The following is a 57,671-nucleotide window of genomic DNA, read 5'->3' as shown; positions in this document are numbered from 1 at the left end:
GGTACCAAACTCTTTATCGTCGAAAAAGTGCAGCCGCGCCGGGTGCTCTTGCTTCTCGCCCAGCTCCGGTCGGTTTTGTGGATACATCACAGGATCGAAGGGCAGAATTTCGAAGCGTCGAGAGTATGGCACCTCCTCATAAAGGGGGTAGAAGCGCTGCTGTTGTTCTGCATCGACTCGCCAGGCTTCATGATAACCCGAGAGCTTTTCAGCGAAAAGGTGCCCGACGCTGGGATCAAGCGGGAAGCGAACTTCGTTTTGGGGCTTTTGGGGTGGCTCCTGGCCGAAGCTGCAATAACTCAAGGAGGCCATCAACGCCAGTTGATAAAGATTCAACGCACAGAACCCGTCTTCCGTTGAAAGCAATGGCCGCAGGGCTCGTAGCGGCCTAACCTCCAGAACAGTGTGGCAATTGGGAAATAACATCACCCCCGCCAACGTCGGCTGCGGCGGACTAAATCCCAGAGTTGCCATCATTTCTAATGCATGCCGTTGGGGCTGATGAGTTCGCGGTTCAATCGGCGGTAAGTGCGCGACATGGCGGACCAAATCTCGTACTTCAACTTGATAGAATCGGTTGGCCGTTTGCTGAGCTCCACTCCCTTCGGTGCGCCGACCGTCAGAGCCAGCAAACCGAGTCTGCTCAGCCCGAACTTGAAGCTCGGTGATAGGGAGCTTGTAAGTGGGGCGCACCATCAGCCGCTGATACGGCTGCTCTGTTCCTGAATACAATTCGTCAAAAACCAGCACCACAGGTCCGCAGTAAATATTATGTAGCTTGGCAAACCCTTCTCCATTCAGCCTGCCTTTGTACTGCTGCCCTGCGCTATCGTGGACGGTGTAGGGCAGACCACCGTATGCCGCTCCAACGCCCAGCTCATCGACCAGGCAAAAGCTCACCCAATGCCCTCGCAATGAGCAGGCCGGTTTGCTATCACTGAAAAAAGATTGCTTCCGTGCATCCAGCTTCATGAACTTGCTCCTTGTTATTTACACGATGGATAAACATCACATACGCGACCATCCGGCATTTTTATGGGTTTGAAGTCGGAGGTATTGCCGTTACAAAACGCATCAAGGTCTTCAAAACTTCTACCTCTACAACGCCTCCAGCCGCCTGGTACGACTACCCAGTTATCACCAACAGCTGGTTCTTCCTTATCAATTACAGTCAGTGCAATCCTGAGTGTTTTCTCTGTTAACTGATCTCGATGCACAAACCTTGGCGATTGATCCGCTGCATCCAAAGAACCGCATGTAAGAATTTTCCTGATCGCGTGCTGCGGCCCTACAGTTCGAAACAACCACTGACACCGCCCGCGCAGTTCATGAACACCCGTTTCTGGCATTGCAGATATCTCAGCGGGCGAAGGATCTCGAATCGAGAAACCTGCAATATCTCCCCCAACATCCGTATCTCGTTTTCCCCACTTCGCATAAATATCAAACTCCACACTCCGCAAAACCGTAGGGCAACCTTCAATCACCTCAGTCAGCGGCAACTCAAAACTCACTCGCTCAGCCACAGGCTTGTAACGCGCAATAAAAATTTTCCGCTCCGGTCTCTTGCCTCGACGCCTCGGCAACGTACAGGTTTGTCTCGTCGCGGGACCGTAGTAGGCGGCGCCGATAAAGCGAAATTCCGCTGGCAGATCCACCTCCAATGTGAAGCTATCGACCGGCTTTCCCGCACATCCCGCCAGGCCCGCCATCCCCAGCACAATCAACACGCCAAACCATCTTTTACTCATCCCTTTTCCCCATCAACTTCCACTGCTCCAGCACCCGCTGAAAGTGATCCTGGGGTGCTTCTTCCTCTTTCGGTTGCCACCGTATAAAGCTGTTTCCCGTGGCCTCCTCCAACCTTCGCACCACCAAAAACTCCAGTTGCTCCGGCGCCCGCCATTGCCAGGCGCGCGCCTGCTCCAGCACCTGGGTCAGCCAGACCCTCGGGTCCTGGAATTCCACCAGTGCCACCAAGTCTTCGCCGTGCTCGGCCAACAGATAACGCAGAATGTTGGCGTGAAGGATGGCTTCGGCATTCGGGTTTGGCGCACTCAGCCAAGGGGCGGGGTCGGGCGCCGGATATTCACCGGGGGCCGGGTTTTCGTCGCACTGCCAACGGTCGTCGTGCCAGTAACAGACGCTGATCAATGGCCCGAGAAAGAGTGGGCAATGGTCCCGGTCGAGGTAGGCCAGCGCGCGCGCCAGGGTGCGGTTATCGTGAAAGCGGTACAGCGATTGCTCGCCTGGCGCCCCCACCAGCAGGCGGTCGCGCCAGTGCCGAGCCACGGCAGCCAGGTCCTCGCTGGGCAGGCTGCCCAGCCAGCCCCAGTTCGTCTCGGGTTGGTGCAGGAGGTTGAGCAGCGCGGGCTCGTTCATCCGTTCCAGCAGCAGGATAACGGGGCCTTGCGCCGCCAATTCCGCCAGGGCGGTCTCGGCGTAGAGGCTGCGATACCCTGACACATCGCGCGCCGCGAGCAGCGGCTGAAGAGCTTCATGCTGCCCCTCAAGGATCAAGCACAGTCGCCGCCCCGCCTGCTGCTGTTGATCCATCCATCGGCCTGGCATGTTCTGCATCAGGCGGCCCTCCCCGGCAGATCACACAGGCCTTCGCGGCAGCGTTCACACAACGGGCAGTAATCCGCCCCCAGTTGCCTGGACAAGGTCATGATGCGGCCCTGGACTTCAGACATTTTTGGCATTTCGGCCACCATCAACGCATTGGCCAACCCGGTCGCGGACGGAGCACCGCCAAGGGTAATGGGGCGACTGCTGAAGATGCCGCCCGCCTGGATGACCAGGTGCTCCCCTCCCGCCTTGAGGCTCAGTTGTGCGCCGGCTTCGATCACCAGGCTGGCGCCGGACTTGAGGTGAAGCTGCTGCCCGGCCTCGACGACCAGGGTCTGCGCCACGTGGGTCCGGCTATCGCCTCGTACATCGAGGTAATCGTTGGCCTCGAGCACGACGTTGCGATCGCCGGTGACGTGGCGATGCTCCTCGCTTTGCAGATGAACCGTGCTGATGCCATGGATGGTTTCCCGCCGCTCTCCCGCCACTTCCAACCGGCTGTCATGGCCGACCTGCTGCTCCAGGTCCCGTTGCGCCCGAAGGTAAATAAGCTCTTCGCCACGACGGTCTTCAAGGAACAGTTCGTTGGAGCCCTGCCCACCCAGGACGCTGCGGCTGCGCAAGACGCTGCGAGTCTTGTGCTGCGGCAAGGAATAGGCCGGCCGGTGCAGCGCGTTCGGCAGGCAACCGTTGATCAACGGCCGGTCCGGATCCCCTTCCAGGAACGTCACCAGAACCTCCATGCCCACCCGCGGGATCATCATCGCGCCGAACCCGTCACCGGCCCACCCGGAGGCAACCCGGACCCAACAACTGCTTTTGTCGTCGGACGTGTCCAGGCGATCCCAGTGAAAGCGCACTTTTACCCGGCCGTAGGCATCGCAATGCACCTCCTCGCCGGCTGGCCCGGTGACCGTTGCGGTCTGGCTGCCATTGATGGTCGGCTTGGGATGCTTGATGGGCGGGCGGTGCACGGCTTGCCACGGCGTCGCGGTAAAGCGATTGCGATACCCCTGGACGCCATCGGTCGCTGGAGTCGCTTCTTCCAGCACCTGCGGTTGATAACCCTCATGACGTACCGAAGTGATCAGCCAAAGGTCGTTGCAGGACGGATCGGGATGGTCGCGCATTTCAAGGAAATGCCCACTGCGCAACGCGGGTTGATCACTCTTGCCCAACGTCCGGTGCCGGTCGCGTTGGTGGCGCTCCAGCCCACGACGCGCCAATTGCTTGCCACGGGCGCGGCCGGTGAAGCCTGCGGGGTAACGATAGTCCTCAAGGCGGCCTGTCGACGCAGGACCCGCGCTGTCCTGCAACTGCAGCGAGGGATGCTGGAAGTCGTGATCGCGGCGCACTGTCTTTTGGCTACGAGTGGCCAGGCGCACCTCGAAACGCTGGATAACCGGCGCATCGGCTGGCAGCCCGCCGTCGGCACAATAGCGCTGCGCGGGCAAACGACGGAACACCGTCTGGTCGTCACCAAAGACCAACAGGTGCGCATCCGCGCTGTGACGAAAATGGTAATGAATGCCCTCCTCTTCGCACAGGCGCTGGATGAAGTGCAGGTCGCTCTCGGCATACTGCACACAAAATGCGCGCGGCGGATAAACCACGGGGCCAAGCTCGAAGCTATAGGCGTCCGCGAGGATGCCATGCTGCTCAAGGACCATGGCGATGATCTGTGGCACGCTGCGCTGCTGGAAAATCCGCTGGTCGCGCCGGTGCGCTAGATAGGCCAGGCGTGGCGCCAGGGTCAGGTGGTAACGCGTGACGCGCCGGCCTGGATCATTGCGGCCAACGGCGTAAACCTGCCCATGCAGGCCTTCGCACATTTCGCCGAAATCCAGGTAGGCAGGCTGGTGGAGCACGCTGTCCAGGTCCAGGGCAGGGTTTTCACTCACTACCTGCACGTGGATGAAAAACGGTTGATCAAGCACCTCGCTGCCTTTGAATGCCAGTACGGGCAAATCGATATTCATGCCTGGAAGGATCATATTGAAACGTGACGAAACAAACGCGTTAACCATCCGTTGTTACCCGCCGTTAATGAATGAACGTCCTGGCGTACTTCCTCGCGTTGAAACATCGGAAAAGTTGCCGCAAAAAGGTGCCTGGACGCCCTGAAGCTTAGCGATTCCAGGCAAAAATCGGCCGATTTAAAATAAAAAAGAAGTTTCGTACGCCTGAGTTGGAAGTGTCTGTTAAGAAATAAGCAAGCAAGTCAAAGAGCCACTTCTTAACAATAAGAAATGTCCTACTTAAACTTTCACGGAAATGACTAACGGATAGATAAACGGCTGACACCAGATCCCAGCGTCAGCCGTTAAGAAGCCTCAGGCCTGCGGTTGCGCAGCCCCAAACAGACTGACGCTCAGCAATGTTTTGCCTTGAGTGTGCAAGCGCACCGGCACAATGCCACCCGGCATCACCACGTCGACTTCGCCACTCTCGACCCAGCCTACACGCCAGGCTGCACACGCCACGGCGCTGGCGCTGGTCCCGGAAGAGGCAGTGGGCCCCTCGCCACGCTCGAACACCCGCGCGATGACTCGGTTGCCGGGCTGTCGCGCCGCCCATTGCAAGTTGACCCCAGCCACACAGGGCCGACCGCCGCCCGCCGGAGGGGCGAAGGCAATCGCCTTCAAGGGCTCGAACAGGCCAGGCTTGTGCATCTGTGCGTTATCCGGCAATGCGGATACCTGCTCGACCAGCGTCACGCAATGGGGATTGCCCACCCGCACAAACTGACTGGTGGCCCACCCTGGGTTAATCGCCGCCAGTTCGCTCACGTGGCTCAGTTGCGTTTCGCCCAGGCACACCTGGGCGACCGCCTCGGCCCCCACCCTCCCGGCCCCGAACGTGGGTAAACCCAGTTCAAGCCAGAACCCCGCAACCTGTTCGCGAACTGCCGGCTCGACCTGTGTCGACACCGGGGACAGCGCATCCGATTTGTCGTGATGCACCCGCAGCTCACAGGCGCCGGTCATCAGGGCCTGGTCGGTGAGTGCCTGGGCGAAAATCGTCAGGCCGTTGCCACTGCGCTCCGCCAGGGAGCCGTCGGTGTTGACGATCAGCAGGTCAAACGGCGGCTCGCACTGGAACGGCCCGACCAGCAGGCCGTCACAGCGATGCGCCTTGGCGCCGGGCGGGCGCGGTGTCGAGCCCCAACCGCATTGCGCGGCAATGGCCGATGCCGTCCAACGGTGGCGAGCCTGCGCGGCCAAGGAAGCGCTCTCGGGCACGTCGATACCCTTATCCCTTAATGAGACCGGGCTGACTACCGCATAGATATTGCCTCGAGCGTCGTAGAACCGGGTCATGGCGCCGGTCGCCGGAAACTTTTCATCGTAGGGTTCATCCGCTTGCCTGCCTATGCAGGCAACAGCGTATTACAGAACGTACCGTGAATGGGAGGCGGCCTGGAAGGTGCGTAATCCAACGCGAGAACCCAGGGGTTCAAAAGCTCCCGCGAGGGATTACGCACCTTCCAGATCGCCTCCGGCACCCTCGATACCGCTTGTGTGGTTGCCGGCCAAGCTGACGTTCCAGGTTTGTAAAAATAAAATTCACAACCACCCGGAATCCCGAGGGAACCCTGCTCGCGCGTCAAGGCCTGATGTGCAACGATGTCGCGCCGCACACCGTTCATCGAACGCAATACCAAGGATTTTTCATGACTGCCATCCCCATCCCAGCGTCCGTGGTTCCCGGGCGGCTGGAGCAAATGTCGACCCGTATCGCTTTCTTCATTGCCGGCTTCGGCATCGCGGCCTGGGCGCCGCTGGTACCCTACGCCAAGGCCCGCGCCGACCTGAGCGAAGGCACGCTGGGTCTGCTGTTGTTGTGCCTGGGGGTCGGCTCGATCATCGCCATGCCCGCGGCGGGCGCGCTGGCGTCGCGCTATGGCTGCCGGCGCGTGTTGAGTGCCGGGACGATCTTGATCTGCCTGGCGTTGCCGATGCTGGCTACGGTCAGTTCGGTTCCATGGTTGATGATCGGGTTGTTCCTGTTTGGTGCCGGCTTGGGCACGGTGGACTCCACCGTCAACCTGCAAGCGGTGATCGTCGAGCGGGCCAGCGGCAAGACCATGATGTCGGGCTTTCATGGGCTGTTCAGCCTGGGAGGGATTGTCGGTGCGGCCGGGGTCTCGGCATTGCTGGGGCTGGGCCTGTCACCTCTGCAGGCGACCCTGGTGGTGATCGTCATTACGCTGGCGGCGTTGCTCAAGGCCGCGCCGCACCTGCTGCCTTATGGCAGTGAGAGTTCCGGACCGGCCTTTGCCATTCCCCACGGCGTGGTGCTGTTCATCGGCTGCCTGTGTTTTATCGTGTTCCTGGCCGAAGGGGCGGTGCTTGACTGGAGCGCGGTGTTCCTCAGCGCCGAGCGAGGCCTGGGCGAAGCCTACGCGGGCCTGGGTTATGCAGCATTTGCCTTGACCATGACGGTCGGACGGTTGACCGGTGATGCCATCGTGCGCCGGCTGGGCGCCAGCCGAGTGATCGTAGCCGGAGGCGCGTTGGCGGCAGCCGGCACCTTCCTCGCCACATTGTCGCCGTCCTGGGAATTGGCCCTGCTGGGTTACGCACTCGTAGGCGCCGGCTGCTCCAATATTGTCCCGGTGCTCTATACCGCTGTCGGCAAACAGAACGTCATGCCGGAACACATTGCCGTGCCGGCCATTACCACCCTGGGCTATGCCGGCATATTGGCCGGGCCTGCCGTGATCGGGTTGATTGCACATGGCAGCAGCCTGGCAACCGCCTTCCTGCTGATAGGTGTGTTGCTGACGGCAGTGGCGGTCAGTGGGAAAATATTGCGCGTATGAACGCAAGGCACGCACGAGCAGCCTGGGCCTTTCGGGTTGCCCATGCGCGCCTGCGCGCTTGATAGCCACGGTTGCAGGGATAGGCGGTGTCTACGCTTATACGGCCCGCTCTTTCTTATCATTCTCCAGCCAGCGATCAATGCTGTAGTTCTTCAACCACCCATCGTCATTACGGCTGCCGAAGATGCTGTGACCATTGGCTTTATAACTGTCCAGAGAAGCCATCAACCCGGGTCTTTCCAGAAGATTCTTGGCCAGGTATACCTGTTGTTCGCTGTATTTTTTCAAAGGAAACCCGGTGCGCGCATCCCGCAGAGGCTCACCGTTGTTGCCCAGTTGATTAGGATCCTTGCTCATTTCGATAATCGTGTTTTTGTTCACGTACCGATGTTTTTGTGCCCCGAAAAGGAAATTGTAATCTTCCGACTTGTCCCGTAAATCATCGAACATCCCCCGAAATGCTTCGACAACCTGTGCGTCGGTTTTCGCATGGAACGGATCAGCGCTCTGCGTGTTGGGGTTGGTATTGCCGATCTGTGAGCCGGCAGCATCGGCAAGGCTTTCATGGGTAATTTCACCACCCTTTGCGATGATGGCCTCGTTCAGCCGAGGGCGGTTGAGTATCTCCCGCGCCAACATGATGGTGCGCTCCGAGACCTTGCTGCTACTGGGTTCCTCCTTGGCTATTTCCTGCAAAGACCCCTGGGTCAGGCGGCCATCTTTCTTGAAGGCGTCCAGCAAGGACAGATTGTTCTTCAGATCGGTCGCCAGCAAATGGTCGTCTGAGCTGACAAAGGGGTTCCCGACCTTGCTCATACCTCCGTACAGATTCTGGCCGTCAAAGTGCCGGTCGGCACCATTCGCAAAACGGCCATTGATTGGCTGCATCGCTGGCAGCGGCTTACCCAATGCGCGGGCATCCACTTCATAGCGAGACTGACCACTCCCCGTCGGCCCAGGTGTCATTGATGCCACCGTATGCATGAAACCTGGATTACTGACACTGCCACTCATGATTCACCTCCACCCTATCTGGATTCCAAGCCTGGGCCTTGATTGCCTGATCCTCGAAAACGCCTCGAGATCAACGTGGCACAAGCACCGATTGAGTGGTGCCCGCAAAACAATGGTTCCGAAGGCTGGCGTCCAGAGCGCCAGGCGCACCCCAGTGAATCTTGAGCGTTTGTAACCAGCTCAACGGGTCGCGTCTGCATCCAAGGACAGTCCGCTCGCGGGAATCACGGCACCTGGCGGCGGGATAATTTGTTAAACCATTTGGAAAACGCTGAACGCCCAGGGCTGGGTGGCGACTCCTCCATGAGCACTCGAGCCCCCTTGTCAAAATCCTCGGCAGTGGGTGCCTTGAAGCTGGACTTGGGCAAGGAGGTGAGATTGAGCGCCTGAGGCCGGGATGTCCTTGTGGCTTCTGTTTCCTGCCCAAGCCCGGCCAGGGTCGAGATGTACTGGGAGTCAAGGGATTCAAATGATGTGGAATTCATGGTCCAGACCTGATCCGCTAGATGAAGGCCCCCACCCGCCATCAATGACCGGTGGATATTTCTGGGTGGTGCTATTTCGCCAACGCTTCATGCAAGACTGGGCGTATTCCCGCCGCAAGCCCCCGCCAACCCCTGCCGCGTCGTGCGCGGCAGAGCGTAACCGGTGTCTACCTGAGCAGTGCGTATAGCTCCCGTCTTGAGATCCTTCCGTCGCGTTGCCAACCGATAATATTGTCCATCGCCGACATCAGGTCCGAACGGGCCAGGACTTCCTTCGACAACTGGGTGAGATGGTCCGTGTAAGGGTTGCCGGTCAACGGTTGCATTGCGCGCGCATTGAGATCCCTGAGCTTGATCGTGCTGCTGAAGTAGCCGCCCTTCAGCGCGTTGAAGTTACTCAGCATCTGCTGGACGAGTTGCTGGTCGTCACTGAGCTTCAATGGGTTGTCTGAACGCACAAAGCTGGCGATATCGTCCTTGGTCAAACGGCCATCCAGTGCCCCGGTGCTGCCATTGCGGTCGAGCGATTGCAGCAATCCGGGGCGCCGCAGCAGTTCCTTCGCCAACTTGATGTTCGAGTCCTGGTAGGGGTTGCCGGTCAATGGTCGGTCGGCCACATTCTGCAGGCTGCGGGTCGTAACGTTGGGCGAAAACCAGTTGCCCTTGAACGCGCCGTAATTGTTCAAAAGTCGCTGGGCGAGCTGCTCGTTGCTTTGCTTGGAGTAGTAAGGGTCCGGCAGCGTCGGGTTCGGGCGTGGTGGCGGGCCGGGGTTGGGCTGCAGGTTACCCGGAAGCGGACGCGGCGGTGGGCCTGCGAAGATCGGGCCGCAATGACCGGACTGCGAGCTGAAATTGACGCCTACCGTGACCTGGACAGTTGACGCGGCGGCGGACCGCTCGGTACGGGGCTTGGCGTCTCCAAGGGAGGCGTTATCGAGGGACGGCGCGACGCTCTGATTGTAGGCTGATACCGACATTCTAGTTCTCCGGTTCGGTGTGTTCAGGTGCCTGACCTCGAGCCGCCGGGAAAACCGGCGCAGGCAGACATATCCTGTGTGGCAGAACTGTGGGAGACGGTTCCTGCGTCGGCTGAAAACTTCCAGAATCCTGGTAGGAAGCCTCTGACATCAAGGCTCACTACCGGTTGATTAAACGCCCAAAAAATGTGTGTCAGGCACACACAGGGCATGCAGGCTCAGAACCCGACGCTGGCCTGCACGAAAAATGTACGCGGCTCGCCCAGGTAGAGCCCGGCATTGTTGTCGCTGGAACGAGTGTAGTGCTGTTGGTCGAAGACGTTTTTGACGCCCACCCCCAGTTTCAAGTTGGACAAGTGCTCGCCAAAATCGTAACCGCTGCGCACGTTGACCGAGACATAACCGGGAATATCGCCGAACTGGCCATCGGCGGTACCTTGGGTCATGTAGGTGCTGGTCGTACCGGGTGCGCGTTGGCCGGACTGGGCGTAGACATCCAGGTTATGGGTCCAGCGATCGACGTCGTAACGCAGGCCCAAGGTGGCCACTTCACGGGAATACAGCGGCAGGTCACGACCCTTGAACGGCACGTCGCCTTCCGAGGTGGCCTTGGTGTAAGTGAAGCCGGCATTGGCGGTCAGGCCATCCAGGCGCGGGTCCAGGTTTGACAAATCGTAGTGGGCCGAGGCCTCGATACCGGTGTGCTTGGTGGCGCCGAGGTTGGTCCAGCCGACGTCGTTGCTGACGTACTGCAGTTCATCCGAGAAGTCGATGTAGAAGAAGGTCAGCTCGCCGCCCCAGACGGTGTTGTTGTAACGCGTACCGATCTCGTAGGTCTTGGCCTTTTCCGGGTTCAGGCCGTTGGCGGTCTGGTCGCCGGTGCCGCCCTGGCCCAGCTGGAAATACTGCAGGCTGCCGAACGAGGTCTCGTAGTTGGCGAACAGTTTCCAGGCGTCGGAAACGTGGTACATCACGCTGAGGGCCGGCAGCGGTTCGTTGTTGTGGATTTCACGGCGTTTTTCCTGGGTACGGGTGCCGTTCAGGGCGACCACCGGGCGGTCGTGCCATTCGGTGCGGATGTCTTCGAAGCGGATGCCCGGGGTGAGGGTCCACTTGCCGATGTCGATCTTGTTATCGATGTAGAACGCGTTGGCCTCAGTGCCCCCGGTACGGTCCTGGTAGACGTGGCCGTCATTCTGGCCGCCCGGCGTCGGTACGTTGTTGACCAGGTTCAGGCTGGTGGCTTGCTCATGCATGCCCTCCTTGAGGTAGCGATAACCCAGGCTGACTTCCTGGGTGCTTGGGCCTACATCGAACACATGGGACACCCGTGGCTCGATGCCGAAGGTGTAATAGGTGCGCGGGTAGGAACCGAGGGTGCGCAGGTCGCGGTTGGCGATGTTGCTGCCGCGAAAGCTGTCGGAATAGTAGGTCAGCACTTCGGCCTGGGTGCGGTCGTCGATCTGGCGCACGTACTTGAAGGACAGGTCCTTGCGGCGCCCGCTGAAATTGTCCCAGTCCCGTACCGATTGGTAGGGGTTGGCGTCGAACTGCCGCTGAGTCAGGCCGCCGGGCATATCGGCGCTGGCGTCGTAGTAGTGCAAGTTCAGCGAGAAATCATCCTGATCGGTCGGCGCCCAATGGGTCTTGAGGATCACATCGTCGATGTCGTTGGAATTGTTGCTGTTGCGGTAACCATTGCCATTGACCCCCGAATAGAGCAACGCGACGCCGATGCCGTTGTCGGCGGTGCCGCCGATAAACGCGTTGTCGACATGCTTCCAGCCGCCATGGGCGGAGGTCTGCAAGGTAGTGCCGACTTCGCCGGAGAACGTCTCGGGGATGGCGCGCGTCACGAAATTGATCACACCACCAACGTTCTGCGGCCCGTAACGCACCGAACCCGCGCCGCGCACGACATCGATGCTCTCCAGGTTGCCGGCGGAAATCGGTGCCATCGACAGTTGTGGCTGGCCGTACGGCGCGAACGCAGCCGGTACGCCATCGATCAGCACGGTGGAGCGTGGCGACAGGCGCGACGTCAGGCCACGTACGCCGACGTTGAGGGAAATATCGCTGCCGCCCGTGCCGTTGGCTTCTTGCACCTGCACGCCTGGCACACGACGCAGCACGTCGCCGACGTTCATCGCGCCCTGCTCCACCATGGCTTCGCGACGAATGACGGTACGCGCGCCAGGATGGTTCTGCACCACTTCGGCGTTGGCGTCACCGAGCCAGTCGCCGACGACCTTGATGTCGGTGGCACCCAGCTCCAGCGGCGCGCCGGCTTCACCGGAGCCACTGTTCGACGGGCGCAGGGTTACGGAGCCGGCATCGATCTGGTAGTCCAGGCCGCTGCCTTGCAGCAACTGGCGCAGAGCTTGCTCAGGGGAAAGGTTGCCGTCGACCGCTGGCGCCTGTTTGCCCGCGACCAGGTCGGGGCTGAAAAATACCTGCAGGGACGTCTGCTGGCCCAGTTGGCTCAGCGCCCTCCCCAAGGGCTGAGCCTGGATGTGGATCGCCTCGGCGGCGTAGGCCGATGGGAGCGTGGCATTGACCGCAAGCGCCAGGGCCAACGGCGCCCAGCGGGAGATTTTATTGTTGTTGAGGGCGAGTTTTTTCACGTCGAACCTAGTCCTGTGATCGCAAGCGCATGCGCCGTTAATGCAAACCAGTTGCAGTTGCAGGAGAAGACGAAGAACTCGAAAAAAACCTGAACGTCAGCGTGAAAAAATTTCCTGGCTGCCGTCCGGCAAGGTGCGCACGGCCACCGGCAGGATGTGCGGCAGGGCCTTGAGCAGGGCATCGGTGTCGTTGGACTTGAACACGCTGCTCAAGCGCAGGTTGCCCACGGCCGGCGTGCTGACCCGCAGCGGTCGCTCGCGGTAACGCGAAACCTCCCGCGCCACTTCGCTCAACGAAGCGTTGTTGAACACCAGCTTACCCGTGCGCCAGGCGGTGAGCGCATCGGTATTCACAGCGTACGCGGCCGCGACCAGCCCCTGGTTGTCGACATGGGAGCCCAGCCCCGCCGTCAGCGTTACCACCGAATCCGGCGCGCGGCCTTGCACCTTCACGGTACCGGCTTCGACCACGACACGGGTCCGGTCTTCATCACGACGCACATCGAAGCGCGTGCCGGTGACGGTCACCTGCCCTGCCCCAGCGGCGACGACGAACGGGCGAGTGCTGTCATGCTCGACGCTGAACAGCGCTTCGCCCTGCTTGAGCTCCACGCCGCGCCGGCCTTGTTCGTAGTGCACCGCGACGATGCTGCGGCTGTTGAGATCCATCACTGAGCCGTCGGGCAATGCCACTTGGCGTCGCTCGCCCACGCGTGTACTGAACTCGGCACTGTAGGACCCGGGGTGATCCAAGCCGCTGAACAGGCCCAGCCCCAGCGCAACCACGGCCACACCGGCCGCAACCGCGTATCGCAAAACAGTGCGGCGCCTGGGCTTTTCCACCGGGCCCTCGCACAGCGCTTGCAGACGCGCCTGGGGTAGCAGGTCGGTGGCGCTCCACACGCCTTGCAGCACGTCGAATTCGTATTGATGATCCGGATGCTCTTTGCGCCAAACGTCGAAGCGCTGACGCTCGGCAGCGCTCAACTCGGCGTTTTGCAGGCGCACAAACCATTGCGCGGCTTCGTCTCGGGCACGATTATCCGTCATGGAAGATCCTGTTTCAGGGCGGGCAGTCATGGCGCCATCGCGTCCAGGCGCTCGCGCAGATGCCGCAGGGTGCGGATCATATACTTTTCCACCATGTTTTTTGACAGCCCCAGGCGTTCGGCGATTTCCTGCTGGGTCAGGCCTTCGATTTTCTGCCAGACGAAAACCCGGCGGCAGTTGAGCGGCAACTCGGCCAAGGCCCGCTCGATGGAGTCCGCCAATTCGATCGCGTGCATGACATGCTCCGGATCGTCACCGTGGGGCGAACGCTGATCAAGGGATTGGAGCGTGATGGCCTCGCGGCGGTCTTCGCGACGATAGGCGTCCACCGCGATATTGCGCGCAGTCTGATGCAGATAGGCGCGCGGCTGCGCAACCTCGCAAGACTCTGCCTCCAGCACCCGCACAAAGGTGTCATGCGCCAGGTCTTCGGCCTGATGGCGGTTTCGCAGGCGGCGCGTCCAGGTTCCGATCAACTCTTCGTAGTGTTCGAAAAAGCCTGTTCTGCGGGGCGGCTGCGGGATCATCGCGGGAACACTGGGGAGGCGGGGCGTGAATAGTAATGCTTCCTATTAAGTGGAGCAATTGCTACCCGCCCGATGCCGTTGAAACTACTGCGCGCCGCCCACCTGCTTGAGACGGCTGAGTTTCTCGCGGCTGCCGCACACGCTCATCTGGCACCACTTGCGCTGCTTGTTCTTCGAAATATCAAGGAACACCCAATCGCAGTCGGTAGCGCCGCAACTGCGCAACGCGTGCAGATCACCCGACACCAGCAGTTGTGTAGCCTCTATGGCCAGACGCCCCAGCACCATGGCCGTCAGTTCCTGGGCGGTGGTACAAGGCTTCCACCCCCAGGCGGGCTTACCCTCGACGGAACGCAGCACGCGCCGCTCGACACCTTGCACAAACACCTGGTTGATCTGCTGCAACGACTCATCGGGCGCGACGCCGCCTGACGACAACGGATAAAACACCCGGTAAAGGCATTCCCGGAACGCAATGATGCGGTCCAGGTCGGGTTGGTAGGCCATCGATGACTCGAACACCATCGGCTTGTAGTCATCAAATTCCTGGGCAGAGACCAAGGACGCATGACGCGCCCATTCAAAGAAGAACCGAAAGCTGGTGAGCCGTTCCTCCACGACCTTGAGCGCAGTGCCGGGGCGACGGCCGTTGGTGGTATTGATAAAGTCCAATACCCGGGCCCCGCCAATCAGACGGATCGATTTTGCGGTGCCCGTGAAATGTGTCATGCCTGCTCCCGGAAAAAACGCGGTCTCCCTGCGATGGCGCAGATTACCTTGTTTTTTCCCATGACAGACAGAGGGTGTCCCCGGCGCAAAGCCGGCGCAAAGACAGACGGCTAACTGTTAGCGTCGTTGTGCGTCAGCCAATCAAGAATGGTCTCGACCGACCGTTCCACTGAAAGCGCCTGGGTATTCAAGTGGACTTCCGGAAACACCGGCACGTCATAGCGGGCGTCAATACCGGTGAAGTGCTTGATCAACCCTGCGCGGGCTTTTTTATACAGGCCCTTGGGGTCCCGTTGTTCGGCGGTTTCCAACGGTGCGTCGACGTGCACTTCAACAAAGCACTCGTTGCCGATAATCGAACGCGCGCAGTGCCGGCTGGCGGACGAGGGTGAAATCAGCGCGACGATCACCACCAGTCCCGCGTCGAGCATCAACCGCGCGACTTCGGCCACGCGCCGGATATTCTCATCGCGGTCGCCGTCGGTAAAACCCAAGTCGCGGCATAACCCGCCACGTACCGAGTCGCCGTCGATAATCGCGGTCATTCGCCCCTGTTTGTGCAAGGCGACGTCCAGCGCATCGGCGATAGTCGACTTGCCGGACGCGGAAATGCCGGTCAACCAGATGACCACGGGCTTCTGTGACATCCGCGAGTGTTCGGCGCGCCCGTGACTGAAGGCGAACGCATGCAGGTTCTGGCCCGGGCTGTCGGGAAAATAGCTCATGGTTGCTCGCCCTCTTTTATCGAAACAGGCCGTTGGCCCAACAGGAATACCATCACGCATTGCACGAACAGCAACAGCGCAACCACCCAGTAGACGGTCGAGAACGAGCCGGTCAGGTCCTTGGAGAATCCGCCCAGGAAGTTGCCGCACACCCCGCCCAGGCCGATCAGCACATTGGCAATGCCGAAGGCCTGGGTCAGTCGGCTGACCGGCACGATTTGCCCGATGTAACTGGGGACCAGCCCGAAGATGGGGTAAAACGCCAACGCAAACAGAAACGCCGCCAGGTAGAACAAGGGCAGGCTGTTGAAACCAAACACCAGGATGGCGGCCAGCCCCGCACTGAGGAAACACATCGCCAGCGACGTCCGCACGCCCACTTTGTCGGCGATCCAGCCCACCAGAAAGCCCGACGCCATGCCCACGGCACCGATCGTGGTCCAGATAAACCCGGCGTCCCGCACCGACACGCCCAATTCATCGCGAAGGAACGGCGCCAGGTACGTCTGGAACGGTAGAAGTGCCATGCCGTTGAGAAAGGCGATGCCCCAAGTCAGGTACAACGAGCGGCTGAGCCAGGGTTGCTGATTGTCGGACGTCGTGGCGCGCGCGTCGGAAAAGCCGGTGTCCTGGCTTACCGCCAGGCTGCGCAACAAAAACCAGGCCACCACGCACAGGGCCACCGAGATCAGGCCGGCGGTGAGCCAGATCGAGCGCCAGCCGCCGTTCAAGGTCAGGAACGACACCAGCAAGCCGTTGATAAACACGCCATAGCTGGTGCCGCTGGAGATCAGCCCCATGACCCGGGAGCGATTGCCTGGGCTGAAGCCTTTGGTGACGATTTCCGCCAACGGGATGTACACCGAGGCGGAACAGCCACCCAACAGGATTAGCAACGCGCCCGACAACCAGATGCTGTGACTGACACTCAGGCCCAGCAGCGCCAGGGAGGTCAGCACCGTGGACACCAGGCTGATTTTCCAGCCCTCGCAATACCGGCTGATGTAGCTGGTCACCGAGGAAAACAGCAGGAAGCCGATCTGCGCACCGCCGGTGATCAGGCCCACCGTGGTGTAGTCGAACCCGATGTCGCGGCGCATGTCCACCACCAGGTTGGCGAACAGGTAAACGCCGAACCCGTAGGTGCTGGCCACGAAGCCCGTGAGGACCACCGCCAATACGACGCTGTCCAATGGGCGGGTGTTGCTGTGTACGAGTGTACTCATCATCGGCGTCTCATTCGGCAAGCGCGGTGTGAATGACAAAGTCGCAGTGCATCATGTCGTAGACGCTCTGGAAATCACCGTAGCTCTCATGGGCGCGAAACCCGCAAGCGAGCATTTCAGTGGCCAGCTCGCCCGGCAACAACGGGTAGACTTTCAGCGTGTACTGTTCCTCATTGTCAAAGCGATAAATGAACTCACACACCTGCTCATCGACCTGCCCCAAGCTGACGGATGCGTTCGTACCGCAGTAATAATAGTGACCGCTGGCCTTGAAGTTGCCCGCGCGAATCGCCAGGAAATTACGTTGATCCACCACCAGCAAGCCACCCGGCTTGAGCAATGCCTTGAACTTCGCCAGAACGTTTAACCGATCGTGGGCTTCGAACACATGGCACAGCGAACTGCCCAGGCACACCACAGCGTCGAATTGGCCAAGCTCCTGGGCGTCAAGTGATTGCCAGTCGCGGTAATGGGACTTGATGTCCAGGCCGGCTTTGCGAAAGTTCGCCCGAGCTTTGGTCAACATGGTGCTGCTGCCATCCGTGGCGACCACGTCAAAGCCCGCTTTCTTTAGCTGCACGGCATGAAAGCCACTGCCCGTGGATACATCGATGACCGAGCGCACGCCGTGCCTGCGCAACAGGTTTTCAAAAAAGCCGCCCTCCCCTGCCTTGCGTTTTTCCCAGTCGATCAGCTCATCCCAGCGCTCGACGAAATTCTTCGAGTATTGCGTGGCATAACTGGCGACTTCGTTGTGCTTGTGTCTGGACAGTTGATTCATCACACACCTACCAGGTTGAATTCTTGAAAGAGCGGTACTTGCTCGCCAGCTCGTGGGCAAACTCGGCGGCTTGCTCGACAGCCATGGTGTCTTTGGAATAGCCCAGCATCGACTGCATGACGGCCATGCACTGCGGGTTGTAGGTAACGGAGCCGTCACAGTGGATCGCGTCGATGCCGTCCTGGCTCTGGCAGACGGTGTTGATGCGCACCGCCTCGTCCTGCGGGCAGGCCTCGGAGAAGTGCACCTGGATGCGCCCGTCGTGCAGCCACACCGGATACCCTCCCGGAAGCCCGAGAGGGCCCGGCGCATGCACCAGCACCGGCGTCGGGGAAAACAGCCCTTCGATCACCGTGACGGCCGAGCACGCGGTAAGGAACTGCCCGTCCACCCCGCCCAGGCGACGGAACTCGGACCTGACCGTAGCGAAGATCGCTTCGGCCGGTAGTCGGGGCGCCTGCGGCAGGCCGCGCACCTCGTACAACAAGCGGTAACTGGCACGCGGCGGCAGGCCACCGCGTGGCACGTAGTGGCTGAAATAATGCTGGGCGTAGAGCTGCACTTGCACCTCGGCGGGCGCACATTCGAGCAACCGCGCTATGGAAAAACGCACCGCAGGAACCAGGTTGGCCACATTGCCCACGCCGATATCCGGCGCCAGGCCGATGCGCCCCAGGATTGGATTGACCGCATCGGGGAACGCCGCGTTGACGGTTTTGGTGGTGATGCCGGAGGCTTTCACCGCCTGCATCAGGCAATGCATCAGCGTCAGGTGCATCGGCAGCCAGGGGCCGAACTGCGCCTGGTCGAGCTTTTCGAACGACAGCTTGGGCAACCCGGTGATCACTCGCCATGACTGCAGCGACGCACAGTTCACCAGGATATCCGGCGCCTCTTCACGCAGCCGTTGCGCCACCTTATCGATATCCGTCAGGTCGGCAGTCAGCGGCTTGATGCTGATGAACTGACCCAGTTGCGCGCACGACAGCGCAACCAGGTTGCACAGCCGGATCGTGGCCTCTTCATCACGGCCCAGCACCACGAAGTCAAAGGCGTTTTTCGGCCCGAGAATCTTGAGGATCTGCAGGCACAGGTTGCCCGCCCCCACCAGCAGCAGTTTTTTCTTGCGGATCGACGGGCTCATCGCGGGTAGGCTCCGTTGTCGACCGGGATCACCCTGCCGGTAAGGTGACGCAACGCGTCGCCCACCAGCAGCAAAATGACCTCGGCCACGGCGCTGGGCAGGATGGGGTCCTTGAGGACTTCCTGGCGGGCATATTCGGCGCGCCGGTAGTCGGGGATGGTGTCGTAGATCGCGGTCTCATGGATCAGCGCCGGGGACACTGCGTTCACCCGCACGAACGGCGCGAAGTTCCAGGCGTTGGCCTTGGTCAGGCCGATCACCGCCGCCTTGGTCGCACCGTAGAGGGCATCGCAGCTGCCCACTTCACCGGCCACCGAGGCAATGTTGACGATGCTGCGCGGCGCTTCGTGCCGCATTTCGCGCTCGGCGAAGTCCTTGGACAGGTAAACCAAGGCCTTGAGGTTGACGTTGAGGATCTCGTCTATTTGCTCATCGCAATAGGCATAGACACTTTTGCCGTGGTAGATACCGGCATTATTAACCAAGCCGTAAAGAGTGGCATGACGCTCATACAGTGAGGGAATAAAACCCTTGATAGTGGTCATCTCTGAAAAGTCTGCGATATGTGCCTCGAATACATCAGCGCCATAGCGACTTTGCAACGTTTCAAGACCCTCGGCGTCCTTGTCGGCACCGATAACGAAGTAGCCTTGTTGAATCGCCCTTTCGACAGTCGCTCGACCAATGCCGTTGGCCGCCCCGGTGATAATCAGCTTTTTCATGCAACAGTCCTTATTGGCAGAATTCATTCATGCGCGCGTAAAAAGTTCGGTGGTACTCGTACATGGTTTTTAACTTTGGGTACTGCTCGAACAGCCTGGTATCGATGGACCGCTCAGGTGGCGCAACAATTCGTTCGCTGTTTTCTGCATCCACATGCCAACTACGCCACGTCTTCCATTGTTCCGGACATTCACGTTTCCAGGTCATGGCCTGTGGAAGAAACTCAATACTCAAGTAATCGCAGAGTTTACGTATTACCCGTTCCGGCTCTGCGGCCAGATCATCGGCATTAATCACATAAGGCACTTTGCCGGTGAGTTTGGTGACCACACAAAATATGTCATACAACGCTTTATGCCCGATCGCGTGTAATGGCATATCGGGGTGCACCCGATGATGGGAAATAATACTGCGGGCAGGCTCGCGGACAAGAAAGATATTGTCCTGCTGCGCAAGAAAGTGGGTATCAATTTTTAAATCATCCAGACAGTGGTAACACATGTCTTTGTGAAAGACGTTTGAACGTTCCCGCGCCGTCAGCAGATGTTCTTTGATGCCCTGATAAGTCGTGGGCAAACTGTGATCCCACTCATCCGAAGGAATCGCCGAATCCTTGGAAAATGCCATGTGCGCAAAGGGCTCGTGGAAGACCTCGAAATCCCCGCGCTCGATGAACACGCGCTCCAGCACGGTGGAACGCGAACGAGGGTGAGCCCACAACCCGATCATCCGGTTCATGCGATCACTCCGAACTCGGCGGCCAGCAATGCGTTGAGCGCGCGCTTGAAGGGTTTTGTCACCGGGCAGAGCCGCACGCAGTAATCCGCCAGGCGCCGGTGCGCGCTGTTGGCTTCATTGCAGGCGTTGATAAAGGCTTCATGGTTGCCGAAGTCGTACGGCTCGATGCCGTCGGCAACGTAGGCTTCGTAGAAATACGGGATGCGGATCAGCTTCGCGAAGGTCGCGACGGGCGGTTTCCGGGCCTGCAGCGCAGGCATCACCGGCTTGCCGTGGCTTTCGCGCTCGACCAGAAACTCCACCACGTCCGGCGTCAGGGTGTAGCAGGTCGCCGTGTGCCCGGTCTTTTCCAGATGCCAGCACTGCTTGTTGCCACGTTCGTCCACATCGACTTTTATGCTCGAGATCAGGGTATTGACCGGCACGCGCGACGCCGCCATCAATTCCTGAATCTGCTGGTAAATCATGAGTTCGGCCCAGCGCAGTTCCTCTGCGCTCAAGACCAGGCCACGCTCGGCCGCCTGCAGTGCGAACTCGGGCTGGCAGGCGAAACGCCCGATCATGAAGGTGATCACGTACTTGCAGCGCTGGGTGTCGATGCCCTTGCTGCGCGCGGCTGCCATGCCACGCTTTATGGCCTGGATACCAGCCTGGAATTGGGCGACGGTAAAGCAGAAGGTGATATTCACCGACGCGCCCTGAGCCACCAGCTGTTCGACGGTCGCCAACCCCTCCAGGCTGCCCGGTACCTTGACCATCACGTTCGGCGCCAGGCGCTGCAGTTCCAGGCCCCTGGCGGTCATGCGCTCGGTGCAGCGTACATCCAGCGGATCGACCTGGGCGCTGATCCAGCCTTCGACCTGGGCCGACTGAACCCACCGCGATTTAAGCATCGCGGCGCCTTCAAGGATGACTTCGTTGTACAGCTGCTTGCGCAACTCATGGGGCGACAGGCGGGCCAGGTTGAAACGCGATGACCAGTACTCGCGCTTTTCGAGGATGACGGCCGTCACCAACCGCGGATTGGTCGTCACGCTGCACAAGCCCTGCGGCGCGCAGAAATCGTCCGGCATCAACGTGTCTATATAAGCAGCCGCCGCCGGGTATTTTTCCAACAGGTGTTGTTTGTAAGGCAAGTACAGGGCTGGCGATGAATCCCACCACACTTGCGAACCCGGATCATTGCGCTTAAGTTGTTCTAAGTAACCAAGTGTATTCACGACGCCTCTTCCCTGAGTCATTGGGATAAATTAAAAATGGCCAGCATTTCACGTATATCGATAATCGGTCGTGCGCCGGCGGCGACCAACTGCGGATGCCGATGCGGCGGCCCCAAGCCCAGCACGCGGATATTGGCGGCGATAGCCGCCTGAATACCCGTAACACTGTCTTCAATTACCAGCGCTTCACTTATATCAACGTTGTAATGGTCGCAGGCCGTCAGAAACACCAAGGGATCAGGTTTCCAACTGCCCAGCTCATAACAGCTGAATATCCGCCCTTCGAAATAAGAAAGCAGCCCGACCTGGCGCAAGCAATGTTCTATCTTTTCGCGCGGCGCACTGGAGGCAACGCAATAGGGCACCGTCAGCGCTTGCAAAACTTCAACAATCCCATCGGTGGCTTTTAAATCGAGCGTCAATGCTGCTAATGCCCGCTTGCGAAAGTGCTGTTCAAAGTCATTGCCCAGACGAACATTTAAAAGTTGCTCAGCCTCGCGCAGGCAATCAGCAATCTTGCGTCCACGAAAGTGCTCGATAAACCGTGTCGCATCAAGAACGGTATTGCCCTGTGTATTAAGCATGGCGATCAACACCGACAGGGTGATTTCTTCACTTTGTACCAGTACGCCGTCGCAATCAAAGATGACTAACTTAGGCACACCCTTCAGGGCAGTTGCTTTTACCCGAACGGGCAGTTCCCTTGGATCGGCCGAGAGGCACATACATATCTCTGATAATGGCCCCGCGATGACTTCCGAACTACCAACGGAGCGGGTTGAGGTGTGCCTATAAGACACGCGGCGAAAAAGCCTGTCAAACGCTTTTGAACGGTTTTTTAGTATCTTATGGTTATTTTTTATAGTTCTGTTATTCCATTTTCCACCATGGTTGTAGTCGCTAATTTCACACGGCTGAACTTCCCTGGCGCGCCGTCAGTCAGCTACTTGAACTCACGGATTTAAGGCTGGGTGAGCAATGCGTATCTCGTTGGAGCAACAAGTGGCCCTGGTGACAGGCGCCAGTTCCGGAATCGGTGCCGGCGCGGCGAAGGCCCTGGCGCAGGCCGGCGCGGCGGTGGTGCTGAACTACAACGCCAAGGCGGCGCCCGCCGAGGCCCTCGCCGCGCAGATCAATGCCGGCGGCGGCCGGGCGATTGCCATCGGTGCCGACGTATCCCAGGAAGCTGATGTGCAGCGGATGTTTGCACAGGCCCTGGATGCGTTCGGCCACCTGGACATCCTGGTGGCCAACTCAGGCCTGCAAAAGGACGCCAACCTGGTCGACATGAGCCTGGACGACTGGAATACAGTGATCGGCGTCAACCTCACCGGCCAATTCCTGTGTGCCCGCGAAGCCGTGCGCATCTTCAATCGCCAAGGCGTGCGCGAAGGCGTGTCACGGGCCGCGGGCAAAATCATCCACATGAGTTCAGTGCACCAGTTGATCCCCTGGGCCGGGCATGCGAACTACGCGGCGTCCAAAGGCGGCGTGGAGATGCTGATGCGCACCCTCGCCCAGGAAGTCAGCGAGCAACGCATCCGCATCAACGGCATTGCGCCGGGGGCGATACGCACCGCGATCAATCGCGCGGCCACCGAAGGGGCGGCGGAGCAGGAACTGCTCAAGCTGATTCCCTACGGACGCGTGGGCGATGTGGAGGACGTGGCCAACGCCGTGGTATGGCTGGCCAGCGATGCCTCCGATTATGTGGTGGGCAGCACGCTGTTCATTGACGGCGGCATGAGCCTTTACCCGGAGTTTCGTGGCAATGGTTGATTTGAACAACGAACCACAGAGTGCCATCGATGCCCACGGCATTATCGGCGACATGCGCAGCGCCGCACTGGTGAATGATAAAGGCAGCATCGACTTCTTCTGCTGGCCTGAATTCGACAGCCCGTCGATCTTCTGTTCGTTGCTGGACACCCCCGAGGCCGGCATTTTCCAACTCACCCCGGACCTGCCCGACGCGCGCCGCGAGCAGATCTACCTGCCCGACACCAATGTGCTGCAAACCCGCTGGCTGAGCGACCAGGCCGTGGTGGAGATTACTGACCTGCTGGCCGTCAGTGAGGAAATCGATGACCTGCCCCTGTTGATCCGCAGGGTGCGGGTCGTCAGTGGCAAGGCCCAGTTTTATCTGCGCTGCGCGGTGCGCCACGATTACGCGCGCACGCCTACCCACACCAGCCTCGACAACGGCACGGTGTGCTTCAGTGCCGAAGGCCAACCGGGCCTGCGCCTCTCTGGCAGTCACCCGTTGCAGGTCAAAGACGGCGCTGCCGTGGCGAGCTTCGCCCTGGACGAGGAAGAAGGTGCCGAGTTCGTGCTGGGCGGCCAGGAGGATCAACGCGTAGACGGCGGCTGCACCGACCTGGCGCTGGCCCACACCGTGAAATTCTGGCGCGGCTGGATCGGCCAATCGAACTACCGTGGACGCTGGCGAGAAATGGTCAACCGTTCAGCCCTGGCGCTGAAACTGCTGACGTCGCGCAAACACGGCGCGATCATTGCCGCCGCCACCTTCGGCCTGCCCGAGGCGCCCGGCGGCGAACGCAACTGGGATTACCGTTACACATGGATCCGCGACGCCTCGTTCACCGTCTATGCCTTCATGCGCCTGGGTTTTGTCGAAGAAGCCAACAGCTACATGCGCTGGCTCAGGGGCCGTGTGAGTGACTGTTGCGACCAGCCGACGCGGATCAATATCCTGTACGGTATCGACGGTCGCCAGAAGCTGCCTGAAGCCGAGCTTGACCATTTCAAGGGCCACGGTGGGGCCCGGCCCGTGCGCATCGGCAACGAGGCATTCGATCAGATCCAACTGGACATCTACGGCGAGCTGATGGATGCGGTGTACCTGGTCAACAAGTACGGCGAAGCAATCTCACACGAGGGCTGGAAACACACCGTGGAAGTGGTCGATCAGGTCTGTGAAATCTGGAATACCCAAGACGTGGGCATCTGGGAAATGCGCGGCGAGCAGCATCATTTTCTGCATTCGCGCCTGATGTGCTGGGTCGCGCTGGACCGCGCCATCCGCTTGGCGTCCAAGCGCTCACTGCCGGCGCCGTTCGCGCGCTGGGACCAGGCCCGCCAGGCGATCTACGCCGACATCTGGAGCAACTTCTGGAACGAAGAACGCGGGCATTTCGTGCAGTACATCGGCAGCACGGCACTCGACGGCTCGATGCTGCTGATGCCGTTGGTGCGCTTCGTCGCGGCGACCGACCCACGCTGGCTGTCGACCTTGCAGGCCATCCAGAAAAACCTGGTGCGCGACGGCATGGTCTATCGCTACCGCAACGAGGGCCAGATCGATGGCCTGCAAGGCACCGAAGGCGCTTTTGCGGCCTGTTCGTTCTGGTACGTCGAATGCCTGGCCCGCGCCGGGCAAGTGGAGAAGGCTCACCTGGAGTTCGAACAACTGCTGCGCTATGCCAACCCACTGGGCTTGTATGCCGAAGAGTTCGACAGCCAGGCCCGCCACCTGGGCAACACGCCCCAGGCGTTGAGCCACTTGGCGTTGATCAGCGCGGCGACGTTCCTGGACCGCAAACTCAGCGGGCAGAAGACGACCTGGCAACCCTGATGCCGCCATCGCGGGCAAGTCGAATCGTCGCACCGCCGCTCCCACAAGGGATCTGATCGTTCCTACGCTCCGCGTGGGAATGCCGCCTGGGACGCTGCGCGTCCCGCTGACACCTCGATGTATACAGGTGACGCAGAGCGTCACGGAATGCATTACCACGCGGAGCGTTGGAACGATCGATAGCGATAATGGCCCCCATCCCGTCAGGGTTTGCGGTAGAGTTTCAACACCTCCGGCCAGCCGAAAGCGCCTACCATGACCCTGACCGCTCCGCTGCTTCACGTGCGCACCTCCATGCTCGATGTGGCTTATGAAGCCCACGGCCCAACCGGCGGTGAGCCTGTGATCCTGCTGCATGGCTTTCCCTACGACCCACGCGGCTATGACGCGATTGCGCCAGTACTGGCCGGGCTTGGTTACCGCGTGCTGGTGCCATACCTGCGCGGTTACGGCCCGACGCGGTTTATCAATGCCCAGGTAATGCGCTCCGGGCAGCAGGCGGCGTTGGCCAAGGATTTGCTGGAGTTCATGGATGCATTGGCGATCCCGCAAGCCACCTTCGCCGGGTACGACTGGGGTGGGCGCGCCGCCTGTATCGTCGCGGCGTTATGGCCTGGGCGGGTACGCGGGCTGGTGACCGGGGACGGCTACAACATCCAGGACATCGCCCAGTCGACCAAGCCACGGGCACCGGCGACGGAACATCGATTGTGGTATCAGTACTACTTTCATACCCAGCGCGGTGTCGATGGGTTGACCGCCAACCGCCGCGAACTCTGCGCCTTGCTGTGGTCGCTGTGGTCGCCGTCCTGGGCCGAAGGGCCTGGGCTGTATGGGCAGACGGCGCCGTCATTCGATAACCCGGATTTTGTCGAGGTGGTGATCCATTCCTATCGTCACCGTTTCATGTACGCCCCTGGCGACCCGGCGCTGGAAGCCATCGAGCAGGCCCTGGCATTGCAGCCGGTGATTTCGGTACCGAGCATTTCTTTGTGCGGTGCCGATGATGGCGTGGGCCCGCCGCCCGACGTGGATGATGATGTGGAACGGTTCAGCGGTTTTTACCGGCGGCAGGTCCTGCCCGGCGTGGGCCACAATATTCCTCAGGAGGCGCCGCAGGTGACCGTGGCGGCCATCCTTGAGTTACTCGCTGGCGCTTAAGGCGCTGCCGCGAGCCTGAAGCTGAACACGCTGCCCTGCCCCGCCACGCTCTCTGCCCAGAGCGTGCCGCCATGGGCCTGGATAATCCCATGGGAGATATACAACCCCAGGCCACTGCCGGTGGGGTTGCCTTCGCGGGACGTCCAGTAGCGTTCGAAAATGTATGGCAATTGCGCCGCACCGATGCCCGCGCCGTTATCGCACACGCGAAACAGCACGTGGTCGTCCGCCGCCTGGGCGATCACCTCGATCGCGCCGCCCAGGTCCGTAAACTTCAGCGCATTGCCGAGCAGGTTGGAAAACACCTGGAACAGCCGCTCCGGGTCGGCCTGGACGCGCAGCCCAGGCTGGGCCCGCCAGGTCAGGTTGATGCCCTTGGCCGCCGCCAGCGGGTGCCACATCAAGCCAAGCTGGTCGAGGGTCGCGTTTACTTCCAGCGATTGCAAGGCAACCTGATAGCGCCCGGCCTCGATACGCGAAATGTCGATCAAGTCTTCCAGCAAGGTGTTCATGCGCGATGTGGCGTTCTGCATGGTTTCGATGGCGGTGGCCATGCGCAGGTTGGCCTTGGTGTCGTCGACGGGCACCAGCTTGCGCATCATGCCGCATTGCATCAGCAGGATCGTCAACGGGCTGCGCAGGTCGTGGGAGACCACGGCCACCAGCTCGTCACGGGCACGCACGGCCGCATGCTCGCGCTGCACCTGGCGCCCCAGGTCAAGCTCCAGGGCGTGGCGGCGCAGACTCTCTACCGCCTGCAGCACGGAGGCAGACCATTGCAGCGCCTTGCCATCGACCTGCTGCTTCCACAGTTCAAACGACAGCCGCGGGCTTGAGGTGCCGGCCCCGGCATCCTGATGCTTGATGGGTTGGCCACTCCAGTTCACCGTGGATTTCAGCTCGGGGCGAAACCACATCACGGCATTGTTAACCGGTTTAGGCAGGCGAATGGCCAACAGTCCGCTGGCGATCGCCTGATAGGCCGCCGCCGCGGGGAAGTCCACAGCCAGTTGGTGACTGGACACTACGCCCTTGCCCTGTTGCTGCACCCAGGGATAAAGGGCGCGAATTTCAGCTTCGGCCGGGCAGGCCCCGAAGCAGTGCAGGCGCTCCTCCACCAGAATCGCCAGGCCATGGGCACCAGTCAGGTCCAACAGGGTTTGCGCATGAGGCAGCAAGCTTTCCATCACATCAAGCGTGTCCCCGGCCATGGCGCTGGCCAACGCGTCGATCATCACGGTTTTTTCCTGCTGCTGGCGACGGGCTTCCTGCTCCTGGAGCAAGGTGATCTGCATCGACAGCAACTGGCCGATGCTGCTGCAGGCCGTGCGCAACTCATGGGGCACACGCAACGGCTCGCGGTGACCGCAGGTGATCAGGCCCCAGAGCTGATCGTCCTTGAGCAGGGAAATACTCATGGATGAGCGCACGCCCATGTTTTTCAGATAAAGGCAGTGCACCGGCGAGACGCTGCGCAGCACCGCGAAGCTGAGGTCGAGCGGGCGACCGTTATCGGGGCGCAGCGCCGGCAAGATCGGCACCGGCTGGTAGGCGGCATCGGGAATCACACGGATCCAGTTGAGCCGGTAAAGCTCGCGGGCCTGGGGCGGGATGTCCGAGGCAGGAAAACATAGGCCCAGGTAAGGCTGCATGCCGTCACTCAGGGATTCGCCGATCACCTTGCCGTGCCCCTCCTGTTCGAAGCGGTACAGGGTGACGCGGTCGTAGCCGGTCAATGCGCGGATCTCGGTGACGCAGGTCTGGTACAGCCCATCGAGGCTCTTCGCCGACTGCAGGCGGCGCAGGGTTCGGGCAACGTGCAGGGCAGCGGCATGCCGGGGTGACACGGCGCGCTCCAACTCCAGAAACAGCAAGCCCTGGTGGCGATGCAGCAACGCGTCGAACAGGTCGCCGTTGAGCGTCACTTGATGCAACTCGTCTTCATCGGCATCCAGGTCCGCCAACGCCAGGCGCACCTGAGCCAGTGCGTGCGCGCCGATCAGACTGCCCAGCGCCTGGCCGGACAGCGGCGCGGCGCCCAGGCCCAGCTCGGTATTGACGTTGGTGCTGGCCTGCAGCACCACGAGCGCCGGTTCACTGAGCGTCAGCAGCAACCCATGGGGCTGGATCGAACCGGGAATGTGGATAGGCTCGCTGGCGCAATCGTCCCGCAGGGGATCGGCGCTGATCGCAGGCATTGGCTTCATGAGCAGGGTTACGCCGGGGGGGCGAAGGAAAAAGCGGTGCAGTCGGGGGCGATCACTGCGCAAGATAGTCGGCCAACATAGCACCTTGCTTCAGCGGTGTACGTTTTCGTTCAAGCCGGGTGGCAAAAGCGTTCGCGGTAGGCCTGGGGCGTAACGTCCAGGGCGCGAAGGAAGCTGCGGCGCAGGGTTTCCTCGCAACCGAACCCACACTGCACGGCGATACGCTTGATCGACGCGGTGCTGTCAGCGAGTTGCCGGCGCGCGGCTTCGACGCGCATCAATTCGACCGCTCGCGCCGGGGTCTGGCCGGTTTCGGCGCGGTAGTGGCGCACAAAGCTGCGCTCGCTCATGCCGGCCTGGGCGGCCAGGGTCGGGATGTTCAGATCCAGGCTCAGGTTTTCCGCAATCCAGGCATGGAGTTCTGCGAAGCGGCTGTCATCTTTTTGCAGGGACAGGGTCACACTGAATTGCGACTGGCCACCGGGGCGCTTTAGAAACACCACCAGGTGCCGCGCCACCTCCAGGGCCACGGCGCGGCCCAGGTCTTGCTCCACCAACGCCAGGCACAGGTCGATGCCTGCGGTGACACCGGCGGACGTCCAGACGGCGCCCTGCTGGATGAAGATCGGGTTGGACTCCACCGTCAGCGAAGGAAACTTGCGCGCCAGTTCGTCGCAACGCGTCCAGTGGGTGGCCACGCGGCAGCCGTCGAGCATGCCGCTGGCGGCCAGCAGGAACGCGCCGGTGCACACCGACGTCATGCGGCGGGTGTGCCTGGCTTTTTCACGCACCCACTCCACCAGCGCCGGGTCTTCAGCCGCGCCGTACACTCCCCAGCCGCCGGCGATCACCAGGGTGTCGCACGGCGCATCAACGGCAGGCAGCGGCTCGGCCACCAGGGCCAGGCCGGACGAGGTCATCACCGGCTGCGTTTGCGCGGCAACCACCGAAACGGCATAGGGCAAGGGTTCACCGCGTTGGCGCGCCAAGTCGTTAGTGGAGGCGAATACCTGCAACGGCCCAGTCACATCGAGCACCTGGGCGTTATCGAAAGCGAGTACATGGACGATTTTGGGCATGATTGGCGCGATTCGTGGGCTCAATGGCGTATTCGCCAAAGCCTAAGCCCCTAGAGTGGAGCCGTCCACCCCTTTGAAGGAGCGCTATTGATGACCTTGCAGATTGGCTTTGTGTTGTTCCCCGGCATCCAGCAACTGGACCTCACCGGCCCCTATGACGTCCTGGGCTCGCTGCCGGACGTGAAGTTGCACCTGGTGTGGAAAGACCTGGAACCGGTCACCTCCAGCACCGGCCTGGTGTTCACCCCGACCATGACCTATGCCGATTGCCCGCGTCTGGATGTGATCTGCGTGCCCGGTGGGTCCGGCGTCGGCGCGCTGATGGAAGACCCGCTCACCCTGGACTTTCTCAAGACCCAGGCACAGACCGCGCGTTACGTGACGTCGGTGTGCACCGGCTCGCTGGTACTGGGCGCCGCGGGCTTGCTGCGCGGGCGCAAGGCGACGACGCACTGGGCCTACCACGACCTGCTCGCCCCGCTCGGCGCGATCCCGGTGCAGGAGCGCGTGGTGCGTGACGGCAACCTGCTGACCGGCGGCGGCATTACCGCAGGCATCGATTTTGCCCTGAGCCTGGCGGCGGAGCTGTACAGCGAAGCGGCGGCGCAACTGGTGCAATTGCAGATTGAGTATGCCCCGGCGCCGCCGTTCAATTCGGGCCGCCCCGACACCGCGCCCCGGCATGTGCTGGAAGAAGCCAATAAGCGCAGCGCCGACTCGCGCCGAGTACGCGGTGAGATCGTTGCACGCGCGGCTGCACGGTTGGGTTGATATTGCAAAACACCACAGGCGAATGTGTACGTCAGGTGGGGCGCGACATCAGCGCGAGGCGCACAGCCAACACCGTCAGCACCGCCGCCAGGCCCCACTTCTGCAACCAGGCGCTGTTTGAGCGCCTGGCAAAGAAACGGCTGAGTGCGCCGCCAAACACGCCCAAAACCCCATGGAACACCGTTGCAATCAAGGTCAGCACGCCCCCCAGCAGCATCAACTGCACCGCGATGGAGCCCGCCTGGGGCCGCACGAACTGCGGCAAAAACACCACGAAAAACAGCAATGCCTTGGGGTTGAGCAGGCTGTTGAGCATGGCTTGAACGAACACGCGGCCCAACGGCACGCGGTTGACACCCGCCGCGTCCATTCCAGGTTTTTTCTGCAAGGTTTTGAACACCAGCCACAGCAGGTACACCACGCCCGCATAACGGATCAAGTCGAACGAAGGCGGCCAGCTGGCGACCAACGCCGTCACGCCGGTGGCCGTCAATGCCGTCAACAGCACGTCGGCCACGCTGATACCCAAGGCCGACGCCACGCCGCCGCGCCAGCCGTGGGTCACGCCATGGCTGATGACAAAGGCCATGTTCGGCCCTGGGGACAACAGCAACAGCAGCACCGCACCGGAAAAAACCGCCAGGGTCGCAAGGTCGATCATGCTCAAGCCATCCACCGGGAAAGCAGCAGATTAATCGGCCTGCGCGGTGCGGACAAAAAATTGTGCTGGATACATTGCCCCTGAGCAATTGCTCATTGCTACAGCCTGCGTCTAGAATGCGAAACATTATCAATTAAGACGGCTGCGCCAGGATGCCCATGTCGAGCGATCACCCTCTGGACCCTGCCGCCATCGGCCAGCTGTATCACGCCCATCACTCCTGGCTGCGCGGCTGGTTGAGCCGACGCACCGGTTGCCGTGAACACGCCGCCGATCTGGCCCAGGAAACCTTTGTGCGCCTGCTCAACGCGCGCAAACAGCAGACCTTGCAGCAGCCGCGCGCGTACCTGAGCAGCATCGCCCGCAGCCTGATGATCGACCAATACCGACGCCGCGAGCTGGAACGCGCCTACCTGGAGAGCCTCGCGCACTTCCCGCAAGTCGAAACGCCGTCGGAAGAAACCCGATTGCTGATCCTCGATAGCCTGGAACGCATCGACCGCCTGCTCGACCAACTCAAGCCACGGGTGCGCGAAGCTTTTTTGCTCGCGCAACTGGACGGCCTGACCTGCGCACAGATCGCCCTGCGCCTCGGCGTGTCCAAGGCCACGGTGGAGCGCGACCTGTCCAAGGCGCTGCACGCCTGCTATCGGTTGCGTTATGTCGACAGTTGACCCACGCCTGGTGAACCAGGCCATCCAGTGGATGATCACGCTGCGCTTCAACGTCGCCGACGACGCCAGCACCGCCGCGTTCGAGCGCTGGCTGCAGACCAGCGCCGAACACCAGCAGGTATGGCAGCGGGTGGCGACGATGAACGACGATTTCAGCCAGTTGCCGGCCCAGGTCGGTCGACATGCGTTGCGCGGGGCGCGTCAACGCATCAGCCGTCGCGAAGGCTTGAAACTGCTGGGCCTGTTTGCCGGGGCCGCCGGCTTGACCTGGCTCGGCCGCGACTACACCCCCCTGCCCGCCCTGATGGCCGACTACCGCACCGCGACCGGCGAGCGGCGCTGGGTGACGTTGGACGACGGCAGCCGGATCCTGCTCAACAGTGCCAGCGCCTTCGACATAGCCTTTACGCCAGAGCGGCGTCTGGTGCAGTTGCGCCAGGGTGAAATGCTGGTGAGCACCGGTGCCGACAATCGGCCGTTCTGGGTACAGACCCGCGACGGTTACCTGCGCGCGCTCGGCACGCGTTTGCTGGTGCGCGAAGAAGCCCAAGCCACCCTGCTCGCGGTGCAACAAGGCGAAGTGGCGGTATTTACCAACAGCCATGCCAGCAATGCGCGCCAAGTGCTCAAGCCCGGCGAACAGGTGCTGTTCAACCGCAGCGGCATTCGCCCGGCCATCGCCAACGGCCTAGATCCCTGGGCCTGGAGCGAAGGCGTGATCACTGCGCAAAACATGCGCCTGGACGATTTCCTCAGCGAACTGGGCCGCTATCGCAATGGCCTGCTGCGTTGCAGCCAGGCGATAGCCGGATTGCGGGTGTCGGGCACTTATCAATTGGACGACACCGATCAGGTGCTGGGCCTGGTTGCGCAGTCACTCAAGGTCGATGTCACTTACCGCAGCCGTTATTGGGTGACGGTTTCACCACGCGTGTGATTTTTCAAAAAATAAATGAGGTGAATTCTCATTGCCGCTCGACCTGTAAGGAAAGGCCGATCAACAGGCCGGTTCTGTCCACTTCCTTCAGGAGCATCCCGCGGTCATGCAAGCGTTCCCCTTCCCCCGTTTTCCCCTCTTGCGTGCGGTGCAGGCCGCCTTGCTCAGCGCCTGCCTGAGCTACGCAATCGCCCCCGTGGCCGCACCGGCCGAAACGCTGGCGAGTGACGCCCAAGCCCATGACTGGAGCATCGCTGCCGGTGCCCTGGCCAATGCCCTTGATCAATTCGCTCGCCAAGCCGGCATCAGCCTCTCGTACGACGCTACCAGCGTCGCCGGTAAAACCAGCCCAGGCTTAAGTGACCGCCTCGATGCCCGGCAGGCACTCGAGCAGCTGCTGCGCGGCCAGGGCCTGCAAGCCCAGCGCCAGGGCGACAGCGCTTGGTTGTTATTGCCGCAAGTGGCCGACGCCGGCGCGCTGAACCTGGGCGCAACCCTGATCAGCGGCGAACGTCTGGGCGCGACCACCGACGGCACCGGTTCCTACACCACCGGCGCGGTCACCATCGGCAAGGGCGAACATAGCCTGCGGGAAACCCCGCAATCGGTGAGTGTGATGACTCGCCAGTTCATGGACGACCAGAACGTCACCACCATCGATGACGTAATGGAACGCACGCCCGGCATTACCACCTACGAATCCCCCATGGGCGGCAAATATTTCTATTCCCGGGGCTTCAAGATGCTCGGTCAGTACCAGTACGACGGCGTGCCCCTGGACATGGGCAAGGACTACGTCCAGGCCGACAGCTTCATTGCAAACATGGCGATTTATGATCGGGTTGAAGTACTCAAAGGCGCCGCCGGCATGCTCAAGGGTGCCGGCACCGCCAGCGGCGCGGTGAATTTCGTGCGCAAGCGCCCACAGGCCAAGCCCACCACCAGCCTGTCATTGTCGGCCGGCACCTGGGACAACTATCGCACCGACTTCGACACTGGCGGCCCGCTGAATGACAGTGGCACACTGCGCGGCCGCGCAGCGGTCAGCCAGCAGGACCGAGGCTCCTACATGGACATTGCCAAGCGCCAGGACCGGGCATTCTACGGCGCGCTCGATGTCGACCTGACGCCGGACACCACCCTGGGCTTCGGCGCCAGCTATGAAGACGTCGACGCCACGCCTTGCTGGGGTGGCCTGCCGCGCTACGCCGACGGCAAAAGCGCCAAGCTCAGTCGCTCGACCTGCCTGGGCCAGTCCTGGAATGACTGGCAAAGCCGGCGCACCACCTTTTTCGCGGACATTACTCACCACTTCAACGATGACTGGAAGCTCAAGGTGGCGGCGGTACACAGCCGCAACCTGCAAGACACCAAATACGCCGCCAGCGAAGGCACCATCAACTACGGCGATCCGGCGCCAACGGCTAACTCCTACGCGGCGCTGATGGACTACGATCACAAAGACTTCGGCCTCGACGCCTACGTGGACGGCAAGTTCGAAGCCTTTGGCCTGGAACACGAACTGATCCTCGGCGCCAACGGCAGCCGTGGCACCCAGGACGATGTGTATGCGATCCAGAATCTGCCCAGGCGCCAGAGCATCTACCAACCCGACCACCACTTCCCGGAACCGGGCAACAATTCCTTCTGGCCGAACATGTACCGCGGTGGCACGGTCAAGGAAACCGCGACCCAGTATGGCACCTACGCCACGTTGCGCCTGCGCCTGGCCGAGCCCTTGATGTTCATCGCAGGCAGCCGTGTGAGCTGGTACGAGAACCGGCGCCAGTCCAACAACCTGGCTTGGGGCGAATGGGCACCACAAGACGCGCGGACCCGGGAAACCGGCGAAGTCACACCCTTCGCTGCGCTGATCTACGACCTCAACGAACACTGGTCGGTGTATGCCAGCTATGCGGATATCTTCCAGCCGCAAAGCGCCTACGCCACCGCCGACGGAGCAGCGCTCAAGCCGAAGATCGGTGACAACTACGAGCTGGGGATCAAGGGTGAATGGTTCGACGGGCGCCTCAACAGCTCCCTGGCATTGTTCCGCGCCATCGAAAAAAACGGCGCCGAAACCGATTTCCTGAGTTTCTGCCCGACCTCCGCCGATGGCTATTGCTACACCGACAAAGGCAAGGTGCGCGCCCAAGGCATGGAGGCCGAAATCAGTGGTGAAGTGCTCGATAACCTGCAATTGTTCGGCGGCTACACCTACACCCAGACCCGTTCCCTGAACAACCAGGACAGCACCAAGGAAGGCGGCGTTTCCAACACTTACGTGCCTCGCCACATGCTGCGCTTGTGGGGTGACTACCAGCTCGACGGTGCGCTGTCGAAATGGAGCGTCGGCACCGGGGTCAACGCGCAAAGTAGCAACTATCGCGTGCAGACCATCAAGCTGGAACAGGCCGGCTACGCGACGTGGAGTGCACGCGTGGCATACCGCATCGATGACATCTGGACAGTGGCGCTCAACGGCAACAATTTGTTCGATAAAAACTATTACAACACGGTCGGCACCGCTTCTTGGGGCAACTTCTATGGCGAACCGCGTAATTTTACAGTGAGTTTGAAAGGCAACTTCTGATCAAGCGAAACCCCCGGCGGCAGGGCACTTAGTGCGACACTGCCGTCCCTTCCCACGCCGTTTCCAGCGCGCTTTTAAAAAAGGTTTCTTCTTTAAGCAGGAAAAATTTCACATTTGTTCCTACACTCAAAAAAACACCCCCACCCCCGAGTGCCAGGACAAGGAATGTCAATAAAATGCCGCAAAAAAGACCACAAAACCTATCTACCATGCCGCTTGCGCACCATCGTCAATTTGTTGACTGAGCGCAGGCAGCTAACACTCCTTTAGTCACGCCCTCCGCAAAATCCCTTCAAATGGATAGCTGTAGCTGGATTGTGCATTGGGATTGGAAAGTTGCGTATTACCCAGAAGTAGTCGTTCGACCCAGGTTCTAAAGCAGCCCGCTGTTTTATGAACAAACACTCGAACAGAGAAGTCTGGAGTGCAATGAGGGATGTTTTATGCGAGAGAAGTCGCCCGTCGACAGCTTGTTTCTAACACGCGCCGGTTTTGTTGAGTTCTTTGTTGTTTTCGTCAAGTTGATCCATGGCCTCTCGGCCATTTTACCCCCGCTGGTCCTGGTGCTTTTCCTGGACCCGATAGCCCCTGAGCTGCGCACCCATTTCTTGGGTCTGCTGGTGTTTTTTGCGGCGCTGACCATCATTCTGTTCCAGGCGCTGGGCATCTATTCCGAAGAATTGTTCAGCAACCGGCTGCGCCTGAAAACCAAGATCAAAGCCTGGTCGGCGGCGTTTTGCATCCTGCTGTTTATGTACCAGATCCTGCAGATGTTCCCGCAGTTGACGCCGCGCAACCTGGTGACGTGGTACGTCGCCAGCCTGGCGCTGTTCTGCCTGGAACGGCTGTTGATGCTGCGCCTGTACCGCAAGCTGATGCGTGAAGGCAAATACCTGCAACGCACGGTGATCCTGGGTTTTACCGACACCGCCGTGCACGTGGCCGATCACCTGCTGCGCAACGGTGATATCCGTTCCGGCCTGGTCGGTTTTATCGACGACCGCACCGAGCGCATTCCCAAGGAACTGAGCAACCTGCCCCTGTTGGGCAACACCCGCGACCTGGAAAAACTGATCCGTGCCCAGCAGGTGAACCAGGTGATGATCTGCCTGCCTTGGGCTGCCGAGCAGCGCATCCACGGGCTGGTCAACCGCCTGCGGCAGTTGTCGGTGAACGTCATGCTGGTGCCGGACATGGCCGCGCTGCGCTACGGCCACAGCAAAATCACCGATGTGGGCGGCATTTTGATGTTCAACACCTCCCAGTTGCCGCTGCGCGGCTGGTCGCCGGTGATCAAACGCTGCGAGGATCTGCTGCTGGCGAGCCTGGCGCTGGTGGCGCTGTCACCGGTCATGCTGGCGACGGCGATCGCGATCAAGCTCGACTCCAAGGGCCCGGTGCTGTTCCGGCAGAACCGCTACGGCTACAACGACAACGAAATCCGCGTGTTCAAGTTTCGCTCGATGTACACCGACCAGAGCGACTTCAGCGCCGAGCGCCAGACCACCCGCGAGGACCCGCGCATTACCCGGGTCGGTCGCATCATCCGCAAGACCAGCATCGATGAGCTGCCGCAGCTGTTCAATGTGCTGCTGGGCAACATGTCCATGGTCGGCCCGCGCCCGCACGCCACCGCGACCAAGGCGGCAGGCGTCCCCTTTGAAGTGGCGGTGAGCGAATACAGTTCGCGACACCGGGTCAAGCCGGGCATCACCGGCTGGGCGCAGATCAACGGTTACCGGGGCGAGACCGACACCCTGTTCAAAATCCAGAAACGTGTCGAGTACGACCTGGAATACATCTCCAAGTGGTCGGTGTGGTTTGACTTGTACATCGTCTTCATGACAGTTCCGGCCGTCCTTTCCACCAAGGAAGTCTATTGATGAATACACTCAACGGATTGATTCCCTGCATCATTTCCGGTGGTTCGGGCACGCGGTTGTGGCCGGTGTCCCGGCAGAACATGCCCAAGCCGTTCATGCGCATGCGCGATGGCGTGAGCCTGCTGCAAAAAACCTTCCAGCGCGCCGCCAAGCTGCCTGGGGTGGAGAGTGTGTTGACGGTGACCAACCGCGACCTGCTGTTTCGCACCCTGGATGACTATCGCCTGGTCAACAAGGCCCACCTGCCCCTGGACCTGCTGCTGGAGCCGTTCGGCCGCAACACCGCAGCGGCGATTGCAGTGGCGGCGCTGCATGTGCAGGAACATTTCGGCGGCGATGCGCAGCTGCTGGTAATGCCCGCCGACCATTTGATCCTCAATGAAGTGGCGTTTGCCGAGGCCGTCGCCCAGGCCCGCGACCTGGCCGAAGCCGGCTACCTGGTGACCTTCGGCATCCAGCCGGACCACCCGGAAACCGGCTTTGGCTACATTGAGCAAGGCGACAAGCTGGGCACGGGCAACCGGGTCAAACGCTTCGTCGAAAAACCTGACCTGGCCACCGCCCAAGACTACCTTGATGGCGGCAAGCACCTGTGGAATGCCGGCATGTTCTGCTTCAAGGCCAGCACCCTGGTAGACGAGTTGGCCACCCATGCGCCCGATGTACTGGACGCCGCCCGTGCCGCGCTGGACCACAGCCAGAGCCTGCAGAACAAAACCTCGCGCCAGCGCGAACTGGATTCGGACGCCTTCGGCAGCGCGCCGGATATTTCCATCGACGTAGCCTTGATGGAAAAGTCCGGGCAGGTCGCCGTGGTGCCCTGCGACATTGGCTGGAGCGACATCGGCTCATGGGAAGCCCTGCGCCAGCTCACCCCCAGCGACGCCCATGGCAACCAGGTCAATGGCGAAGCGATCTTGCATGACGTGCACAACTGCTACATCGACTCGCCCAAGCGCGTCCTGGGCGCCGTGGGCGTGCGTGACCTGATCATCGTCGACACCCCCGACGCGCTGCTCATCGCCGACGCCCATCGCAGCCAGGATGTGCGCTACATCGTTGCCGAGCTCAAGCGCCAGAACCATCCGGCATACAGCCTGCACCGCACCGTCACCCGGCCATGGGGCACTTATACCGTGCTGGAGGAAAGCAGCCGCTTCAAGATCAAGCGCATCGTGGTCAAGCCCCAGGCGTCGCTGTCGCTGCAGATGCACCATCACCGCAGCGAACACTGGGTGGTGGTCAGCGGCGCGGCGCAGATCACCAACGGCGAGCGCGAATTTTTGATCAACGCCAACGAGTCCACCTACATCCCCGCCGGGCACAAACATCGCCTGACCAACCCCGGCATCATCGACTTGGTGATGATCGAGGTGCAGAGCGGCGAATATCTGGGCGAGGACGACATCGTGCGCTTCGACGACATTTATGGCCGCGCGCCGGCTGAAGTGAAGAAATAATATGCGCACGTCCCTGATCATCCCCACCCGTAACGCATCCAGCCACCTGGCGCGCCTGCTGCCGGCACTGGAGATGCAAACCCTGCAACCTGACGAGATGCTGGTGGTGGACAGCGCCTCCAGCGATGACACCGTGGCACGCTTTCGTGAGTTCGGCGCACGGGTCGAGGTGATCGACGCGCGCGATTTCAACCATGGCGGCACCCGGCGCTGGGCCAGCGAACAAGTGGGCGGCGACGCGCTGATCGTGATGACCCAGGACGCGATTCCCGCCACCCCGGAAACCTTCGCCAACCTGCTCGCCGAGTTGCAGCAGGACCCGCTCAACGGCGTGGCCTACGGTCGCCAACTGCCGCACCCCGATGCCGGTGTGCTGGGCGCGCAATCACGGCACTTCAACTACCCGGAGCACAGCCGCAGCAAGCGCCTGGCCGACGCAGCGGAACTGGGGATCAAGACTTGCTTCAGTTCCGACTCGTTCTCGGTGTACCGGCGCAGTGCGCTGCAGGCAGTAGGCGGTTTCCCGGCGGATGTGATCGGCAGCGAAGACGCCTTTGTCGCGGCGCGCATGCTGCTTGCAGGCTACAACGTGCGCTACGCCGCCACGGCGTTGGTGCATCACTCCCACGATTACAAGCTCATGGATGAGTTTCACCGCTATTTCGACATTGGCGTGTTCTACGGCCGCGAGCCGTGGATCAAGCAGGCCTTTGGCGACGCGGGTGGCGAAGGCAAGCGCTACGTGCTGGCTGAACTCGCCGCCCTGCGCAAGGCCGGCGCCTTGCACCGCGTCCCCGAAGTGCTGGTGCGCAGTGCATTCAAATGGCTCGGCTATCGGCTGGGCCATCTGGAGCGCCGCCTGCCGTTGGGCCTGAAGCGGCGTATCAGCATGTTTCCCGGTTATTGGAAGTGAGCATCATGACCCACAGGAAGCCCCCCTTGATGAAACGAACCCTGCTCGTCGTGGCCATGATGGCCCTGGCCGCCTGCAATACGCCGGCGCGCATCGTCCCGCCGGACGGCAAGACCGTCGAGGAAGGCAAACGCGCCCTCGACCAGCTGGCCCAGCTGCCGCCGGCGGTGGAGCGCATCCGCGTGGGCGACCAGCTGCGCATCGTGCGCGATGCCGGTGAAATGCCGACGCTGTCGGCGTTCAACGTCAGCACCATCTACGAGCTGACGCTGTACACGGTGCAGACCGACGGGATGATCAACTACCCGTTCCTGGGACCGATCCAGGTGGCCGGTCGCCAACCTTCGGAACTGGCGACGGAGCTGAGCAACAAGCTTGCGCCGGTGTACCGCGAGCCGCGCGTGACGGTGAACATCAACCAGGCACCGGCCAACTCGGTGATCGTCGGCGGCGCGGTGAACAACCCGACGGCGGTGCAGATCGCCACGGCCAACACCCTGGAGCAGGCGATTATCGGCGCCGGCGGGGTCAGCCCGGCCGGTAATGCAAGCATGGTCGCGCTGTTGCGCGAAGACGCCCAGGGCGCCTATCGCGCTTATTTCCTGGACTTCAGCCAGTTGCTCAAGACCGGTGCCAACGGGCGCAAACCCGTGCGCCTGCAGCGCGGTGACGTGGTGTTCGTGCCCAAATCCAATGTGGGCGAACGTATCCAGGGCGTGGATACCTACCTGAACCAACTGATCCCCTTCACCAAGTCCATCGGGGTTGGCTACAACTACACCCGCACCAGCGGCGGCACTAATTAAAGGAGCGACATCCCATGATCGAGATCCGTTCTTTTCGTGATCTGCTGCGTCTGTTCTTCATCTTCCGCCAGGAGTTCAAGCTGGCGGCGATAGCCGCGCTGGTGATCATCCTGCTGGGGGCGTTCCTGCTGCCGGCCAAGTACGAGTCCACTGCACGCCTGCTGGTCAAGCCGGGCCGCGATTCGACCTTGCCGATCGAAATCAGCAACCGCCAGGCGCTGGTGATGCCCAGCACCCAGCGCGACCCGATTGTCGACGAAGAGCGCCTGCTCACCGGTCGCCCGATCGTGCGCGCAGTGGCTGAGCATTACCTGGAAGTGATCGATAACGCGCCGCCGCCGGAAGGCTTCTGGAAGCGCACCAAATATTACGTGAAGAGCGGCGTGGGAGCGGTGTTCGATGGTATTCGCGTGGTACTGGAAACCGTCGGCGTGGTTGAAAAAACCACCCCGGTGGAGCGCCTGGCCGCCGCCCTGGAAAAGAACTTTGAAGTGAGCCACGCCGCCGGTTCCACGGTGATGGACATCAGCTTCACGTGGGGCGACCCGCAAATGGCCCAGGCCGTGGTCAAGGATTGGGTCGAGACCTACATCAACGAACGCACCCAGGCCCTGGGGCGCAAGAGCCTGTACGCTTTCTACGAGGGCCAGGCGGCCAACAGCGCCACCGAGATCCAGAGCTACAAACAGCAGATCCTCACGCACCTGAACGAGATCGGCGCGGCGAGCATCACCGATCGCCTGGAAGACTTGTCCGAGCGCATCAACGTGCTGCGCGGCGAGACCTTCAACACCACGCGCCTGATCGCCTCGTCCGACAGCGCCATCCAGAGTACACGCAGCCAACTCAAGGGCCAGCCTAAGGAAGTCACCACGGTACGCCAGATTGCACTGAACCCGCAGCAGCAGGATTTGCGCCGGCTGCTGAACCAGAAGCTGCTGGAAAAGGCCGACATGATGCGCACCTACACCGACAATGCGCCGCCGGTCAAAGCCCTGGATGCGTCGATTCGTGCGATGCAGGTCCAGGTCGCCAATGAGAGCAACACGGTGCAGGCCTCGGAGAACCGCGCGCCGAACACCCTGGAAATCCACTTGCAGCGTGTGCTGCTGGATGAAACCAGTAACAACCTGGCGCTGCGCACCCAGTTGGTCCAACAGCAAAAACAATTGGTGAACCTGGAAGCGCAGCGCAAGCAAGCCCTGGAAATCGAGCCGGAGCTGACGCGCCTTTCTCGTGAGCTGAGCACCACCGAGCGCAACTATGCGCTGTACGTCGACAACCTGGAAAAGTCGCGCATCGACCGTGAACTGGACAACAGCCAGATCAGCAACATCGCCGTGATCGAAGAAGCCACCTTGAACCCGGGCCGCATCTTCCCCAAAACCCTGGTGATGCTGATATTGGCGGTGCCGTTTGCCATGGTCGTCGGCCTGCTGGTGATCTACCTGTGCTACCTGCTCGACCAGCGTATCCATGACGGTGGCCTGGTGGAGCGCAAGTTCGGCCTGCCACTGTGGACCACCCTGCCGGAGCTGGACACCAGCACCGCGCAAAGCGCCAACGTGTTCAATGCGAGTATCTACCGGCTGTACAGCCTGCTGCAGCCCGCCCGCATCGCCGAGCAGGGCCTGACGCTGGGCCTGACCTCGGCGCGCCACGGTGAAGGCGTGACCTTTGTGGTGGAACAGTTGCGTCAGTTGCTGCATGAGAACGGTGTAAACGTGCGGGTCGGCGGGCTGGAAGCCGCTGCGCCCGGCGAAGTGGTGCTGCTGGATGCCTCGGCCCTGCTGGCCAACCGCGACGCGTTTGTTGCGCTGCGCCGCGCCGACCTGATCGGGCTGGTGGTGGAAGCGCGCAAAAGTACCGTGCCGGTGGTGGAGCATGCGCTGTCGATCCTCAACACCGCGTTCGGCAAGGTGGACGGCATTATCATCAACCGTCGCAAGTTCGAAGTGCCAGGCAAGGTACTGCAGACCATCGGCAAATACCGGGGGGCGTTCTGATGCGCATCGCCCTGCTCGCCCCCCTGCCGCCGGAAAAAAACGGGATCGCCGACTACGCGAATCACTTCCGCTCGGCGCTGGAACAAGTGGGTGTGAAGGTGCTGACACCGTTGGCCGGCGTGGCGGGCAATAGCGAGGCGGTCAAACAGGCTGTCAGTGGGTTTGACTGGCAAGCCGTGGACCTGGTGCACGCCGAGTTGGGCGGCGGGCGGCTGGGGGAATTCCTGGCCTTGCGTGAGCTGCGCAAGGCTTACCCGCGACTGCCGTTGACCGCCACCGTGCATGACCCGGAGCGCATCGTGTGGCGGCGCGAACATCTGCCGTTTCCGCTGAACCTGCTCGAACGCCTGCCTGGCCCGCTGCCCCAGGCGGCCGTGGTGCTGGCCGACCCGCTGACTTTGCGCGAAGAACGCCAGGTCGCCAAGGGGCTGAACCGGCTGGTGACCCTCACCCGCCTCGGCGCTGACTGCCTGCGCCAACGCATGCATTTGCCCGTCGGCAAAGTGGCGGTTATCCACCATGCGAACCTGGACATTGCATCGGCACCGCTGCCGTCGCTCGACACACTGCACCTGCTGTACTTTGGTTTCATCTACCGCGGCAAAGGCATCGAAGACCTGGTGCAGGCGCTGGCCAACGTGTTCGAGCAAGCCCCTGAATTGCGCGACCGCGTACGCCTGACCCTGGCTGGCGGCACCGCCGCGGAAATGGCGTTTGGCGCGGGCGGTAACTACCTGGAGCAGTTGAACGCGCAGATCGCCTCCCTGGGCCTGACCGGTTGCATCGACTGGCGGCTGAACCTGCCGGCCGATGAAATCGCCAGTACCATCCAGGCCCATCATGTAATGGTGCTGCCGTATCGCGAATCGAAAAAACTCGGCCTGCTGGGGCGTCAGCGCGGCACCAGCGGGGCGTTGTCCTGGGCCGCCGCTTGTGGGCGCGGCGCGATCACCTCGGATGCGCGCGCGTTTGCCGAGGAAGTCGCCAGCGGTAACGGCGCCATCTATCCCGAAGGCGATGTGGCGGCGCTCAGCGCGCAGCTGTTGCGCCTGGCCCACACCCCGTTGCTGGCGCGCGATTGGGCCGAGCGCGCCGGCGAGATCGGTCGCGAACGCCTATGGCCGCTGACCGCGCAGCAGTTCAAACAACTCTTTAAGCAAGCCATCGCGGGGGCGCCTTATGGCACGTAAACGAACCTACCTCGCCAGCGTTGCAGTGGTCGCCGCTCTGGGCCTGAGCGCATTTTTCTGGGGCCGCCCGGCCGACGCCGAAAACCATGTGCTCAAGGGCAGCAAGGTGGTGGTGTGGAAGGATTTTCTGGGGGTGAATGCGCAGTTCCTGTGGTTCAGCCCCGCGCGTTATCAGATGCAGATCGACCGCCTCAAGGCCCTGGGCCTGGAGTGGGTACGCCTGGATCTGCATTGGGATCAGCTGGAGCCGGCCGAGCACCAGTATCAGGTCGCGACCCTTGACCAGTTGGTCGGCAAGTTGCAGGACAACCAGCTCAAGTCGGTGTTCTACCTGGTGGGCTCGGCGCCCTTCGCCACCACAGCGCCGCCGGGTGCGCCTTATCAGGACCAATACCCGCCCAAGGATCCGGCGGTGTTCGCCAACCGTATGGCACTGCTGTCCCAGCGCTACCCCAGCGTTGACGCGTGGCAGGTGTGGAACGAGCCGAACCTGCTGGGCTTCTGGCGCCCGGCCGCAGACCCGGCCGGCTTCGCCGCGCTGCTCAGCGCCACGGCCAGCGCACTGCGCGCGGTGAACCCGGATAAACCCGTGGTCGCTGCCGGCATGGCTTTCTTCAGCGAAATGCCCAACGGCCAGACCCTGTTCGATGCCCTGGGCGCACTCGGCGTGGCCCGCCTGAACACGGTGATTTCCTACCACCCCTACACCCAATTGCCCGAAGGCAACGACCCGGCCAACCTGGACTTCATCGCCAAGACCACCCAACTCAACCAGGCCCTGCGCAACGGCGGCGTGCGAACCCTGTGGAGCACCGAGTGGGGCTGGTCGACCTACACCGGGCCCAAGGACGCCCAGGACATCATCACCCTGCAAGGCCAGGCCGATTACATCGTGCGGCGCCTGGCGCTGATGAGCGCGATGGATTACGACAAGATTTTCCTGTTCACCCTGAGCGACCTCGACCAGCGCGCCAGCGTGCGCGACCAGTCATACGGCTTGCTCGACATCGACGCCAACCCCAAGCCCGCCTACACCGCGCTGAAAAATTTCCTCGAGGTCAGCGGGCCGCAGCTCACGCCCGGCGATCCGCCCGTGGCCGACCAGTTGCCCGACGGCCTGTTCAGCATCGGCTGGACCCGCAACGACGGCCGCAAACTGTGGTTCTTCTGGTCGGCCGAAGGCGGCAGCGCGCACTTGCCGGGCCTGGCCAGCGCCACCCTGTACGACCCGCTGCGCGGCACGCAAACGCCGTTGAGCGGTACCAACGGCCTGACCTTGCCGGTCAAGTCGAACCTGCAAATTCTGTTATGGGACTGAGGCCTGCCATGCGCATTTTATGGATCCTGCCCTACTCACCCTGGCCCGCCACCAGCGGCGGCAAGACGCGCCAGTACCACCTGCTGCGCAGCCTGGCCGCGCGGGGGCATCGGATCACTTTGCTGCTGCATGACAAGCACCCGGTGTCACCGGCAGACCGCCAGGTGCTGGAAGCGTTTCTCGAGCAGTTGATCGTCCTGCCGCGCCGCCCGCTGCGCAGCGTCACGACGCTGCTGGCCGGGCTGTTTGCGCCCTACCCGCTGCTCGCCAGTGTGAATGGGCTGTCGCGCCAACTGCAGGAGACTTTCAATGGGTTGCTGGACGAGCAGTGGGACGTGGTGCAGATCGAACACAGCTACAGTTTCCAGCCGTACGAAGCTGCCCTGGCACGTAAATCCCAGGCCTTTGTGCTGACTGAGCACAACGTCGAATCAGCCCTTGGCGCCGCAACCTACGACCGTTTGCCGAACTGGGCGCTGCCGTTCATTCGCTACGATCAATGGCGCTACGCCCGCTGGGAACGTCGAGTGATGCGCCAGGCCAACCACGTGGTGGCGGTGACCCAAAGCGATGCGCAGGTGCTGGCCAAGATCGCCGGCAAACCCGTGTCGGTGGTGGTCAACGGCGTGGATTGCGATCAATTCGCTGCCGCCCGCCCCGACCCGTCGACGCGTCGCGTGCTGTTCCTGGGTAACTATGAATACGCGCCGAATGTGGACGCTATCGAGTGGGCCCTGGATGAGATCTTGCCCAAGGTCTGGGAGCGCTGCCCGGATGCGCGCATGAGCGTCTGTGGTTTCGGCATGCCGGCCCGTTGGCGCGAGCGCTGGCAGGACCCGCGCATCGAATGGCAAGGTTTTGTGCCGGACCTGCTGAACCTGCAATCCAGCTGTGCGGTGTTCCTCGCGCCGCTGCGCCATGGCGGCGGCTCCAAGCTCAAGGTGCTGGAAGCGCTGGCGGCCGGCCTGCCATTGGCGAGCACCGAGCAAGGCGTATCGGGGTTGGACCTGGTGGAAGGCCTGGACTACCTTGGCGGGCAAACTGCCACGAGCCTGGCGGACGCCGTGGTGCGTTTGCTGCAATTTCCCGACGCCGCCGCGCCCATGGGTGAAGCGGGCCGCGCCTATGTGCGCCGCGCCCATGACTGGAGCGCTGCCGCCAGCCAGCTTGAGCAGGTGTACGCGACCCTTTCACCGTTGAATCAAAAGGAGCCCGCATGCGTGTAGGCCTGGATTACCGCACCGTCGGCACCTCGCCGCAGTCAGGCATCAGCCGCCAGGTGTACGCGCTGGAAAGCGCCTTATACAGCCTGCCGGGCATCGAGCTTGAGCGGTTCACCGTGGCGCCCCTGGGCGATGAAAGCCGTTTGCAGGCGCACTGCCCGGACTGGGGCTGCGCGAAAACCGCCATGCACCAGCCGCACAATCGCCTGCGCTTCGAGGCCGGTTTCCTGCCGCGCGCCCTGCGTGAACAGCGCATCGACCTGTACATCAGCACGTTCAACATGGGCCTGCCACTGCCGCCCAAGCCCAAAGGGCTGCGCAGTGTGGTGCTGTTGCACGACCTGTTTCAGATCACCCTGGACAACTACCACGCCAACCGGTTGAAGGCGCTGATCTACAAGACCAGCGATCGCCTGTCGATTGCTTATGCGGTGCACAGCGCCGACCGCGTATGGACACCGTCGCAATACAGCGCCGACGAAACCGCGCGGCTGTTTCCCAAGGCTGCAGGCAAGATCCGGGTGCTGCCCAACCAAGTCGATGGCTTTTCCGAACTGGCCGCAGACCTCAGTGCCCACAATTTGCCCGAGCGCTATTGGTTGCTGGTCGGTACCCGCGAGCTGCGCAAGAACGTGCCGTTTCTGGTGCAGGCCTGGCAGCAGGCGCGGCGCCAGTCGCCCGGCGTGCCGGAGCTGGTGTTGGTGGGCAGCCTGGAGCATTTGCCCGAAGCCCAGCGCACACTGCCGGGGATTCGCGCGCTGAGCGGTGTGTCGGATGCCCAATTGCATGCGCTGTACCGCCAGGCGTCACGCCTGTGGCAACCGTCGTACGCCGAAGGCTTCGGCTTGCCGGTGATCGAAGCCCTGAGCGTCGGCACCCCGGTGGCGGTGGCCAGCGGCACGTCGCTGGATGAAATCACCCCTCCGTCGGCGCCGCGCTTCTCGCCCACCGATGGCCCGGCGCTGACGCAGTTGATGATCGGCTTGGGCGAGCGCGCCGATGAAGATTCGCCCACGCAACGCCGGCAGTGGGCGGAACGCTTCAACCATCATGCCTATCGGCGGCGCCTGGCCGAGCTGATCGAGGAACTCAAATGAGCCTGAACCTGACCAGCCTCGTCGCGATTCTCTTCGGCCTGCTGTTTGGCGCCCTCGCGCTGCTGCTGTCGCCGGCCAAGGCCTTCCTCGCCGTGGTCGGCCTGGCCGGGGCGGTGACCATCCTGCGGTTTCCGTTCTGGGGCCTGGTGCTGTTTGCCCTGGTTGCCACGTTCATGCCCTATTCCACGGTCAACCTGGGCATTCGCAGTACTGTCAGCGAAGCGATCCTGGCGCTGACCTGGGGCGCGGTGCTGTGGCACAGCTTCATCGCGCGCCTGCCCGATACGCCAAGCCTGGGCCTGCGTCCCACCGACCAGATGCTGCTGTGGCTGATGCTGTTCAGCGTGTTCCCGTTTATCGTCGGCCAGGTCAGCGTGCACGCCGACACCAGCGGCGTGGCCAACTGGTTGCGCTGGCTGCTGAGCCTGTCGTCGGTATTTCTCTGCGCTAAATTGCTGGTGGACCACAAACACCGCGAGTCGCTGGTGATCGCCTTGCTGCTGGGCAGCCTGGCGATGCTGGCGCTGTCGATCGGGGTGTTTGTGCGTACGCGTTCCGGGGCCGGCATTGCGCCGATTCTGGCGCTGTTCAACTACGGCAACTTCGACATGTTGAAATTCGGCCTGGAGGCCATGTCTTCGCGCATGGGTTCGCCGTGGATGCACCCGAATGCCATCGGCGGGATCATGGCGTTGCTGCTGCCCCTGGCCTTCTGCTTCGGCATGACCGAGCAGGGTTGGAAACGCGCATTGGGCCTGAGCGTGGCGTGCCTCGGCGCAGCGGCCTTGCTGTTGGCCAGCAGCCGCGGTGCGATGGTCAGCCTGGCACTGGTGCTGATGTGGATGGCCACGCGCCGAGTGCCCTACACCGGCCGCTTGCTGATGATCGGCGCGGCGCTGACGGTGGCGCTGGTGATGGCTTACCCGCCGTTGCAGGAACGCCTGGCAACGATTTTTTCGTCGGACAACGCCAGTACCGAAGTGCGTTTCGACGAGTACCGCATGTTTCCCCAGGCGGTGCTGGCGTATCCATTCGGCATCGGCTTCAAAGTTGACCCGCCGGTGCCAGGCACGGATTTGCTGGGCATCTCCAACCTGTGGCTGAACTTCATCTACAAGACCGGCATCGTCGGCATGCTGTTCTTTGTGGCGGTGACTCTGCGCTGGTGGCGGGAAGCGCGCCCGCAAAGCGGCCCGATTCGCCTGACCAAGGACAATGCGCTGTGGCTGGGCACCACCGCCGGGATTCTCTCGGCCTTGGTCAGTGGCCTGTTCGACCACTACTTCAGCTTTGCGGTAGTGATGGTCGCGCTGTTCTGGCTGATGGTGGGGATCAACGTGCTGGAGGCACGCCGACTGTTTCCGGCGCGCCTGCCCCAGGTGAACCGCGTGGCGTATCACAAACCCCAGCTTGATGGCGCACAGCCCTGATGCTCGGCTCCGCCGTCTGGCTGACCCTGGCGACGCTGCTGGGATTGTGCCTGGGCTTCGCCCGTGAATGGCTGCTGGTGGCGGCCTGGGGCGCGGGAGAGCGCAGCGATGCGTTTCTGATCGCAGTGTTTTTGCCGGAGGCGCTGCGCATGTCACTGGCCGGTGGCGTGCTGAGCGCAGCGGCGCTGCCGTTGTATCTGGTGCGCGAGCGCGACGAGCGGCTGGGCTGGCTGGCGGTGTTGTTTGCGGCGCTGCTGCTGATTGCATTGGTCATCAGCCTGCTGCTGACGCTGCTGGCGCCGTGGCTGGTGCAACTGCTCGGGCCGGGCTTGGCGGACGGTGCCCTGGCGCTCGCCAGCCGTAACTTGCAGGTGGTCGCCTGGTGCGTGCCGGGGCTCATGCTGCATGCGTTGTTCAGCGTGCCGCTGCAGGCCAGCGAGCGGTTTGTGCTGGCGGGCTTGGGTTCGTTGTTGTTCAACCTGCCGCCGGTGACCTACCTCGCGCTGGCCGGCACCGCCAGCCAGCCGCATTCACTGGCCCTGGCGTGCCTGGCCGGCAGCCTGCTGATGCCGTTGGCGCTGCTGCCATCGATGTGGCGCCTGGGTTGGCGGCCGTGGCGCTGGCAGTGGTCGTGGACGCCGCTGCGGGAACTGGGCCAGCGCATCGGCCCACTGTTGTTGAGCAACGGCGCGAGCCAGGGCCTGGCGCTGGTCGAGCGGCTGGTGGCGTCGTTGCTGGGAGAAGGTGCGGTGACCTGGGTGAACCTGGCGCGCAAGTTGATGAACCTGCCGCTGATTGCACTGATGAGCCTCAACCAGGTGCTGCTGGGCATGATGAGCCGCCGCCAGGGCAATGAGCGCCTGGCCCTGCTCAAGCGCGGCCTGGAAACCGCCAGCATGCTGACCTTGCCCGCTGGCGTCGGCCTGATCGCGGCAGCCCCGAGCCTGGTGGCGTTGCTGCTGCCCAAGCAATCGGCGGACTCGCCGTTGCCGCTGCTGCTGGCCTGGTTTGCGGTGCCATTGGTGTTCGGCGCCTGGAACGCCTTGCTTGCGCGTTACGCCTACGCTGCCGGCGATACGCGCCAGCCGTTGCGCTGCGAGTTGCTCGGTAGCCTGGTCAATGTGCTGCTGCTTGGCGCCCTGCCCTTTGTGTTCGGCCTGGCCGGTATCCCCATGGCTGCGTTGGCGGGGGTGATCTGCACGGCGTTGCTGCTGATGCAGCGCCAGGCGTTGCTCGGCGCCCTGCCCTGGGCGCGGCATTGGTTGCTCGGCGCGGTGCTGATGGGCGCGTCGGCACTGGCGCTGTTTCAGGTTGAGGCCGTATGGCTGCAGCTGGGGCTGAGTACTTTGGCCGGCGCCACGGTGTTGCTGGGCATGGGCCTGTGGCTCAAGCCGTGGCGCAAAACATGAATAAACGATTGGGGGCATGCAGGTGAAAAATCGCTGGATACAAATGGATATCGCCAAAGGCATCGGCATCCTGGTGATCGTGTATGCCCACAGCTGGTTTGTCGCATCCTCCCCGGACGTGCTCTACCCGCTGCTTGCGTCATTTGTACTGCCATTGTTTTTCTTTCTGTCCGGGGTCTTTTTCAAGCCTGAACAGCCCTTCGTGGAAATGGCGGTGCGCAAGGCCGACGGCCTGCTCAAGCCGTTTTTCTTCACCATGCTCACCTATGTGATCGTGCGCAGCATCCTGCGCGGCCAGCCGCTGCTGCCGGATATCGGCGGCGTACTGTACGCCTCGGTGAACACCATTCCCTGGCAGGCGCTTTGGTTTTTGCCGCACTTCTGGGTGGCGATCCTGTTCGGTTGGGTCGTGCTGCGCTTGATCGCGCGCCTGCCGTTGGCGGTCAGTTGCCTGGCGATGCTGGTGCCATTGCTGATCGGCATCTGGATGCTGCCCTGGTTCTGGCAACTGCCGGTCACGCTGGGCGGGCACACCTGGGTGTTGCCAGGCTTGCCGTTCAGCCTGGATATCACGCTGATCAGTGGCAGCTGCTTTGTCTACGGCTACCTGCTGCGCCATTGGCTGCGCGCCCATGCGGGTTCGGTGGTGACCCTGCTGGTATCGGCCGTATTGTTCGCGGCGATATTTCTTTACCGAGGCGACACCATGGACCTCGCGCAGCGGCGCTACGATCACTGGCTGTGGACCAGCCTATTGGCGGCGATTGGCGTGTATGCGTGCTGGGCGTTGTCGCGGGTGCTCATGGCCTCGGCGCTGATCACCCGAGTGATGACCTATATCGGCCAGTCGACCCTGATCCTGCTGATCTTTCATGGGGAGATTCAGCACAAGACCTTTGACCTGATGCAGCGTGTGGGGCTGCCTGCATTTGTCGCGGCGTGTGTCGGTTTTGTGGTGGCGGTAGTGGTGCCGTTGTTGATCGGGGAAGTGATCAAGCGGGTGGGGTTTTTGCGGTTTTTCTACTTTCCGTTTCCGGTGCGTAAGCCGGGTGGAGCAAACGCTGCAACCTGACAACACTGGAGATCCAATGTGGGAGCGAGCAAGCCCGCTCCCACAGTGGTTCTGTATTTCAGTCGTCGAGTTGCTGGGCTGGCTTGGCGCCGTGCTTGGCTGGCTTGGCGCCTTTGGCGGGAGCGGGAGCCGGTGCGGCAGGTTCAGGTTCCGCTGCGGCGGCCGCTTCTTTTTCCGCCATCGGCATCTGATCGATGGCAGCGAAGAATGCCTTCAGGTCGAGCGTATCCGGCGGTACGGTCTTCTCGAGCTTCTTCTCGCCGTCCTTGCCCACCAGGATCACTTTGGTACCGCTGCCGGCACCGAGTTTGAGGGCGCGGATCAGTGCGTTGGTTTCCGGCGGCGTGAGCTTTTTGTTGTCCTTGGGGTCCTTGGCGAACTTCTCCCCTTCGGCGCCGATGCTGCCGAACTTCACGGTGTAGAGCACCATGGCTCGCTCTTCAAAGGACTGCTGGGTAGCAGGCTCGTCCAGCTGTTTCTTGAGGGTCGCCAGGGTGTCGTTGCCGGAATCAAGCTCAACCACCACCAGCGGCCGGGCCTTGCCCAAGTCCTGCTTGAGCGGGTTGATATCATCGGCAGCCAACAGCGGCCCCGTAAAAGCCATCAAGGTAGCCAGGGTCAGCGACCGGATGAGCATGCGCACCTCCTTTGAATTCCATGCAGGGTTCTTGAGTTTCATGTCTGCGACCGTCAAATTCAAGGATGATTCCTACACCACTCTAAGAAAGCGTAGGTCAGAACGCCCGCTACGCGCCGGCTTGCTGGGGTCGACTGTCGTTGTTTCCACCGATTACGCAGACATCATGAGGCCTTCCACTGCGGCCAATGCCGCGCAAATACGGGCGCGACGATGGGGTCGGCATCCACCCGCGCCAGGCTCTGGGCAAAGCCTGGGGCCAGGCCACTCAGTGCCTCCCTAGCCTCGTCCCAACGCGACACCGCTGCCGCCATGATACCCAGCGCATTCGGCACGTTGTATGGGGTAAACAGCTGGTCGGCGAACTGATTGGCGAACATCACCCAGGCCTGATGCAGATAGCGCCGCGTACCCGTGGCCAGTTGCGCCTGCACCGCTTGATCGGCCTCGCCCAACCAGCGTTGCGGATAATCGATGATGCCGATTGCCGAATAGCAATTGGCGGCGATATAAACAAGGCCGCGCAAGATCTGCGCGCGGTTGCCGGCCAGCAGTTCTGAGGCCGGAAATGCCAGCCCCAGATGGATCAGGATCGCTGCGCTTTCGGTCAGCACCTCGCCATCGGGGGTGACCAGGGTGGGCACCTGTTTGAGCGGGTTGATGCGGGCCAGCTCGTCACTGCCCTCACCCTCCGCCCAGGAGGCCGCGTCCACCCGCCGCCACGGCACCGCACAACGCTGCAGGGCGATTTCGATCATGCACGAGCCGGATTCATCAATACCGTAAAGCGTGTACATAGGCGTTGCTCCTTCACGCGTGTTTTAGAACAGTCCCATCTGCCCGCCGACCAAGGTGCTGAAGTCGTCATTCACGAACGGCAGGATCGCATCGGCCACCGGCTGCAATTGCCGGGTGACATAGTGATCGTAGTCGATGGGCGCTTGACGTACCTCCAACGGTTCCGGGCCGTTGACGCTGATCACATAGCTGATCCAACCGCCACGCTGATACTGACGCGGGCGCCCCAGGCGGTCGTTGTATTCGTCTGCCAGGCGCGCGGCGCGCACATGGGGCGGCACATTGCGTTCGTAGTCATCCAACCGGCGGCGCAGGCGCTTGCGGTAGATCAGCAGCTCATCGAACTCGCCGCTCAGGGTACGGGCGACGTAGTCGCGTATGTAGTCCTGATGGGGCTGGCGATGAAAAATGCGCTCGTAGAGTTCCTGCTGGAATCGGCGCGCCAGGGGCGACCAGTCGCTGCGCACGGTTTCCAGGCCTTTGTAGACCATTTCTTCACTGCCATCGCTACGCACCACCAGGCCGGCGTAGCGCTTCTTGCTGCCCTCCTCGGCGCCGCGGATGGTGGGCATGAGAAAACGCGTGAAGTGGGTTTCGTATTGCAGTTCCAGGGCGCTTTGCAGTCCGAACGCGGTGCGCAGGTGCTCGCGCCACCAGTCGTTGACGTGTTGCACCAGCGCGCGGCCGATGCGGCTGGCCTCTTCCTGGGTGTGCGCACTGCCGAGCCAGACGAAGGTGGAGTCGGTGTCGCCGTAGATCACCTCATAGCCTTGGGCTTCAACGAGTTCGCGGGTCTGACGCATGATCTGGTGCCCGCGCAGGGTGATCGAGGAGGCCAGGCGTGTATCGAAGAAACGGCAGCCGCTGGAGCCGAGTACGCCATAGAAGGCGTTCATGATGATTTTCAGGGCTTGGGACAGCGGTGCGTTGTGTTCACGCTTGGCCACTTCCCGGCCTTCGGAGACCCGCGCAACGATGGACGGCAAACAGTGCCGGGTGCGGGAAAAGCGCGCACCGCGAAAGCCTTCGACCGAGTCGCTGTCGTCGGGGTACTTGAGGCCTTCGATCAGGCCCACCGGGTCAATCAGGAAGCTGCGGATGATCGAGGGGTAGAGGCTTTTGTAGTCGAGCACCAGTACCGATTCGTAGAGGCCGGGGCGTGAGTCCATGACAAAGCCGCCGGGGCTGGCCTGGGGTGGTTTGTCGCCCAGGTTCGGCGCGACAAAGCCCTGGCGGTGCATCAACGGCAGGTATAAATGGGTGAACGCGGCCACGGAGCCACCGTTACGGTCAGCCGGCAGCCCGGTGACGCTGGCCCGTTCGAGCAGGAACTTGAGCAGTTCGGTCTTCTCGAAAATCCGCGTGACCAGCTCGCAGTCCTTTAGGTTGTAGCGCGCCAGGGCGGGCTTGTCCTCGGCGAACATGCGGTTGATTTCGTCCATGCGTTGATACGGCGTGGAGATGTCCTTGCCTTCGCCCAGCAGGGTTTGCGCGACGTTCTCCAGGCTGAAGGACTCGAAGCTCCAAGTGGCCGAGCGCAGAGCTTCGATGCCATCGATTATCAAACGCCCTGCCGCAGCGGCAAAGTAGTGATTGCGGCTGCCGTGCTCACGCCAGGCCATCGGCTCTTCGCCACGCCCGAGCATGAGCGGCACATTGAGGCGCTGGGCATGTTCGTGAAGCACGCGCAGGTCGAACTGCACCACGTTCCAGCCGATGATTGCATCAGGGTCGTGCAGGGCAAGCCATTGGTTGAGGCGTTCGAGCAGTTGGGCGCGGGTGTCGCAGTAGTCGAGCTTGAAGTCCACGGCGTCGGCTTTGTTCGGCGGACCAAGCATGTATACCTGGCGCTCGCCGCAGCCTTCGAGGGCGATGGAATACAAATCGCCCTGGGCGGTGGTTTCGATGTCGAGGGACACCAGCTTCAATGGCGGGCGGTACTCGGGCGCGGGTTTCATCTGCGCCTCCAGCAAGGCGCCGGTTGCGTCAGGCGTACCGCCGAACCACACCGGCGCGGTGATGAAGCGTTCCATCATGTAGCGTTCGGGCGGGCGCACATCGCCCTCGTAGACATCCACACCGGCGGCACGCAGGCGCTTTTCCACATCCATGGCCTGGCGATGCTGGCGGGTGTACAGGCCCAGCACCTTGCGGTGATGGAAATCCAATAGCTGCAATGGGCGCAGCTCGATATCACGCTCGCCCTTGAGCAGCCAACCCAGTGGCTTGCGATGGGCTTCGGGGATAAACATCACCGAGGTCTGCACGGGTAGGCGGATAAACCTAGGGCCCTGGTCGGTCGCCAGCCAAAAGCTGACCTCCGTGCCCGCCGGGGTATCGCGCCAATGCCGGGTCAGGACAAAACCCTGCTGTAAATCCACCGTACCGCACCTCAGGAATCGCTCTCAGGGCGTGATTCTACTCGGCATCCGCGCAAATGCAGCAGCTTAACGCTCACCCAGCCACAGCCACCCGCAATCACGGTGTCCGTTTGGGGCCCGCCTGATTGAGGTAAGTTTCGATATTGCCCATTTGCTCGTCCCAGCCGCGGGAGTTCATCTTGTAGGCCTTTTGCCGGCGCGCTCCGGGCACCGCGTCAAAGCCCGATTCAACCACCCGCAGCAAGATACCCGGCGCGCGATCTTCAAGGGTGAATTCCACCAGCGTCGGGGTTTCCGTGTCGTAGTCGATGTTTGGGTCTACCGCAAACGGATGCCACCAGAAAGAGAACAGCGTCTGCGGCAGGATACGTTCGATCCTGGCCTTCCAGACCACGTGTTCGTATCCCGGATAAGTGATCTGCGCCTCGATGGTTTGCCCGGCAACAAAGGTTTTGCCTTCAAGGGCGACACCAAACCAACGGCCGAATTTTTCGGCATCGGTGAGCGCTTCCCACACCTGTTTACGTGGCGCGTTGAGCAGGACTTTCCGTTCTATGCGATCCAATACGTGCATAAGTCACCTCCTCCATTGACAGTAGGCGACATCAAACAATGCGCAACCTTGGGTTGTAAGCAATGATGATGACCCCGTCCCTGATCCGGTAATAGGTTATGACTGGCCCGTTGAATGGAAGTTGCTTTTGCAAAGGCGTGCGTTATGACGTGGACCGGTTGGACACACCTGGACGGCCCGTGATGTGTCCTGGCTTGCCGATCACGGCGTAGAGCGGTGGGATTGAATTAAACCTTCGGATCTCCAGGCGCTTTAGTCGGCGTTGCGTATTGCGGTTTGAGGTGGCCGTCCTGATCGAGCAACCAGGCGTCCATGATCTGGCGTACCACCGGGCCGGCGACGCGGCCACCGGCCTCGCCGTTTTCGATCATTACCGAGATCACGATCTTCGGATGCTCAGCCGGAGCGAAGCCGACGAACAAAGCGTTGTCGCGGTGGCGTTCCAAGGTTTTTTCGCGGTTGTAACGCTCACCCTGCTTGATCGCCACCACTTGCGCCGTACCGCTCTTGCCGGCAATGCGATATTGCGCGCCTTGGGCGGCAGCGCGGGCGATGCCGCGTGGATCATGCATAACCAGTTGCATACCATGGTTGACCTGCTCCCAATCGCGCGGGTCCTTGAGGACAACGTTAGGCATGGGGTTTTCATCGACTGGCGGCACGCCATTGATGGTCTTGGCCAGGTGCGGTCGATTCCACACGCCTTTGTTGGCAATCAATGCGGTGGCCTGTGCCAACTGCAGCGGTGTGACCTGCATATAGCCCTGGCCGATACCCAGGATTACGGTTTCTCCCGGGAACCAGGGCTGACGGCGTGTGGCGCGCTTCCAGGCCTGGGAGGGCATCAGACCGGCTGACTCTTCGAACATATCCAGCGACACTTTCTGGCCCAGGCCGAATTCCGCCAGGTAGTCGTGCAGACGGTCGATGCCCAGTTTATGGGCCAGGTCGTAAAAGTAGGTGTCATTGGAGCGCATGATGGCTGCGTCCATGTCCACCCAGCCGTCGCCACTGTGGTTCCAGTTGCGGTATTTATGGTCGAAATCCGGCAGTTGGTAGTAACCGGGGTCGAACACGCGGGTCTGCGGCGTGACAACACCGCTGTCGAGGCCGGCAATGGCGACTTCCGGCTTGATGGTCGAGCCGGGGGCGTAAAGGCCTCTGAGGACACGGTTGAACAGTGGTCGGTCGATGGAATCGTGCAGCGCGGCATATTCCTTGAAGCTGATGCCGGTGACGAACAGGTTCGGGTCGAAACTCGGCTTGCTGACCATGGCCAGCACTTCTCCGGTCTGCGGGTCGAGGGCAACCACCGAGCCGCGGCGATCGCCCAGGGCGTCTTCCGCCGCTTCCTGGAGGTGTACGTCGAGGCTCAGCACGATATTTTTGCCGGGGATCGGGTCGGTGTGCTTGAGCACGCGGAGTACGCGACCTTGGGCGTTGGTCTCGACTTCTTCATAGCCTACGTGGCCATGCAGCTCGGATTCGTAGAAGCGCTCGATACCGGTCTTGCCGATGGACTGGGTACCGCGGTACTCCACCGAATCGAGGGCTTTGGATTCTTTCTCGTTGATCCGTCCTACGTAGCCAATGGAGTGAGCGAAGTGGGCGCCAAGGGGGTAATGGCGAACGAATTGCGGTTCTACGTCCACCCCTGGCAGACGAAATTCGTTAACGGCCAGCAGCGCGATCTGTTCTTCGGTCAGCTCGTAGAATAACGTCACGGGCACGAAGGGGTGGCGCGCCTGTTTCAGCGCCTTGTCGAATACGGCGCGGTCTTCGGCGGGCAGGTGCAGCAAGCTGACGATGGCATCCAGTTCACCTTTGAGGTCGCTGGTGCGCTCGCGGGTGATGGTCAGGTTGTAGCTGGGGCGGTTATCGGCCAGCACTACGCCGTTGCGATCATAGATCAGCCCACGCGTGGGTGTGATGGGCAACACGTGGACGCGGTTATTCTCGGAAATCGTGGAGTGGTAGTCGTACTGCACCACTTGCAGGAAATACATGCGCCCCACCAAGGCGCAGGTGATGCCAATCACCAGCAGCGCGCAGGCGAGGAGGCGCTTGTTGACCAGGCGGTTTTCTTTTTCGTGATCTTTGATGGGTATCGGTTCGGGCATTTCTACAGCATCTCGTTGAAGAAGGTCGATGCCGCTTCCTGCGGATGAAAGCTCAATCCCTGAAAATGTGCTGCACCATACCAAAAAATGCAGAAACACTTTGTATCGATTTCCCCGGCGGCATGCTGGAACAGCGGTTTTCAAGGTGCAGCAGGCTGCTCGCACAAGAAGACGCATAGCTAAGCCAGCAATATCGCAGGCTATTTTTCTGCGTAAGTTTCCGAGTGCCCAAAACAAAACCCCATCTGCTTTCGCAAATGGGGTTTCGGAATTTAATCTTGACGATGACCTACTCTCACATGGGGAAACCCCACACT

Annotated in this window: 48 protein-coding genes (1 of these 48 running past the window's edge); 21 read left to right on the top strand and 27 right to left on the bottom strand. The window is 61.6% G+C overall.

The window, feature by feature from the left end; all coding sequences use genetic code 11:
* From H0Z09_RS23640 to H0Z09_RS23620, 5 genes are all read right to left on the bottom strand, one after another.
* Positions 1-972, bottom strand: partial view of a lipase family protein gene (locus tag H0Z09_RS23640; RefSeq protein WP_186693932.1) — the 5' portion only. It extends 1,179 nt beyond the left edge of the window; the window shows 972 of its 2,151 coding nt (coding positions 1-972); the start codon lies at positions 970-972; its stop codon lies beyond the left edge, outside the window.
* Positions 973-986: 14 nt separating this feature from the next.
* Positions 987-1,751, bottom strand: a complete 765-nt coding sequence (locus H0Z09_RS23635) for a hypothetical protein (protein WP_186693930.1) — start codon at positions 1,749-1,751, stop codon at positions 987-989.
* Positions 1,744-2,580 carry a DUF4123 domain-containing protein gene (locus H0Z09_RS23630; protein ID WP_186693928.1) on the bottom strand — a complete coding sequence of 279 codons (837 nt, stop codon included), beginning with the start codon at positions 2,578-2,580 and terminating at the stop codon, positions 1,744-1,746. Before H0Z09_RS23630 ends, H0Z09_RS23635 begins: the two co-directional genes overlap by 8 nt.
* The gene (locus H0Z09_RS23625) at positions 2,580-4,598 is read right to left on the bottom strand and encodes a type VI secretion system tip protein VgrG (protein ID WP_186693926.1); all 2,019 of its coding nucleotides are present in this window, start codon (positions 4,596-4,598) and stop codon (positions 2,580-2,582) included. Before H0Z09_RS23625 ends, H0Z09_RS23630 begins: the two co-directional genes overlap by 1 nt.
* Positions 4,599-4,904: 306 nt before the next feature.
* Positions 4,905-5,891 (bottom strand): diaminopimelate epimerase, encoded by a 987-nt coding sequence (locus H0Z09_RS23620; protein ID WP_186693924.1) that lies wholly within the window; start codon positions 5,889-5,891, stop codon positions 4,905-4,907.
* Positions 5,892-6,244: 353 nt separating this feature from the next.
* Here H0Z09_RS23620 and H0Z09_RS23615 point away from each other — a divergent pair, with 353 nt between their 5' ends.
* Positions 6,245-7,396: an MFS transporter gene (locus tag H0Z09_RS23615; RefSeq protein ID WP_186693922.1), complete on the top strand. Its 1,152-nt coding sequence runs from the start codon at positions 6,245-6,247 to the stop codon at positions 7,394-7,396.
* 96 nt (positions 7,397-7,492) lie between these two features.
* Here the strand turns inward: H0Z09_RS23615 and H0Z09_RS23610 are convergent, their stop codons facing one another.
* The 14 genes from H0Z09_RS23610 to H0Z09_RS23545 all read right to left on the bottom strand — a co-directional run bounded on the left by H0Z09_RS23610 (position 7,493) and on the right by H0Z09_RS23545 (position 22,084).
* Positions 7,493-8,410 (bottom strand): hypothetical protein, encoded by a 918-nt coding sequence (locus tag H0Z09_RS23610; RefSeq protein ID WP_238340295.1) that lies wholly within the window; start codon positions 8,408-8,410, stop codon positions 7,493-7,495.
* 652 nt (positions 8,411-9,062) lie between these two features.
* Complete coding sequence (locus H0Z09_RS27230; RefSeq protein ID WP_189672292.1) at positions 9,063-9,872, bottom strand: hypothetical protein; 810 nt, start codon at positions 9,870-9,872, stop codon at positions 9,063-9,065.
* Positions 9,873-10,090: 218 nt separating this feature from the next.
* Complete coding sequence (locus H0Z09_RS23600; RefSeq protein ID WP_186693920.1) at positions 10,091-12,496, bottom strand: TonB-dependent siderophore receptor; 2,406 nt, start codon at positions 12,494-12,496, stop codon at positions 10,091-10,093.
* A 96-nt stretch (positions 12,497-12,592) separates the two neighbouring features.
* A complete protein-coding gene (locus H0Z09_RS23595; RefSeq protein WP_186693918.1) occupies positions 12,593-13,546 on the bottom strand; it encodes a FecR family protein in 954 nt (317 codons plus the stop codon).
* Positions 13,547-13,572: 26 nt separating this feature from the next.
* Entirely contained in the window at positions 13,573-14,073 is a 501-nt protein-coding gene (locus H0Z09_RS23590) for a sigma-70 family RNA polymerase sigma factor (RefSeq protein ID WP_186693916.1), read from the bottom strand.
* An 84-nt stretch (positions 14,074-14,157) separates the two neighbouring features.
* Positions 14,158-14,802, bottom strand: a complete 645-nt coding sequence (locus H0Z09_RS23585) for a CGNR zinc finger domain-containing protein (protein WP_186693914.1) — start codon at positions 14,800-14,802, stop codon at positions 14,158-14,160.
* Between the two features lie 110 nt (positions 14,803-14,912).
* Positions 14,913-15,527 (bottom strand): adenylyl-sulfate kinase, encoded by a 615-nt coding sequence (gene cysC / locus H0Z09_RS23580; RefSeq protein WP_186693912.1) that lies wholly within the window; start codon positions 15,525-15,527, stop codon positions 14,913-14,915.
* Positions 15,524-16,753, bottom strand: coding sequence for an MFS transporter (locus H0Z09_RS23575; RefSeq protein WP_186693910.1), 1,230 nt, complete (start codon positions 16,751-16,753; stop codon positions 15,524-15,526). Before H0Z09_RS23575 ends, cysC begins: the two co-directional genes overlap by 4 nt.
* Before the next feature lie 10 nt (positions 16,754-16,763).
* Positions 16,764-17,534, bottom strand: coding sequence for a class I SAM-dependent methyltransferase (locus H0Z09_RS23570; protein WP_186693908.1), 771 nt, complete (start codon positions 17,532-17,534; stop codon positions 16,764-16,766).
* Between the two features lie 7 nt (positions 17,535-17,541).
* Positions 17,542-18,678, bottom strand: coding sequence for a hypothetical protein (locus H0Z09_RS23565; RefSeq protein WP_186693906.1), 1,137 nt, complete (start codon positions 18,676-18,678; stop codon positions 17,542-17,544).
* The gene (locus H0Z09_RS23560) at positions 18,675-19,400 is read right to left on the bottom strand and encodes an SDR family oxidoreductase (protein ID WP_186693904.1); all 726 of its coding nucleotides are present in this window, start codon (positions 19,398-19,400) and stop codon (positions 18,675-18,677) included. The genes H0Z09_RS23565 and H0Z09_RS23560 overlap by 4 nt, the downstream gene beginning before the upstream one ends.
* 10 nt (positions 19,401-19,410) lie before the next feature.
* Complete coding sequence (locus H0Z09_RS23555; RefSeq protein WP_186693902.1) at positions 19,411-20,139, bottom strand: sulfotransferase family protein; 729 nt, start codon at positions 20,137-20,139, stop codon at positions 19,411-19,413.
* Positions 20,136-21,359 carry a transaldolase family protein gene (locus H0Z09_RS23550; RefSeq protein ID WP_346656806.1) on the bottom strand — a complete coding sequence of 408 codons (1,224 nt, stop codon included), beginning with the start codon at positions 21,357-21,359 and terminating at the stop codon, positions 20,136-20,138. The genes H0Z09_RS23555 and H0Z09_RS23550 overlap by 4 nt, the downstream gene beginning before the upstream one ends.
* 17 nt (positions 21,360-21,376) lie before the next feature.
* Positions 21,377-22,084 carry an HAD-IA family hydrolase gene (locus H0Z09_RS23545; protein WP_186693898.1) on the bottom strand — a complete coding sequence of 236 codons (708 nt, stop codon included), beginning with the start codon at positions 22,082-22,084 and terminating at the stop codon, positions 21,377-21,379.
* 253 nt (positions 22,085-22,337) lie between these two features.
* On the opposite strand from H0Z09_RS23545, the gene H0Z09_RS23540 reads away from it, so the two are divergent.
* The 3 genes from H0Z09_RS23540 to H0Z09_RS23530 all read left to right on the top strand — a co-directional run bounded on the left by H0Z09_RS23540 (position 22,338) and on the right by H0Z09_RS23530 (position 26,115).
* Positions 22,338-23,138 (top strand): glucose 1-dehydrogenase, encoded by an 801-nt coding sequence (locus H0Z09_RS23540; protein WP_186693896.1) that lies wholly within the window; start codon positions 22,338-22,340, stop codon positions 23,136-23,138.
* A complete protein-coding gene (locus H0Z09_RS23535) occupies positions 23,131-24,954 on the top strand; it encodes a glycoside hydrolase family 15 protein (protein WP_186693894.1) in 1,824 nt (607 codons plus the stop codon). Before H0Z09_RS23540 ends, H0Z09_RS23535 begins: the two co-directional genes overlap by 8 nt.
* Positions 24,955-25,209: 255 nt before the next feature.
* A complete protein-coding gene (locus tag H0Z09_RS23530; protein WP_186693892.1) occupies positions 25,210-26,115 on the top strand; it encodes an alpha/beta hydrolase in 906 nt (301 codons plus the stop codon).
* Here H0Z09_RS23530 and H0Z09_RS23525 read toward each other — a convergent pair.
* The gene (locus tag H0Z09_RS23525) at positions 26,112-28,322 is read right to left on the bottom strand and encodes an ATP-binding protein (RefSeq protein WP_186693889.1); all 2,211 of its coding nucleotides are present in this window, start codon (positions 28,320-28,322) and stop codon (positions 26,112-26,114) included. The genes H0Z09_RS23530 and H0Z09_RS23525 overlap by 4 nt on opposite strands.
* A 110-nt stretch (positions 28,323-28,432) precedes the next feature.
* Positions 28,433-29,401, bottom strand: coding sequence for a GlxA family transcriptional regulator (locus H0Z09_RS23520; RefSeq protein WP_186693887.1), 969 nt, complete (start codon positions 29,399-29,401; stop codon positions 28,433-28,435).
* 90 nt (positions 29,402-29,491) lie between these two features.
* On the opposite strand from H0Z09_RS23520, the gene inhA reads away from it, so the two are divergent.
* Complete coding sequence (gene inhA / locus H0Z09_RS23515; protein ID WP_186693884.1) at positions 29,492-30,172, top strand: isonitrile hydratase; 681 nt, start codon at positions 29,492-29,494, stop codon at positions 30,170-30,172.
* Positions 30,173-30,203: 31 nt separating this feature from the next.
* Here the strand turns inward: inhA and H0Z09_RS23510 are convergent, their stop codons facing one another.
* Positions 30,204-30,833: a LysE family translocator gene (locus H0Z09_RS23510; protein WP_186693882.1), complete on the bottom strand. Its 630-nt coding sequence runs from the start codon at positions 30,831-30,833 to the stop codon at positions 30,204-30,206.
* A gap of 158 nt (positions 30,834-30,991) precedes the next feature.
* On the opposite strand from H0Z09_RS23510, the gene H0Z09_RS23505 reads away from it, so the two are divergent.
* From H0Z09_RS23505 to H0Z09_RS23435, 15 genes are all read left to right on the top strand, one after another.
* Positions 30,992-31,507 carry a sigma-70 family RNA polymerase sigma factor gene (locus H0Z09_RS23505; protein WP_186693880.1) on the top strand — a complete coding sequence of 172 codons (516 nt, stop codon included), beginning with the start codon at positions 30,992-30,994 and terminating at the stop codon, positions 31,505-31,507.
* Positions 31,494-32,444: a FecR domain-containing protein gene (locus H0Z09_RS23500; RefSeq protein ID WP_186693878.1), complete on the top strand. Its 951-nt coding sequence runs from the start codon at positions 31,494-31,496 to the stop codon at positions 32,442-32,444. Before H0Z09_RS23505 ends, H0Z09_RS23500 begins: the two co-directional genes overlap by 14 nt.
* A gap of 106 nt (positions 32,445-32,550) precedes the next feature.
* Positions 32,551-35,037: a TonB-dependent receptor gene (locus tag H0Z09_RS23495; protein WP_186693876.1), complete on the top strand. Its 2,487-nt coding sequence runs from the start codon at positions 32,551-32,553 to the stop codon at positions 35,035-35,037.
* Between the two features lie 443 nt (positions 35,038-35,480).
* Complete coding sequence (locus H0Z09_RS23490; protein WP_186693874.1) at positions 35,481-36,920, top strand: undecaprenyl-phosphate glucose phosphotransferase; 1,440 nt, start codon at positions 35,481-35,483, stop codon at positions 36,918-36,920.
* A complete protein-coding gene (locus H0Z09_RS23485) occupies positions 36,920-38,380 on the top strand; it encodes a mannose-1-phosphate guanylyltransferase/mannose-6-phosphate isomerase (protein WP_186693872.1) in 1,461 nt (486 codons plus the stop codon). Before H0Z09_RS23490 ends, H0Z09_RS23485 begins: the two co-directional genes overlap by 1 nt.
* Before the next feature lies 1 nt (position 38,381).
* The gene (locus H0Z09_RS23480) at positions 38,382-39,293 is read left to right on the top strand and encodes a glycosyltransferase (RefSeq protein ID WP_186693870.1); all 912 of its coding nucleotides are present in this window, start codon (positions 38,382-38,384) and stop codon (positions 39,291-39,293) included.
* A gap of 29 nt (positions 39,294-39,322) precedes the next feature.
* On the top strand, positions 39,323-40,099 hold the full coding sequence (locus H0Z09_RS23475; protein ID WP_169374623.1) for a polysaccharide biosynthesis/export family protein: 777 nt from the start codon (positions 39,323-39,325) through the stop codon (positions 40,097-40,099).
* Positions 40,100-40,113: 14 nt separating this feature from the next.
* Positions 40,114-42,105, top strand: a complete 1,992-nt coding sequence (locus H0Z09_RS23470) for an exopolysaccharide transport family protein (RefSeq protein ID WP_186693868.1) — start codon at positions 40,114-40,116, stop codon at positions 42,103-42,105.
* Positions 42,105-43,295 carry a glycosyltransferase gene (locus tag H0Z09_RS23465; protein ID WP_186693865.1) on the top strand — a complete coding sequence of 397 codons (1,191 nt, stop codon included), beginning with the start codon at positions 42,105-42,107 and terminating at the stop codon, positions 43,293-43,295. The genes H0Z09_RS23470 and H0Z09_RS23465 overlap by 1 nt, the downstream gene beginning before the upstream one ends.
* Entirely contained in the window at positions 43,285-44,613 is a 1,329-nt protein-coding gene (locus tag H0Z09_RS23460) for a cellulase family glycosylhydrolase (protein WP_186693863.1), read from the top strand. Before H0Z09_RS23465 ends, H0Z09_RS23460 begins: the two co-directional genes overlap by 11 nt.
* 8 nt (positions 44,614-44,621) lie before the next feature.
* Entirely contained in the window at positions 44,622-45,839 is a 1,218-nt protein-coding gene (locus tag H0Z09_RS23455; RefSeq protein WP_186693861.1) for a glycosyltransferase family 4 protein, read from the top strand.
* The gene (locus H0Z09_RS23450; RefSeq protein ID WP_186693859.1) at positions 45,830-46,933 is read left to right on the top strand and encodes a glycosyltransferase family 1 protein; all 1,104 of its coding nucleotides are present in this window, start codon (positions 45,830-45,832) and stop codon (positions 46,931-46,933) included. The genes H0Z09_RS23455 and H0Z09_RS23450 overlap by 10 nt, the downstream gene beginning before the upstream one ends.
* Before the next feature lie 2 nt (positions 46,934-46,935).
* Positions 46,936-48,363, top strand: a complete 1,428-nt coding sequence (locus H0Z09_RS23445) for an O-antigen ligase family protein (RefSeq protein WP_186693972.1) — start codon at positions 46,936-46,938, stop codon at positions 48,361-48,363.
* Complete coding sequence (murJ, locus tag H0Z09_RS23440; RefSeq protein ID WP_186693857.1) at positions 48,363-49,772, top strand: murein biosynthesis integral membrane protein MurJ; 1,410 nt, start codon at positions 48,363-48,365, stop codon at positions 49,770-49,772. Before H0Z09_RS23445 ends, murJ begins: the two co-directional genes overlap by 1 nt.
* Positions 49,773-49,815: 43 nt before the next feature.
* Positions 49,816-50,844, top strand: coding sequence for an acyltransferase family protein (locus tag H0Z09_RS23435; RefSeq protein ID WP_186693855.1), 1,029 nt, complete (start codon positions 49,816-49,818; stop codon positions 50,842-50,844).
* A gap of 58 nt (positions 50,845-50,902) precedes the next feature.
* On the opposite strand, the gene H0Z09_RS23430 is transcribed toward H0Z09_RS23435, so the two are convergent.
* The 5 genes from H0Z09_RS23430 to mrdA form a co-directional block, all read right to left on the bottom strand.
* Positions 50,903-51,481 carry a DUF4174 domain-containing protein gene (locus tag H0Z09_RS23430; protein ID WP_076954729.1) on the bottom strand — a complete coding sequence of 193 codons (579 nt, stop codon included), beginning with the start codon at positions 51,479-51,481 and terminating at the stop codon, positions 50,903-50,905.
* Positions 51,482-51,645: 164 nt separating this feature from the next.
* Positions 51,646-52,278 carry a glutathione S-transferase gene (locus H0Z09_RS23425; RefSeq protein ID WP_186693853.1) on the bottom strand — a complete coding sequence of 211 codons (633 nt, stop codon included), beginning with the start codon at positions 52,276-52,278 and terminating at the stop codon, positions 51,646-51,648.
* Positions 52,279-52,302: 24 nt separating this feature from the next.
* Positions 52,303-54,660 (bottom strand): DNA polymerase II, encoded by a 2,358-nt coding sequence (locus tag H0Z09_RS23420; protein ID WP_186693851.1) that lies wholly within the window; start codon positions 54,658-54,660, stop codon positions 52,303-52,305.
* 97 nt (positions 54,661-54,757) lie between these two features.
* Complete coding sequence (locus tag H0Z09_RS23415; RefSeq protein ID WP_186693850.1) at positions 54,758-55,234, bottom strand: SRPBCC family protein; 477 nt, start codon at positions 55,232-55,234, stop codon at positions 54,758-54,760.
* Between the two features lie 227 nt (positions 55,235-55,461).
* Positions 55,462-57,354, bottom strand: coding sequence for a penicillin-binding protein 2 (gene mrdA / locus H0Z09_RS23410; RefSeq protein ID WP_186693849.1), 1,893 nt, complete (start codon positions 57,352-57,354; stop codon positions 55,462-55,464).
* Positions 57,355-57,382: 28 nt separating this feature from the next.
* Here mrdA and H0Z09_RS27420 point away from each other — a divergent pair.
* The coding region (locus H0Z09_RS27420; protein ID WP_238340294.1) for a hypothetical protein at positions 57,383-57,671 on the top strand (289 nt) is incomplete at its 3' end.

Source organism: Pseudomonas sp. SWRI18 (assembly GCF_014268345.1).
Lineage (GTDB): Bacteria > Pseudomonadota > Gammaproteobacteria > Pseudomonadales > Pseudomonadaceae > Aquipseudomonas > Aquipseudomonas cedrina.
Note: the sequence above shows the minus strand (reverse complement) of the source record. Positions and strands in the feature narration are given on the sequence as shown.

What these genes read in the sequence shown, in the direction of transcription:
- H0Z09_RS23635 (WP_186693930.1), bottom strand. Translation starts at nt 1,751, where the DNA reads ATGAGTAAAAGATGGTTTGGCGTGTTGATTGTGCTGGGGATGGCGGGC.
- H0Z09_RS23630 (WP_186693928.1), bottom strand. Translation starts at nt 2,580, where the DNA reads ATGCAGAACATGCCAGGCCGATGGATGGATCAACAGCAGCAGGCGGGG.
- H0Z09_RS23625 (WP_186693926.1), bottom strand. Translation starts at nt 4,598, where the DNA reads ATGGTTAACGCGTTTGTTTCGTCACGTTTCAATATGATCCTTCCAGGC.
- H0Z09_RS23620 (WP_186693924.1), bottom strand. Translation starts at nt 5,891, where the DNA reads ATGACCCGGTTCTACGACGCTCGAGGCAATATCTATGCGGTAGTCAGC.
- H0Z09_RS23615 (WP_186693922.1), top strand. Translation starts at nt 6,245, where the DNA reads ATGACTGCCATCCCCATCCCAGCGTCCGTGGTTCCCGGGCGGCTGGAG.
- H0Z09_RS23610 (WP_238340295.1), bottom strand. Translation starts at nt 8,410, where the DNA reads ATGAGTGGCAGTGTCAGTAATCCAGGTTTCATGCATACGGTGGCATCA.
- H0Z09_RS27230 (WP_189672292.1), bottom strand. Translation starts at nt 9,872, where the DNA reads ATGTCGGTATCAGCCTACAATCAGAGCGTCGCGCCGTCCCTCGATAAC.
- H0Z09_RS23595 (WP_186693918.1), bottom strand. Translation starts at nt 13,546, where the DNA reads ATGACGGATAATCGTGCCCGAGACGAAGCCGCGCAATGGTTTGTGCGC.
- H0Z09_RS23590 (WP_186693916.1), bottom strand. Translation starts at nt 14,073, where the DNA reads ATGATCCCGCAGCCGCCCCGCAGAACAGGCTTTTTCGAACACTACGAA.
- H0Z09_RS23585 (WP_186693914.1), bottom strand. Translation starts at nt 14,802, where the DNA reads ATGACACATTTCACGGGCACCGCAAAATCGATCCGTCTGATTGGCGGG.
- cysC (WP_186693912.1), bottom strand. Translation starts at nt 15,527, where the DNA reads ATGAGCTATTTTCCCGACAGCCCGGGCCAGAACCTGCATGCGTTCGCC.
- H0Z09_RS23575 (WP_186693910.1), bottom strand. Translation starts at nt 16,753, where the DNA reads ATGAGTACACTCGTACACAGCAACACCCGCCCATTGGACAGCGTCGTA.
- H0Z09_RS23570 (WP_186693908.1), bottom strand. Translation starts at nt 17,534, where the DNA reads ATGAATCAACTGTCCAGACACAAGCACAACGAAGTCGCCAGTTATGCC.
- H0Z09_RS23565 (WP_186693906.1), bottom strand. Translation starts at nt 18,678, where the DNA reads ATGAGCCCGTCGATCCGCAAGAAAAAACTGCTGCTGGTGGGGGCGGGC.
- H0Z09_RS23560 (WP_186693904.1), bottom strand. Translation starts at nt 19,400, where the DNA reads ATGAAAAAGCTGATTATCACCGGGGCGGCCAACGGCATTGGTCGAGCG.
- H0Z09_RS23555 (WP_186693902.1), bottom strand. Translation starts at nt 20,139, where the DNA reads ATGAACCGGATGATCGGGTTGTGGGCTCACCCTCGTTCGCGTTCCACC.
- H0Z09_RS23545 (WP_186693898.1), bottom strand. Translation starts at nt 22,084, where the DNA reads ATGTGCCTCTCGGCCGATCCAAGGGAACTGCCCGTTCGGGTAAAAGCA.
- H0Z09_RS23540 (WP_186693896.1), top strand. Translation starts at nt 22,338, where the DNA reads ATGCGTATCTCGTTGGAGCAACAAGTGGCCCTGGTGACAGGCGCCAGT.
- H0Z09_RS23535 (WP_186693894.1), top strand. Translation starts at nt 23,131, where the DNA reads ATGGTTGATTTGAACAACGAACCACAGAGTGCCATCGATGCCCACGGC.
- H0Z09_RS23530 (WP_186693892.1), top strand. Translation starts at nt 25,210, where the DNA reads ATGACCCTGACCGCTCCGCTGCTTCACGTGCGCACCTCCATGCTCGAT.
- H0Z09_RS23525 (WP_186693889.1), bottom strand. Translation starts at nt 28,322, where the DNA reads ATGAAGCCAATGCCTGCGATCAGCGCCGATCCCCTGCGGGACGATTGC.
- H0Z09_RS23520 (WP_186693887.1), bottom strand. Translation starts at nt 29,401, where the DNA reads ATGCCCAAAATCGTCCATGTACTCGCTTTCGATAACGCCCAGGTGCTC.
- inhA (WP_186693884.1), top strand. Translation starts at nt 29,492, where the DNA reads ATGACCTTGCAGATTGGCTTTGTGTTGTTCCCCGGCATCCAGCAACTG.
- H0Z09_RS23510 (WP_186693882.1), bottom strand. Translation starts at nt 30,833, where the DNA reads ATGATCGACCTTGCGACCCTGGCGGTTTTTTCCGGTGCGGTGCTGCTG.
- H0Z09_RS23505 (WP_186693880.1), top strand. Translation starts at nt 30,992, where the DNA reads ATGTCGAGCGATCACCCTCTGGACCCTGCCGCCATCGGCCAGCTGTAT.
- H0Z09_RS23500 (WP_186693878.1), top strand. Translation starts at nt 31,494, where the DNA reads ATGTCGACAGTTGACCCACGCCTGGTGAACCAGGCCATCCAGTGGATG.
- H0Z09_RS23495 (WP_186693876.1), top strand. Translation starts at nt 32,551, where the DNA reads ATGCAAGCGTTCCCCTTCCCCCGTTTTCCCCTCTTGCGTGCGGTGCAG.
- H0Z09_RS23490 (WP_186693874.1), top strand. Translation starts at nt 35,481, where the DNA reads ATGCGAGAGAAGTCGCCCGTCGACAGCTTGTTTCTAACACGCGCCGGT.
- H0Z09_RS23485 (WP_186693872.1), top strand. Translation starts at nt 36,920, where the DNA reads ATGAATACACTCAACGGATTGATTCCCTGCATCATTTCCGGTGGTTCG.
- H0Z09_RS23480 (WP_186693870.1), top strand. Translation starts at nt 38,382, where the DNA reads ATGCGCACGTCCCTGATCATCCCCACCCGTAACGCATCCAGCCACCTG.
- H0Z09_RS23475 (WP_169374623.1), top strand. Translation starts at nt 39,323, where the DNA reads ATGAAACGAACCCTGCTCGTCGTGGCCATGATGGCCCTGGCCGCCTGC.
- H0Z09_RS23470 (WP_186693868.1), top strand. Translation starts at nt 40,114, where the DNA reads ATGATCGAGATCCGTTCTTTTCGTGATCTGCTGCGTCTGTTCTTCATC.
- H0Z09_RS23465 (WP_186693865.1), top strand. Translation starts at nt 42,105, where the DNA reads ATGCGCATCGCCCTGCTCGCCCCCCTGCCGCCGGAAAAAAACGGGATC.
- H0Z09_RS23460 (WP_186693863.1), top strand. Translation starts at nt 43,285, where the DNA reads ATGGCACGTAAACGAACCTACCTCGCCAGCGTTGCAGTGGTCGCCGCT.
- H0Z09_RS23455 (WP_186693861.1), top strand. Translation starts at nt 44,622, where the DNA reads ATGCGCATTTTATGGATCCTGCCCTACTCACCCTGGCCCGCCACCAGC.
- H0Z09_RS23450 (WP_186693859.1), top strand. Translation starts at nt 45,830, where the DNA reads ATGCGTGTAGGCCTGGATTACCGCACCGTCGGCACCTCGCCGCAGTCA.
- murJ (WP_186693857.1), top strand. Translation starts at nt 48,363, where the DNA reads ATGCTCGGCTCCGCCGTCTGGCTGACCCTGGCGACGCTGCTGGGATTG.
- H0Z09_RS23435 (WP_186693855.1), top strand. Translation starts at nt 49,816, where the DNA reads ATGGATATCGCCAAAGGCATCGGCATCCTGGTGATCGTGTATGCCCAC.
- H0Z09_RS23430 (WP_076954729.1), bottom strand. Translation starts at nt 51,481, where the DNA reads ATGCTCATCCGGTCGCTGACCCTGGCTACCTTGATGGCTTTTACGGGG.
- H0Z09_RS23425 (WP_186693853.1), bottom strand. Translation starts at nt 52,278, where the DNA reads ATGTACACGCTTTACGGTATTGATGAATCCGGCTCGTGCATGATCGAA.
- H0Z09_RS23415 (WP_186693850.1), bottom strand. Translation starts at nt 55,234, where the DNA reads ATGCACGTATTGGATCGCATAGAACGGAAAGTCCTGCTCAACGCGCCA.
- mrdA (WP_186693849.1), bottom strand. Translation starts at nt 57,354, where the DNA reads ATGCCCGAACCGATACCCATCAAAGATCACGAAAAAGAAAACCGCCTG.